At 42.4% G+C, this 43,502-nt stretch carries 34 protein-coding genes and 1 pseudogene (1 of these 35 only partly in view); 11 read left to right on the top strand and 24 right to left on the bottom strand.

What is annotated here, in order from left to right; translation table 11 throughout:
• The first annotated feature begins 761 nt into the window (after positions 1–761).
• The 5 genes from Q5Y71_RS06010 to Q5Y71_RS05990 all read left to right on the top strand — a co-directional run bounded on the left by Q5Y71_RS06010 (position 762) and on the right by Q5Y71_RS05990 (position 7,735).
• The gene (locus Q5Y71_RS06010) at positions 762–3,098 is read left to right on the top strand and encodes a TonB-dependent receptor (protein WP_306040890.1); all 2,337 of its coding nucleotides are present in this window, start codon (positions 762–764) and stop codon (positions 3,096–3,098) included.
• 179 nt (positions 3,099–3,277) lie between these two features.
• Positions 3,278–4,048, top strand: coding sequence for a glucose 1-dehydrogenase (locus tag Q5Y71_RS06005; RefSeq protein ID WP_306040889.1), 771 nt, complete (start codon positions 3,278–3,280; stop codon positions 4,046–4,048).
• A gap of 33 nt (positions 4,049–4,081) precedes the next feature.
• The gene (locus Q5Y71_RS06000) at positions 4,082–5,479 is read left to right on the top strand and encodes a cytochrome P450 (protein WP_306040886.1); all 1,398 of its coding nucleotides are present in this window, start codon (positions 4,082–4,084) and stop codon (positions 5,477–5,479) included.
• A 12-nt stretch (positions 5,480–5,491) separates the two neighbouring features.
• Positions 5,492–6,370: an SDR family NAD(P)-dependent oxidoreductase gene (locus tag Q5Y71_RS05995; RefSeq protein WP_301414828.1), complete on the top strand. Its 879-nt coding sequence runs from the start codon at positions 5,492–5,494 to the stop codon at positions 6,368–6,370.
• Positions 6,371–6,952: 582 nt separating this feature from the next.
• Entirely contained in the window at positions 6,953–7,735 is a 783-nt protein-coding gene (locus Q5Y71_RS05990) for an enoyl-CoA hydratase/isomerase family protein (protein ID WP_306040883.1), read from the top strand.
• A 50-nt stretch (positions 7,736–7,785) separates the two neighbouring features.
• Here the strand turns inward: Q5Y71_RS05990 and Q5Y71_RS05985 are convergent, their stop codons facing one another.
• The 5 genes from Q5Y71_RS05985 to Q5Y71_RS05965 all read right to left on the bottom strand — a co-directional run bounded on the left by Q5Y71_RS05985 (position 7,786) and on the right by Q5Y71_RS05965 (position 13,284).
• Positions 7,786–9,210 (bottom strand): aldehyde dehydrogenase family protein, encoded by a 1,425-nt coding sequence (locus Q5Y71_RS05985; RefSeq protein ID WP_306040898.1) that lies wholly within the window; start codon positions 9,208–9,210, stop codon positions 7,786–7,788.
• A gap of 49 nt (positions 9,211–9,259) precedes the next feature.
• Positions 9,260–10,129, bottom strand: a complete 870-nt coding sequence (locus tag Q5Y71_RS05980; RefSeq protein ID WP_306040881.1) for an SDR family NAD(P)-dependent oxidoreductase — start codon at positions 10,127–10,129, stop codon at positions 9,260–9,262.
• Between the two features lie 432 nt (positions 10,130–10,561).
• Positions 10,562–10,912, bottom strand: a complete 351-nt coding sequence (locus tag Q5Y71_RS05975; protein ID WP_301414832.1) for a hypothetical protein — start codon at positions 10,910–10,912, stop codon at positions 10,562–10,564.
• Position 10,913: 1 nt separating this feature from the next.
• Positions 10,914–12,284 carry an acyclic terpene utilization AtuA family protein gene (locus tag Q5Y71_RS05970; RefSeq protein WP_306040879.1) on the bottom strand — a complete coding sequence of 457 codons (1,371 nt, stop codon included), beginning with the start codon at positions 12,282–12,284 and terminating at the stop codon, positions 10,914–10,916.
• Between the two features lie 214 nt (positions 12,285–12,498).
• On the bottom strand, positions 12,499–13,284 hold the full coding sequence (locus Q5Y71_RS05965) for an enoyl-CoA hydratase-related protein (RefSeq protein WP_306040877.1): 786 nt from the start codon (positions 13,282–13,284) through the stop codon (positions 12,499–12,501).
• A gap of 1,678 nt (positions 13,285–14,962) precedes the next feature.
• Between Q5Y71_RS05965 and Q5Y71_RS05960 the strand changes: the two genes are divergently transcribed.
• The 5 genes from Q5Y71_RS05960 (at position 14,963) to Q5Y71_RS05940 (ending at position 21,728) form a co-directional block, all read left to right on the top strand.
• Positions 14,963–16,585, top strand: coding sequence for an acyl-CoA carboxylase subunit beta (locus Q5Y71_RS05960; protein WP_306040875.1), 1,623 nt, complete (start codon positions 14,963–14,965; stop codon positions 16,583–16,585).
• Between the two features lie 63 nt (positions 16,586–16,648).
• Positions 16,649–18,652 (top strand): biotin carboxylase N-terminal domain-containing protein, encoded by a 2,004-nt coding sequence (locus Q5Y71_RS05955; protein WP_306040874.1) that lies wholly within the window; start codon positions 16,649–16,651, stop codon positions 18,650–18,652.
• An 18-nt stretch (positions 18,653–18,670) separates the two neighbouring features.
• Entirely contained in the window at positions 18,671–19,861 is a 1,191-nt protein-coding gene (locus tag Q5Y71_RS05950; RefSeq protein ID WP_306040871.1) for an acyl-CoA dehydrogenase family protein, read from the top strand.
• Between the two features lie 23 nt (positions 19,862–19,884).
• Positions 19,885–20,745, top strand: a complete 861-nt coding sequence (locus tag Q5Y71_RS05945; protein WP_306040870.1) for an SDR family oxidoreductase — start codon at positions 19,885–19,887, stop codon at positions 20,743–20,745.
• Between the two features lie 44 nt (positions 20,746–20,789).
• The gene (locus Q5Y71_RS05940; protein ID WP_306040869.1) at positions 20,790–21,728 is read left to right on the top strand and encodes an alpha/beta hydrolase; all 939 of its coding nucleotides are present in this window, start codon (positions 20,790–20,792) and stop codon (positions 21,726–21,728) included.
• Positions 21,729–21,990: 262 nt separating this feature from the next.
• Here Q5Y71_RS05940 and Q5Y71_RS05935 read toward each other — a convergent pair whose 3' ends face one another.
• The 19 genes and pseudogenes from Q5Y71_RS05935 to Q5Y71_RS05845 all read right to left on the bottom strand — a co-directional run bounded on the left by Q5Y71_RS05935 (position 21,991) and on the right by Q5Y71_RS05845 (position 40,308).
• A complete protein-coding gene (locus tag Q5Y71_RS05935) occupies positions 21,991–23,151 on the bottom strand; it encodes an acyl-CoA dehydrogenase family protein (RefSeq protein ID WP_306040868.1) in 1,161 nt (386 codons plus the stop codon).
• A 17-nt stretch (positions 23,152–23,168) separates the two neighbouring features.
• On the bottom strand, positions 23,169–24,059 hold the full coding sequence (locus Q5Y71_RS05930; RefSeq protein WP_306040867.1) for an SDR family oxidoreductase: 891 nt from the start codon (positions 24,057–24,059) through the stop codon (positions 23,169–23,171).
• A 37-nt stretch (positions 24,060–24,096) separates the two neighbouring features.
• Complete coding sequence (locus Q5Y71_RS05925; RefSeq protein WP_301414842.1) at positions 24,097–25,245, bottom strand: acetyl-CoA C-acetyltransferase; 1,149 nt, start codon at positions 25,243–25,245, stop codon at positions 24,097–24,099.
• Between the two features lie 2 nt (positions 25,246–25,247).
• Positions 25,248–26,267: an acyl-CoA dehydrogenase gene (locus Q5Y71_RS05920; protein WP_306040866.1), complete on the bottom strand. Its 1,020-nt coding sequence runs from the start codon at positions 26,265–26,267 to the stop codon at positions 25,248–25,250.
• 2 nt (positions 26,268–26,269) lie between these two features.
• The gene (locus Q5Y71_RS05915; RefSeq protein ID WP_306040865.1) at positions 26,270–27,439 is read right to left on the bottom strand and encodes an acyl-CoA dehydrogenase family protein; all 1,170 of its coding nucleotides are present in this window, start codon (positions 27,437–27,439) and stop codon (positions 26,270–26,272) included.
• Between the two features lie 10 nt (positions 27,440–27,449).
• Positions 27,450–28,211, bottom strand: a complete 762-nt coding sequence (locus tag Q5Y71_RS05910) for an enoyl-CoA hydratase family protein (RefSeq protein ID WP_306040864.1) — start codon at positions 28,209–28,211, stop codon at positions 27,450–27,452.
• Entirely contained in the window at positions 28,211–29,278 is a 1,068-nt protein-coding gene (locus Q5Y71_RS05905; protein ID WP_306040862.1) for a nitronate monooxygenase family protein, read from the bottom strand. Before Q5Y71_RS05905 ends, Q5Y71_RS05910 begins: the two co-directional genes overlap by 1 nt.
• Entirely contained in the window at positions 29,279–30,214 is a 936-nt protein-coding gene (locus Q5Y71_RS05900; protein ID WP_306040860.1) for an enoyl-CoA hydratase, read from the bottom strand. It lies immediately after the preceding gene.
• A gap of 5 nt (positions 30,215–30,219) precedes the next feature.
• A complete protein-coding gene (locus Q5Y71_RS05895; protein WP_306040858.1) occupies positions 30,220–31,065 on the bottom strand; it encodes a CoA-transferase subunit beta in 846 nt (281 codons plus the stop codon).
• The gene (locus Q5Y71_RS05890) at positions 31,022–31,903 is read right to left on the bottom strand and encodes a CoA transferase subunit A (RefSeq protein WP_306040856.1); all 882 of its coding nucleotides are present in this window, start codon (positions 31,901–31,903) and stop codon (positions 31,022–31,024) included. The genes Q5Y71_RS05895 and Q5Y71_RS05890 overlap by 44 nt, the downstream gene beginning before the upstream one ends.
• A gap of 187 nt (positions 31,904–32,090) precedes the next feature.
• The gene (locus Q5Y71_RS05885; protein ID WP_306040854.1) at positions 32,091–33,011 is read right to left on the bottom strand and encodes a VOC family protein; all 921 of its coding nucleotides are present in this window, start codon (positions 33,009–33,011) and stop codon (positions 32,091–32,093) included.
• A 215-nt stretch (positions 33,012–33,226) separates the two neighbouring features.
• The gene (gene dmpG / locus Q5Y71_RS05880; protein WP_306040852.1) at positions 33,227–34,297 is read right to left on the bottom strand and encodes a 4-hydroxy-2-oxovalerate aldolase; all 1,071 of its coding nucleotides are present in this window, start codon (positions 34,295–34,297) and stop codon (positions 33,227–33,229) included.
• Positions 34,294–35,232 carry an acetaldehyde dehydrogenase (acetylating) gene (locus Q5Y71_RS05875; RefSeq protein WP_306040850.1) on the bottom strand — a complete coding sequence of 313 codons (939 nt, stop codon included), beginning with the start codon at positions 35,230–35,232 and terminating at the stop codon, positions 34,294–34,296. The genes dmpG and Q5Y71_RS05875 overlap by 4 nt, the downstream gene beginning before the upstream one ends.
• Before the next feature lie 26 nt (positions 35,233–35,258).
• Entirely contained in the window at positions 35,259–36,050 is a 792-nt protein-coding gene (locus tag Q5Y71_RS05870; RefSeq protein ID WP_371877001.1) for a fumarylacetoacetate hydrolase family protein, read from the bottom strand.
• Between the two features lie 3 nt (positions 36,051–36,053).
• Complete coding sequence (locus tag Q5Y71_RS05865; protein WP_306040848.1) at positions 36,054–36,875, bottom strand: alpha/beta fold hydrolase; 822 nt, start codon at positions 36,873–36,875, stop codon at positions 36,054–36,056.
• Between the two features lie 401 nt (positions 36,876–37,276).
• Complete coding sequence (locus Q5Y71_RS05860; protein ID WP_306040846.1) at positions 37,277–37,909, bottom strand: IS630 family transposase; 633 nt, start codon at positions 37,907–37,909, stop codon at positions 37,277–37,279.
• A 286-nt stretch (positions 37,910–38,195) separates the two neighbouring features.
• Positions 38,196–38,561 (bottom strand): annotated as a pseudogene (locus Q5Y71_RS17515) (flavin-dependent monooxygenase); the annotation flags it as partial.
• Positions 38,562–39,349: 788 nt separating this feature from the next.
• The gene (locus Q5Y71_RS05850; RefSeq protein ID WP_301414857.1) at positions 39,350–39,823 is read right to left on the bottom strand and encodes an Lrp/AsnC family transcriptional regulator; all 474 of its coding nucleotides are present in this window, start codon (positions 39,821–39,823) and stop codon (positions 39,350–39,352) included.
• Entirely contained in the window at positions 39,820–40,308 is a 489-nt protein-coding gene (locus Q5Y71_RS05845) for an Lrp/AsnC family transcriptional regulator (protein WP_301414858.1), read from the bottom strand. Before Q5Y71_RS05845 ends, Q5Y71_RS05850 begins: the two co-directional genes overlap by 4 nt.
• A 1,899-nt stretch (positions 40,309–42,207) precedes the next feature.
• Between Q5Y71_RS05845 and Q5Y71_RS05840 the strand changes: the two genes are divergently transcribed.
• Positions 42,208–43,502, top strand: partial view of an AMP-binding protein gene (locus tag Q5Y71_RS05840; RefSeq protein WP_306040841.1) — the 5' portion only. The gene runs 268 nt beyond the window's last position; 1,295 of the gene's 1,563 nt are visible here — the first part of the coding sequence; it begins with the start codon at positions 42,208–42,210; its stop codon lies beyond the right edge, outside the window.

The following is a 43,502-nucleotide window of genomic DNA, read 5'->3' as shown; positions in this document are numbered from 1 at the left end:
CTATTCATATTTCAGATCCAGTCCAGAAAAACGGACAGATTTTAAAATGTCCTTCATCAATCCAATAAATGAGTAACAGCTAGAATCCTTCATATTGCATAATAACAATCCGTGAGTCAGTCATCGCCAATACTCATAAGCGTTTCTAGAAATATCAGTTAACTAAACATGATAAAACATAAATAGGCCTGTCTATCAAGAAAGAAATGAATAACAGAACAGCAACGGCAACGGCAATCCTTTTGTTTATCAGGAAGAGAGCAATCCATCGTCGAGGTTTCTATTTCGAACAATCGAGAACATTATAAATAGCGACATCATTCGTTGAAAAGCAATATCACATAGTTTATTACCTGAAAATAGTTAAATCCTGTGTACTATAAAGCAGCCAAATAAACTGACCCGATAACAGGGATAATAGTAACTGCGTACAAATCATCGATAAGGCAATATTCCTTAAATTTTGCAGAAGAAACAGGGGTGAGAACGGCTCTTCTTTATAAAGAAAAACTCACTTGTAATAACAGAATACCGGTGGGAATAACGATGATAAATTTATATTATATTTATTATTTCCGTTGTAGGAGCTTGCAGCATGCTTTATCAGAAAACTCTTATACCTGAAAATACTAATTTTATTATTTACGGAAATTTGGACACCTCCTATTTAGAAAAAATGACAGACTTACAAATGCTCTGATGTTGAAATAAAATTCACGCATACATTAAACTTTTAACAATAATAGACAGGGATAACAAGTATGAAAATTAAATCAAGACAGTTATATAATCTATTACTGAAAAGTTTGACACCAGTAGTGTTTCTTGTAGTTGATCCTGTTTATGGCGAAGGACTTGTTCTTGAGGAAATAACAGTTACCTCTGAGCGAAGGTCAGAATCCTTACAAAAGGTTCCTATTTCTATTACTGCGTTTGAACAAGTATCGCTCGAGAAACGTGGAATTGATGAGCTTGATGATCTTGGCGCCAGTATCCCGAACTTATCGGTATCGCCTTTCCCATCTGATAACAATACTGCTAGATTAATAATCCGTGGACTCGGCCAATTAGATGCACAGATAACTCAGGACCCTGCGGTGGCACTGTATATCGATGGTGTTTACGTTGGCTCTTCAATTGGTTCTGGCTTAGAAGTCGTTGATCTTCAGAGAGTCGAGATCCTGCGAGGACCACAGGGAAGCTTGTATGGGCGTAACTCAACGGGCGGGGCAGTGAACTTGATTGTTGCCAAACCTGTGTTAGGAGAATTTGGCTTTAAGCAGGCCTTGACAGGCGGTAATCTGGGCCATTTCAAGTCAAGAACAAATATTAATTTTCCACTTGGTGAAACTGCAGCCCTTAAACTTTCAGCATTGATATCAAAACGGGATGGAACTGTTGAAGCCATAGGGGATCCTCTTGATTATGGTGCTGAAGATCGTGAAGCCTATAGGGTTGACATCAGTGGTGATCTCATCGAGAACTTAAGGCTCGATTACGCTTACGATACGTCTGACGTAAAAGATACTAGCCGATATGAACAAGTGATTGCAGGTGGTGACCTCAGCACCGTGCTGGTTGGACCGATTCTTTCTCAGTTTTTAAGCAGTTCTCTACCACCGAATATTCTAGTCAATGTTGTCGGCATAGCAGAACATGATATACCGGCGCAAGCTGATCGCTTGGACAGGGTCACAGCAGTAAGGCCGCTACAGGATAATCTGTTAGAAATAAATGGCCATAATCTTACCTTAACTTGGAATATCTCAGAGTATTTAATTATTAAATCGATCACAGGTTATCGAGAGGTAAATAACAGCTTCTTTCATGATAGTGCTCCATCTGTAAGAAGCGGGATCGGGATTGCCCTGGCCGAGCCGGCATTTGGGCTACCAGCAGGTACATTTCTTGTTGCTGCAGGACCCCTTGGCGCAACCTCACAAGGGAGGCGTAAGCTGGATTTTCAACAAAAGACACAAGAATTCCAATTTATTGGTTCTACAAACTTTATCGAATATGTTGCCGGAGCTTACTTTTACTCGGATAGGGCATACTCGGATTTAGTTGGTACCTCTTTTAATACAGCCAGGGCATATGAATTCACCGATTCTAAAAATGAATCTCTTGCTGTTTTTGGCCAGTTAACCTTTGTACCAAATGACAGCTATTGGTCCTACACTTTAGGTGCACGCTACGCCAAAGATAGTCGCCAGGCATTTCGATTCAACCCGAATTCTCCTAGTTTTGCAGCAAGTGCACCCTATGGCGCGCTCTATGATCGCGACTTTAGTAATTTTGATCCTTCTTTAACAATTACCTACGATATCGATAAGGATAGCAGCATCTATGGGAAAGTGGTCTCTGGATATAAATCGGGTGGAACGTCTACTCGCTCATCGAATTTGGCTTTATATACTTCAGGTTTCGTTCCGGAAGAAACTCTCGCTTATGAATTGGGTTTTAAAGGCGAATTTTTGGATAATCGAGTGAGACTCAACGTTGCTGTATTTAAAATGGATGTTGATAATTATCAGACCAGCATTCAAACAGGCACATCAAGTGCTGAAAGAGATTTTATTGGCATCAATGGCGTTGAAATTAATGGCATTGAATTGGATTTACAGATAGCGTTAGTTGAAAATCTCAGGGCATCCCTGAGCCTGGGTTTACTGCATAGTGATTTGGGAGGTGATATCTTGCCATTATCTGGGCTTCCCGACACTACTTTAATTGATGGATTACCTTATGCACCTGAAAAGTCAGGTACTTTTGCCTTCGATTACGCTTTAGGATTTGGCCGGTGGAAACTTGATGCATTTCTAGGTTATAACTATCAGGGAGGAGAGAGATACAGTTCAGTCAATAGTGCCGATAGTGTGGCAATGGGTTCTTACGGAGTTATTGATGCCGCCATATCCTTAAGCATGAACCACTTGGACAAACACGAGAGCAAGCTCACCTTTTGGGGTAAAAATCTAGCCGATAAAGAATATCTAATAACCAACTTTAGTGGTACTGCAGTGCCTTTCGGTCAGAATGAACTGGTCATTTTTGGTGATCCAAAAACTTTTGGTATGACAGTTTCTTACGCTTATTAAAATTGAGTGCTGCAAACTCCTAAAGTTTGTATAACAATGAGTTGCTTGAATGATGAGATTACTGATTTCCTTATGCTCGGGTAAATCTGACATTAGAAATACTTCATTTGAAAATTGATACAGTAAAAGACATAAAGTAATTCGTCATCAAATTTTTATAAATTGGATAGGACAGAGATATGAAAAGGCTCACTGGGAAAACAGCCATCGTTACAGGTGGTGCAAGTGGTATCGGGGAAGCGACTGTGCGCCTGTTTGTTGAGCATGGTGCCAAGGTGGTTATTGCCGATATAGACGAACAGCGTGGACAGGCCCTTGCTGTGGAGCTGGGTGAGATGACTGTTTTCCAATATATGGATGTCAGTATAGAGGAAGATTGGACGGCTGCTGTTACTAAGGCTCAGACACTGGGAACCTATAATGTTCTTGTTAATAATGCCGCAATTTTACACATGTCTTCTATTATTGATACCTCGCCTGAGGAGTACATGCGGATTATAGAAGTCAACCAATTGGGAACCTTCATGGGTATTCGTAGTGCAATTGACCCGATGAAAGCGGCAGGCATAGGTTCGATTATCAATGTTTCCTCAGTCGATGGATTGCATTCTTCAGCAGGTCTTGGAGCTTACTCATCATCTAAATGGGCGGTACGTGGATTAACGAAAAGTGCAGCTATAGAACTGGGGCAGTACGGTATACGTGTTAACAGCGTACATCCCGGTGGTATCTATACCAAAATGGGTGGTGCTGACAGAACCAGTGAAAAGGATATGAACAGGACCTATTACGCAAAACACCCAATACCACGAGTCGGGCAACCTCTGGAAATTGCTTATGTTAGTTTATTTCTCGCTACAGATGAAGCCAGCTATTCAACTGGATCGGAGTTTATTGCTGATGGCGGCTGGCTTGCCGGTTTACGTGATCCAGACATGCCATGTTCTTAAATTGATTGCCATAACCTGAAAGAGTAACTAGTGATGACAGACAGCTCTATGAGACTATATGCTTCAAATAGTGAACCACCTTTAGTGAAAGGATTACCCATTGTTGGCAATACACTACAAATGGCCAAAAACGGAGGTCCAGGGCCTTTTTTTTATAAATGCTACCGAGAGCACGGGCCTATTTTCAGAGTTAAAGTGCTCAATAAAACCTATAAAGTATTGGCAGGCCCAGAAGCTGTAGAATTTATGGGATCCAAAGAGGGAAAAAAAAAGTTACGCTCAAAGGAATTCTGGCAGCAGATGAAGGATGCATATCAGGCAAAGTATCAATTAACTGCTGAAAGTGGTGAAATACACGCTAGACTTCGTGCGGTGATGAGAGAAGGGTATTCACGAAAAATACTGATCGGTAAATTTGATCAGTTTTTACAAGCAACCGATGATATGCTAAAGCTGGACTGGCAGGTTGGACACTCTGTTCCCGTAGTTTCGGCTATGCAGCGCCTGGTAACGGGTCAATTGGGTCTATTTCTTACAGGTCGTGTACCATTAAATTATGTTGAAGATATCCGAATTACTATCAAAACGATACTGAATGTTCTGGTTACTCGTCAACGTCCACGCATATTATTATACGCACCGAGATATAGACGGGCTTTTAAACGTGTGCATGAGTTGGGCGAGTCGATGATAAAAGATTACTACGTTAATAAAAGAAAAAAAGCCAATCAGGAGAAAAATCTGATTGATGACATTATGGAGGAACATGAGCGTAACAGTGACCTGATTCCAGAGAGCGATCTTATTTTGACACTAACCGGACCTTATGTTGCAGGCCTTGATACAGTTGCCAATACAACAGCAAACCTAATTTATCTTGTACTGAAACATCCGGATGTGTATCAAAAGGTTCAGCAGGAAGTGGATGCTGTATTTGCAAATCCAAATCTGGATACTTCATGCTTAAAAGAACTGCCAACGCTCTCCGGGGCTATTATGGAAAGTCTGCGTATGTACCCGGTAACAGCAGCAGCCATGCGCGCAGCCAATATCGATTTTAATTTTGCTGGTTATGAAATCAAAGAAGGTGAATTGCTGTATATGGGAATCACAGTTCCTCATCTTATGGAAGAGTTTTACCCAGAACCAGAAAAGTTTGATGTTGAGCGTTACAATAAAGGTCGTGGAGAACACTTGCAAGCCAACGCATTTTCTCCCTATGGCCGTGGACCACATACTTGCCTGGGCCGATCACTTGCCGAGGTTCAAATGGTGCTCTCAATGGCACGACTATTTTACCGGCTGGATCTCCAGTTGGATCCTTTTGACTATGCTCTGAAAATAAAAGTTGCACCGACACCGGGCCCAGAGCGTGGTTTTAAAGTAAAGGTGAAAGGAATTAGGAACAAAATTAAGTATGGAATAAATTAAACCGGAATCGATATGAGTAAGACAAAAAACCGTATTGTTTTGGTAACAGGTGCCACTCGCGGAATTGGTAAAGGCACCGCACTGGCTTTATCTGGTGATGATACCATAGTATATATTACCGGGCGTTCTGAATCTGAAAACCAGACTTCAAGTCTACCTGGCACACTCTCAACGACTGTGGCAGAGATAAAAGAACGGGGTGGACAAGTTATCCCTGTTAAATGTGATCACAATGATGATAAACAGATCGCACAATTGCTGGAGCGGGTGATGGATGAACAAGGACAATTGGATATTCTGGTTAATTGTGTCTATCAGGTTCCTGATGATTTATCAGTATGGAAGCCTTTCTGGCAAAGACCCGTTGAACAACACTGGAACGCCATGATAAATGTCGGACTGCGTGCACACTATCTTGCCTGTTATCACGCTGCGCCACATATGGTCAAAGCTCAAAGTGGTTTGATGGTCACTGTATCATCGCCAGCAGCACGCGCTTATATTCATTCGGTTATCTACGGCTTGGGCAAAGCAGCAAAAGATAAAATGATGTACGATATAGCCAAGGAATTACGCGAATACAATGTAGCTGCTTTTGCTTTATGGCCAGGAATTGTGCGTACAGAGAGATTACAACCAGCCATTGAAAACAATCAGTTGCCAGCTGAATACGAAGTATTTAAATCAGGTATGGAATCCTCTGAATTTACAGGTCGAATTATAGATGCAGTAGACAGATCCAACACCGCCATGACGTATACAGGAGCATCCTGGTGGAACACTACATTGGCTAAAAAAATGGGGATAGTTGATATTGATGGACAGCAGCCAGAAAGTTATGCAAAGCTCCTTGGTAATCCGATAAATGCTCCCGAGATAATGATTAAGTAAAAACCTATTGTTGATACCATAGTGCCAATAATGTAATTTAAAATAGAATCATAAATTTAAATTGATCGTATATAGTGTTGTATGAATAATAACCATAAGATGGATCAACATATTTTTCAATTTTGGATTATTGATTTACCTATAATACCTTTGAACTTGAGAGTTATGTTTATTGATTCATACACTCCAGAAATGTTAGTAAAGCAAATCCTATGAATAATGCTAGTTTAGACATTGATACACCTATAAAACAATAAACTATGTACACACTGTTATAAGAAAGATGAGGGATGTATAAATTCAGTCCAATTACCACGTGATCAGTAAAGTTATTTATCTTACTCATAACCCTGTTCATTATATTTTCTGAATATAATTTACAAAATTTACAGCGAACCAATGAAATAGAAATTAATACAATACAGAATACACGTAATTGTATTTGTAAGATACTGAAAAAATGCGGTGAGATATTACTTGCATGGACTAACATATCAAAGTGTTGTATTGCAGATTTATATCTTATTGCTTATCTTTGATATTTAGTAAAGATATAAACAGAATATCATATAAAGAGAAAAAATGAACCAATTTAAAACGATTGAATACAGCATAAAAAATAGAACTGCCTGTATTATCATGAACCGACCCAAAAGCTTAAATGCGTTTAATTCCACTCTCAAGTCTGAGCTATCACAAGCGATTGAGCAGGCAGATTCTGATAGTATCGTACGGAATATAATTATTTCTGGCAGGGGAAGATGTTTTTCATCAGGTGCTGATTTAAAGGATGTTTTATCACATTACAATACAATTGAGGAGGAGCTTCTGAAAGAATACAAGCCCTTTTTGATGGCTATCAGGAATTCTGACAAGCTGTATATTTCAGCTATTAACGGCGCCTGTGCAGGTATAGCAACCGGATTGGCAATGGCTTGTGATCTTTGTGTGATGGCGGATAATGCATATCTCTATCAAGCTTTTGCTGCCATTGGCCTTATACCCGATGGGGGAGTCAGTTGGCATTTGCTTAACACCTTAGGTTACAAGAGAGCAATGGAGGCAATTATCTGCTCTAAAAAATTGTCTGCAGAACAATGTTTGTACCTTGGTATTGCTAATAAAGTAGTGCCTGCAAATACACTCTTGACGGAGACACAATCCTGGGCTGAACAAATTGCAAAGGGTTCTCCATTGGCTCAAAAATACTCTAAAAAATTACTGCGTCACATTATCATGGCTGATTTGCCAGAAGCCTTTGATATAGAGGCAAAATTCCAAAATAAAACCACAGACAGTTACGACTTTAAGAAAGCAGTTGCCGCATTTTTTGAAAAACATCCAATAACATTCGCCGATTATTAATGCCAATCTTTCTGCTCTATATACTGGTTTAGATAATAATGTTCAGCCCATTAACTTAGCATTTTGGCAACTAATTTTTTGTAAATTTTTGAGTAAGGTGGAAAATTGATATTAATATCACGCCAACCTAGGGGGGATTCTACTATTGAGCGTGGATTAGAGAACTCTAGGAAGCTCTGAAACCCACCAATTCGACCAGTACCGCTATGATTTACTCCACCAAAAGCCAGGTTCGGATTGGTTCCAGATTGAATCAAATTATGATTTACTACGGTAGATCCCGCTGATGTATTATGCAAGAAATAATTGATTGTAGATCGGTTTTTGGAAAAGATATAAAGTGCCAATGGTTTGTGCTGACGCTTGATTGTTGACAGCATCTGTTCAGAGTTTTCGCAACCAATAACAACCATAACCGGACCAAATACCTCCTCCTGCATAATGGCCATAGTATCGCTCACACCACTTAAAATAGTTGGTGATATATAACGCTGTTCTGCATCATATTCACCACCAAATTCCAGTATTGCACCTTTGCTGATGGCCTCATCAATCAAACCTTTAACTCGCTCAAAATGGCTATCGGAGATAAGACGAGGAAACTCTGCACAATTTTTAAAACCATATCCACGTGGATTATACAATCTTATCAATGCGGCCTTAGCAGCAGAAATAAATGATTGCTCGACCATTTGATCAACTAAAATATAATCAGGTCCAATACACACTTGACCGGCATTCGCCATACGTCCCCAGGCAAGTTTGAGAGCAGCATTACTCACTTCTGCAGTGGCATCTATTATAGCTGGGTTCTTTCCACCCATTTCCAGCGTGATGTCTGAAAAATTTTCTGCGGCTGCCTTCATAACAATACGACCTACTCGATGGCCACCAGTATAGTAGATATGATTGAACGGGTGATTTAATAGCTCCTGTGCAATCTCCGGCCCGCCTTCAAATACAGCACATTGATTTCGTGGAAAAATAGCACTAATAATTTCGCTGGTAACTGTCGCTGTATGTGGTGCTAACTCTGAGGGTTTGATAATAGCGCTGTTACCAGCTGCTAAAGCACCAATAATTGGCATAATGTTAATTGCGATGGGTGCATTCCAGGTTGAAATATTAAGTACTGACCCTTTGGGTTCATATTGAATATAACATTTTTTACCTATGGTTGCCTGGCTGTTTTTTACTCTTCTTGGTTTCATCCATCGTGACAAGTGTTTACAGATAAAATCAATTTCAATGTTAAGCATCATTAATTGTGCTTCGGTGTCCATATCACAGGTCTTCAATTCTTTATTCTGTGCATCACAGATATCCCTCTTACTATGTATTAATTTCGCCCTTAGGGCCTGTAATTGACGAATACGCTGTTGCGATGAGCGTGCTCGTAGTACACCATGATTTGATTTCTGTGCATTAAATATGGACGATATGGTCATTGTATTACTCCAGTGGAAATTTAAGATATGGCGAAAAAGATACTCCTAGATATTGGTGAAGATAGACACTGTATAATTAATAACGAGTATCGATTTTATAGCTCATACGAATCAGTTTTTCCAAGGTACTATCCGACAGCCAGCGACGCATAATACCGAGTGGCTTAACATCTTTGCCAACCAGATAAATCGGTTTTAATTTAACGGTGCCAATAATCTTAAGTACTTTCTCGGTCATTTCTTCGACAGAATTACCCCGATTAACGACCATATCAGGCAATATTTGAGTTGTAGCTTCACGAAGATGGGGTTCATATACTGTACGAATATTGTCGCTAATCTGGTTCCAGATTTCTTGAGTTGTCCGGTGAATATCCTTGGTCATACTGGTCTTGACCCCCCCGGGCATGATAGTAGTGGCCTGTACTCCCAATGGCGCCAGTTCATGACGTAATGTAAGCGTCATGCCGGTAACCGCATGTTTACTCATGGTGTAAGCACCTGCCCCAGGTGTATTGGCAATAACCACTCCAGAGGCGTAATTCAGGATACGAGCCTCAGGTGCAACTGCTCTTAACATCGGCAAAAAGGCTTGCACTGTTCGTAATTGACCATAGGTGTTAACCTCAAACAACTGTTGTAAATCCTCTATATCCAACCCCTCAATAACCCCCTGTGCCAAATTGGCGATTCCTGCATTATTTACCAACAAATTCAATCCGGCGCCATTTAGTTTCGACGCGACTGTTTCTGAACTCTGGACAACAGAATCTGTGGTGGATACATCTTGTTCGACTGGAATGATGTTCCTGCCACTGACAGTCAGCTTGGAGGTAACAAGGCCAGGTAGAACACCTGCAAATACCTTCCAGCCCAAGTCGTCCAGCTTTAGTGCCAAGGAAAGCCCCTGCCCCTCTGCGGCTCCAGTGATAAACGCGGTTTTCATAGTAGTCTCTACATTGTGATTATTAAAAGTAGGGTTTGTATCTATACACGCACTAAATTGACTCAGTGTACTGGATTTTCCGAATGGTTTTACTATTTTTTTGCTTTGACTATATTTTTTTGTTCAAACTTTTAAATAAATTCTGTTGATCTGTAAGTCATATAACTGGTATTCACTGGGTCGATCTCAATAAAAGTTGTATAATGAAACCAATAACGACATTTATTCTATATAAGCAAAATTCATGGTGATGATGGAAATTAAAAGCAGGTCATTTATATAGATCTCCCAAACATTGTATAATCAATTTCAAGCAATATATTTTTTCCAGGAAATTCTGCTTTGATGATGTTAAGAAATTCAGATACTGCTTTTTGCAAGTATTTAGAATTGTTTTTTCATTGAAAGCTTAACTTGCATGAGAGTAAGTTATTATTTCGTCATAGTAATTGACTCAAACAATTTATCGGGGATATCCATTTCCAAATGTAATAAGCCTGCACCATATACTTTACCCTGAGCATCAGTAAGCAATGTTTCTGTTCCACCGCCACCTAAGGCATCTTCTAATATAAAATTGAACGCATTCAGATTTGGTAGATCATAGCGTATTACATTACCGAAGGTAATTTCTTTAAAATAGGATTTAACAACATCCGCTGTCAGTTTTTTACACAAATACTCATAAATATCGCTACTTCTGGCCATAATCCCAATGTTGCTGATATTGCCTTTATCACCAGAACGGGCAATAGCCAACTGTTGTAATTTAACAATTGCCATATTAAATTTCCTCAACACGCACCGAAGTAGTGATTTCACTTTTGTCAATCAAGGCAGGCCAGTAACCCACAACGGCTTTGGCACGCGACCTACCACCGGCAAAGCCGGTAATACCTGGGGGACCGGACGTAGTAAGAGGAGCAATTTCTGAACCAAGTACATCCAGTTTTTTTGCATCCGAGCCTCTAGCACCAATACGCACCAAAACTTCATGAGGCTGCTGATTTTTTGGTACCAACCCTTTATACAGAACATTAGTACCAAAAATTTCTATAAATCGATCTTGCTCTGGTATCTCTATGCCGTGTATAGCAAGACGATCAAAGACCATCTTATAAATCAAGTTCGACTTCTCTATAGCATCGGGGCCAGATACACAAAGTGTACTGAGTATTTTATACCCTTTTTCGTAAGAAATGGAAACCTTATAACTTGATGTAGGCGCTTTCCCTTTTATATTACAAATTGCAACTCGATTTTTACTTTGTTGTGTGAGTTTTATGCTAGTAAAGTCAGCAGTACAATCTGGTCCAAAATAGTTTTTCGGATCGCCGATTTCATACAATAACTGTGAAGTGACTGTAGCTAAATTAACTAACCCACCAGTGTTTTCAGCTTTAGTTACAACAAAGCTCCCATCAGCCTGTGCTTCAACTATCGGATAGCCCATATTGGCAAATCCAGATACCTCCTTCCAGTCAGTATAATTTCCCCCGGTAACCTGTGTTCCGCATTCGAGCAAATGTCCCATAATGGTACCTGCGGCAAGTTTATCATAGTCGTTCATTGACCATTTAAATTCGTGTACCAGAGGGGCAAGTGTAAGAGACGGATCACTTATACGGCCAGTGATGACAATATCAGCACCCTGATTCAATGCATCAACAATAGGTTGTGCACCAATATATACATTAGCACTTAATACTTTTTCTAATATACTGCTTAGCCTCTCGCCGCTTTCCATATTTCTCATCTCATGACCACTGCATAAAAACCGGTCAATATTTTTCAGAATATCGTCACCCTCTACGATGCCAATTTTAATACCGTGTAAACCTAATGATTTTAATGTAGATTTTGTATTCCTCAGGCAACACTCTGCATTCACCCCTGCTGCATTGGCGATAATTTTGATCCCTTTTTCTTTACATACAGGCACTATGTTTTTTAGCAATTCGACAAAATCCATTGCATAACCCTTATCAGGATTCTGCATTTTTTGTCTCTGCATAATACTCAGTGATATTTCAGCGAGATAATCCAAAGTAATGTAATCAAGCTGTTCTTCTGCAAGCAACTGCTTAGGTCCAAGGGCGCTATCACCCCAAAAACCCTGCGCATTGGCAATGCGTATGATGGGTTTTTTTTTCATATATTACTCTCTAAAAATCTGATTATTATCTCAGGCAAGTATGAATTTAAACAGCTCCAGATCATATCCTGAAAATAGCTATATTTATTCAACAGATCAAAATAGTATAGACAAATTTTCGCAACTATCTATCACCAGAATCATTGAATATTTTTCTTGGTAGATTGTGCTTATAAATCAATATCAATTAGTTAGTTTAATTCACAACCAGGATTCATAAATTCCATTTGGGTTTACGCTTTTCCAAAAAGGAATTTAATCCTTCTTTTCCCTCTTCTGATCCTCTAAGATCAGCAATTAAACTTATAGTCTTTTGGATAATTTCGTCATCTATCGAATCCTGGGTTATCTCCGAAACGATATTTTTTGCTTTTTTTACAGCTATCGGGGCATTATTCAATAGACTTTTCGTAAAAGCTTGAATATCCAAATCCAGGGATTTCGGGTCAGATAAATGGCTGATCAGACCAAGTTGCCAGGCGCGATCAGAGTCAATCACTTCTCCGCTCATGAATAATCTACTTGCGGCTTTTTGACCAACTGCCTTAATAATATAAGGGGCAATGGTAGCTGGGACCATACCGAGCCTGACTTCGCTAAGACTGAATTTGGCCCCAGAGGCAGCAAAGGCAAAATCACAGCAGCTAATCAAACCCACTCCACCACCAAAAGCCGCGCCCTGTACCCGCGCAATAGTTGGTACTGAAATAGTACTCAATGTTTTCATTAAATTTGCCAGACGTCTCGCGTCTGTTAGGTTTTCCTTATAACTATTGTTCCCCATACGCCGCATGTAGTTTAGATCGCCTCCTGCCGAGAAACTATTTCCCTCGGCACCGAGAATAACTGTTTTTATATGGACATTTTTATTAATTCTTTCAAGAGCAGCTGTCAGTTGATCAATCTGATACTCATCAAATGCATTGTGGACCTCTGGACGGTTCATGGATAGGTACATAACACCATCGGATTGCAGGGATTCGATCAAAGTATTCGACACTGGGTTACCCCTAATATCAGACATTTCTGTAGTTGGAACACATTAATAATTTTTAATTAAAATCTGTCTTTTATTGGTCATCACACAAAGAAAAGCTAATTTATCAGCTTCTGTGGTATCACTTTGTCACTTATATTGTATTCGGAAATCCAGCGTGAAACGATAGTGTCAAAGCTCTATTTCTATCGCAATCTGTTTGCCATTAACAGTGTCCGGCATAACCGAACAAAAAATCCTATTTTCAACCTGTAGCGGACATTACTGCCTGTATACCGCTTTAAATATTATTATTTATATCAATATGCGGTTACAAAGCATATAAAAATACCAACTTTCAGAATTGAGCTTAATCAAAAGTTAATGTAGACCTCTTAACCAAGAGATTGTTTTTTCTAGACAATATGTATAGGCCCTAATGACGATCTTTTCGATATCAAAGCAATAATTTCTAGGATCAAAAGTTGTATTTGCTTATTGTTAAAAATTCAAACTCGATCCCAACAGTATCGCTATCTGTCTGCTTATGACCTCATATTCTTCGGAACTCTATCGATCACAGGTGCTCCAGGTATCTAAAATAGTGTATTCTGAAAGCACAGTTTCTTTGAATATCAGTTAAATCTCAAAATTTCTTTATAAGAGAATCATTAGTTAATGATTGTTGCTCGGGGGATATATATTGATGTAATTTTAAAAATTATATCATTCATCGATAGTAAGAAATAGTGTAATGGAAAAATACTATGTCAGTACTGAATAATGCCCCACACATTGATTTACTTTTTCATGGAAAATATTGATCTTGAGACTAGTAAAACAATCTTAAATGTCTCTACAAATTCATAAAGAATGCTTTGCAAAGTAATAATCATTCACTTATCTGTCAGGGTAATCAGTCTAAGATACTACCAGCTCCGAGCAACCCAACATCTTACTTTCAGTAGAAATCTTAGAAATTTTTGGAGAAGACAAAGCTGATATTAAAAATTGTTACACTTTTCATTGGAATAAGCGTATTTTATAAGTATATTTTATTCAGATTTCAAATGTCAAGTGTGCCTTATCAACCCGGCAACTATATAGTGATGGAAGTATACGGATATTGAATGAGATTTCTAGCAATATAGCATCGCTATATTTCCGCCGAGTTAAAACTTAAAATGACAGATGTAAAACTGCAATGACAACCTATAGAATTGAGTCTTAGTATATCAAAATAAACGTATCCCGGCAGGATAAAAATAACGCCATACAGAACCAAAATGATTCAGATCAATAACTAAAATGAAACCCCAAGATGACTCAAATGATAGACAGTGAACACAAAGTTCAAATCCAAGAAAACAATATATCAATACCCCATGAGTCAATTCGAGTGGCCCATACTAAACATCAAATGATGAATCGAATACTAATTCCTCTGAGTGAAAACAATCTTATGATACAGAAAAGGGTATGGGAAAATTATTCAAATATCTGGCAGTAAAAGACACATTATAATTCGAAATTAGTTTAAAAATCACATCATTCAGCTTTGTTTTAGTTCATGTAAGTAACCTAGTTTTACAAATGGCGGAGACAACTAGTAAAAATTTATTTAATCGGATGTTATTGATCGCATATCTATAACTAAAGTTAAATTAAAAGTATAAAACACTACACATTTTGGAAGACTACAGTGTCAACGTTTAAATCACAAGTAAAGCCTTTATCTGAAAGATTTTTAAATAACCGTGTCGGTATGCTAAAACTGGTCAAGCAGCTGCGTGATCTTGAAACAAGAGCAATAAAAGCATCAAATAAACGCCGTTCAATCTTTGAAAAACGCGGACAGATTGCACCCCATGATCGCATCGCACATTTACTTGATCCCGGTATGCCGTTTCTAAGACTGCATACATTATCAAACTACCTGTTTGAAGATTCCAATCCTGAAACAAGTATCCCAGGCGCCAGCGTTATTTGTGGCATCGGTTTCATAAAAGGGGTTCGCTGTATGATATGGGTTGATGATAGTGGTATTCGTGCAGGTTCTTACACGCCTACTACGGTATCAACTGGACTGAGCATTCAAAGTATTGCTAGAAGACAAAAACTGCCTTTGGTTCATTTAGTCGAAAGTGCAGGTGCCAACCTGATGGAATTTACTGTAGAAAACTGGGTAGAGGCCGGCGCTCTCTTCAGGAACCTAGCTCAGCTCAGTGCTGCCGGAATTCCGAGCCTGACCGTTTTACACGGTCCCTCTACTGCGGGAGGTGCCTATATGCCAGGACTTTCAGATTTTGTAGTAGGTGTCAAAGAAAATGGCCTGGCTGCTTTGGGCGGAGTAGCTCTAGTACATTCCGCAACAGGTGAAGTAGCCAAAGAACGTGAACTGGGAGGTTCTGAAATGCATGCAAATGTATCCGGCCTGGTTGAATATCTGGCAGAAAATGATGCCCATGGTCTGAGTATAGCTCGTGACATCATAGGTCGTCTTCAGTGGAATAAGAATTTACACTTACCTCATCGCATCGCTACGAAAGAACCATTATTATCTTCTGAAGAACTCGTTGGTATTGTCTCAATTAATTATAAAGATCCATTCGATATTCGGGAGGTAATTACTCGTATTGTTGATGCATCGGAGTTTGACGAATTCAAACCACGCTATGGGTGTGCAACAATTTGTTTACATGCAAGTATTATGGGTTTTTCTTGTGGAATTATTGCCAATAATGGCCCAATTGATCCTTTTGGCGCTACTAAAGCAGCACAATTTTTCCAACTCTGTGATCAAACCGAATTACCATTAATTTTTTTACACAACACAACTGGATACCTTGTTGGTACTGAATCTGAACGGGCAGGCATGATTAAACACGGTGCAAAAATGATACAAGCGGTATCCAATATCAGGATTCCAAAAATATCGATGATCATTGGCGCAAGTTTCGGTGCTGGTAATTACGGTATGTGTGGCGCTGCCTATGAACCAGATTTTTTGTTTGCATGGCCTAACGCAGCAACCAATGTGATGGGTGGTGAGCAAGCGGCTAAAACCATGACACAGGTCGCTGAATCAATTGCTACCCGTAAGGGAAAAAAAGTTGACAGGTCCGCTTTAGTAAAACAAGAAAAATTTATTACAGACTATTTTATCAGACAACAAGATGCTTTTTATACTGCTGGTCGGAATTTGGTACATAGTGTTATAGATCCAAGAGATTCACGTAGAGTACTGGGTTTTGCGCTAGAGACCTGCTCAGAAGCTGCTATACGCAAATGTCAAGCTAACAGTTATGGAGTCGCTAGATTTTAGTTAACCAGGTTCTTTCCAATTCTAGCTCCTACACCTGACAATGAAATCAACTATTACAACATCATGAGAAAAATCTCGAAGCTTTTAATTGCCAACCGCGGTGAAATCGCTTTACGCATTATGCGAACAGCAAAAGAAATGGGGATACAAACGGTTGCAGTATATTCTGATGCAGATGTTAAGGCACCACATGTCAGGTTTGCAGATGATGTTGTTTACATAGGATTATCAGCAGCTGACAGTTCTTACCTTAATCCGGAGAAAATAATTGAAGCTGCAAAAATATCTGGATCAGACTCAATTCATCCCGGCTATGGATTTTTATCTGAAAATGCAGAATTCGCCCGGCTTGTACAGGAAGAAGGTCTTATCTTTGTGGGTCCAGATCATCACGCAATTAATATCATGGGCGACAAGGCCATTTCAAAACGTGCGATGATCGATGCTGGCATTCCTTGTTTACCTGGCTATCAAGGTTCAGACCAATCCGATGAAATTCTGATAGCAGAAGCAAAAAAAATCGGTTTTCCACTAATGGTTAAAGCTGCCGCAGGTGGTGGAGGGATTGGCATGCGCCGGATTGATTGCTTATCTGAATTATCCAATAGTATTCATATGGCTCGCCTGGAAGCCAAGAAAACATTCGGCTTTGGTGCGCTGATTCTCGAGCGTGCAATAAATAGGCCTCGTCATGTCGAAATTCAGCTTCTTGCTGATTCCTTTGGCCATATTGTGCATTTTGCAGAACGAGACTGCTCAGTTCAAAGGCGACATCAAAAGGTTATTGAAGAAGCACCATGTCCAGTGATGATCCCTGAATTGCGTGCAAAGATGGGCAATGCGGCCATTGGTGTTGCAAAAGCAGTCAATTATATTGGTGCTGGTACTGTCGAATTTTTGCTCGATAAAGAAGGCACATTTTATTTTCTGGAAATGAACACACGCTTACAGGTAGAGCACCCCGTAACCGAGATGATAACAGGGCACGATTTGGTCGCACTTCAATTAAAAATTGCTCAAGGAGAATCACTTGATTTAAAACAATCTGATATAAAGCTACAAGGCCATGCTATTGAAGTACGTTTATATGCTGAAGATCCAGATGATGACTTCTTACCATGCGCAGGACCTGTCACTCAGTGGATAGAGCCCAGTTTTTCGGGTATCAGGGTAGACTCAGGTATTGAATCCGGTTCAGTGGTGACCCCTTTTTATGATCCGATGTTGGCAAAAATAATTTCCCATGGCTCATGCCGTGAGGAGGCGCGCAGAAAATTGATCAAGGCTCTGGATAATACAGCTCTGTTTGGCATAAAAACAAATCGTGATTTTCTGATTGCGGCGTTAAAAAACGAGCAGTTTATCAATGGAAAATCAACAACTGGTTTTATCGCTGAAAATTTTACAAGAACTCCTATACAAAATAAAAATATAGATGAAAATATCTATACGAACTGTGCTATTGCTGCCGTAATACAACACATTTCAGCGATGAGGCATTACCAATCAGTCGCATCGAATGTGAGTTCTGAACTTCTTGACTGGTCGAGTGTTGCTGTTTTACAAAGCTTGCGCTGTTATGAAATTAATGGGCATCAATTAATTATTTCAATATATTCTCCAGATAAAGCTGGGGGTGCCTATAGAGTATCACTCCTAGAACATGAAATAAATATCACGGTGTTAGAAATAACAACTGATCGTGCAAAACTTATTGTTAATGGGCGCACAGTATCTGCCATTTTTTGTATCGAGGACGAAAAGTTAATACATATAGCTATATCTGGAGCCACTATATTTAAGCTTACTAATATCATTGCAGGGGTAGAAAATATCAATATTGATAGCACCGCTAGCATAATTAGAGCGCCTATGCATGGAGTAATTATTGGTATTGAAGTGACTGAGGGTGATGAAGTTAAGAAAGGTCAGCGGCTTGTTGTACTAGAGGCGATGAAGATGCAACATTCTATTCTAGCTCCGATAGATGGCTCTGTACAAACACTGAATGTAAAAGCAGACGAACAAATTGCAACAGACGACATCCTTCTTGAAATTGAAAACTGATACCCAATATCAAAATCTATGGAAGACGAAATAACAATGAAAAATCAATTTACGCTTACCAATGAACAACAGAATATACTTGATCATGCGGACAAATACGCCAGAGAACAATTATATCCTTTGGCGCAAAGGATGGATGATGAAGAGTGGTGGCCAAGCGATATTATGCAAGTACTAGGGAAACTGGGCTTTTTGGGTATCACTGTCAGCCAAAAATATGGCGGTGTGGGCCTTGATATGCTTTCGGCAGGGCTGATTTGCCAGGCCTTTTCTCGCTGGAATCATGCGCTGGCATTGGCGTGGGTTGCTCATGACAATCTATGTGCCAATAATATAGATAAAAATGGATCTGATCATCTCCGTGAAAAATATCTACCGAGACTCTGTTCCGGCGAAATTATTGGTTGCCTTGGCTTAACAGAGCCCGGTGCGGGTTCTGATGCACTTGGCTCAATGAATACAAGGGCAATAAGAGAGAATGATCACTATATATTAAACGGTAGCAAGATTTATATCACCAACGGACCCATTGCTGATATATGTCTGGTGTACGCCAAAACAGTCCCTGGTAAAGGTTCAAAGGGTATTACCGCCTTTATCGTGGAAAGTGATATGCCGGGATTTAAAGTCGCGCAAAAGATGAACAAAATGGGATTTCGAGGAAGTCAAACTGCGGAATTATTTTTCGAGAACCTTCGTGTTCCACTGGAGAATATTGTTGGTGATGAACATCAAGGTCATCAAGTAGTTATGAGTGGACTAGATTTTGAGAGATCCATGGTTGCTCCGATTAGTGTAGGCACTGCAGAACGTGCATTATCATTAAGTCTCGAATTTGCCAAAACCCGTAAGCAGTTTGGTAAACCCATTGCACAATTTCAAATGGTTCAGTCACGATTAGCTGATATGTATGTCTGGGTAGAAACTATGAAAACATTCTGCTGGAGTATTTTGGCAGAAATCAATGAAGTAGATGAAACTCAGGCAGGCAAAGGCGACATTCATGCACGAACTGCCGCTTCGATTATGTATTGTGCCAATATGTGCAATCGGGTGCTCGACAATAGTGTACAAATATTTGGTGGCAACGGCTATATTTGGGAGTCAGAAATCAACCGTTTATTTCGCACAACAAAATTGTTAGAGATTGGTGCAGGTTCGACAGAAATAAGAAAAATTATCATTGCCAGTGAACTTTTCAAGAGCTAATTTACTCAGCATAGGTTTGAGTTATGACTGAGCGGCAACTTGCATTTGGTATGAGCGATGCCCAACTTGCATCCGCTCCCACTGTCTATTCTCCGGAGCTTTTTAAAGGCAAACAGATTCTAATTTCTGGAGGTGGAAGCGGTATCGGTAAAGCCAGTGCCTGGTTATATGCTCGACTCGGCGCTAAAGTCATTCTTTGTGGTCGCAATATGGATAAACTTCAAACTGCTGCCCAAGTGATGTCTAAAGCACAGCTCGATGTTGAGATCCGACGAATAGATATTCGCAATGCCACTTTTGTAGATCAGCTATTTGAGGATATTTGGCAGACGTTAGGGGGCATCGATATTCTGTTCAATAATGCTGGTGGTCAATTCCCAAAACCCGCTATTGATATTAGCCCCAACGGCTGGAAAGCCGTTATTGACAATAACCTCAATGGCACCTGGTTTATGATGCAGGCCGCAGCAAAAAAATGGCGAAGCCACGGTCGACCCGGTAATATTATTAATATGACTACTGTTATTGATCGAGGCATGTTCGATATCGCTCATACCTGCGCAGCCCGCGCTGGTATTATATATACGACAAAAACCGTAGCCGTGGAGTGGGCACCTTTCAATATTAGAGTTAACTGCATCGCGCCCGGCGTTATTTCGTCTGAAGGAATGCATGCTTACGATATTTCCGCAGTAGAATCCTTTACAGGCTCAAATCCCATGAAACGTTTTGGAACAGTATGGGAAGTAGCTGAATTGGTTGGCTATCTTGGCAGCAATGCTTCAAATTTTATGACAGGAGAAGTCATTACACTTGATGGCGGCGGACGTTATTGGGGTGAACTATGGGCCTGTCAAAAACCTGAGTTCTTTAAAAATACTTAGATTTTATTTTAGTCAAAAATATATTGATATAAGGAGCACATTGAGTGATTAACATTTTTTTAAATATAATCACTTATTTTTTTGGATTTTTTTTTTGGGCTATCGGCACTGCATTATTTATTATATACAGTCAACATTTAAGACATAAAAAGCCTTATGACTCTATACTACCACCAGTAGAGCAAGGTGCTACACCCTTAAGTAGAGGATTCAACTATGAGAATATTTCATTTGTCACAGTTGACCGGTTAACAATCCATGCTTGGTATGTACCGCCTCCAGACAAGGATCTCCAAAATGCTAAAAGCCCGCCTGTTATCATTGCACTGCACGGCGGTCTGGATGATCGGCGCTATTATCTTCCTTTACTTCCTGCAATAAATAATGCTGGTTTTGCAATGTTGATGCTCGATGGCCGCAATCATGGCGCAAGTGATTTTGATCCAAGAGGGATGACAACCATCGGTATACGTGAAGCTCGAGATTTATTAGCAGCACTTGATTTTATCGAACAAAACAAACAGCATGACAAGGTCGGTATTGTAGGCGTCTCAAGTGGAAGTGCTGCAGCAATTGCAATTACAAGCTCCGACCGGCGTGTTAGTGCTGTTGTCGCTGAAAGTTCTGGGTACAATGTAAAATTTGTTGCTCAAAGACTTTATCGGTGGATTCCCATATGGATAAGTTATTTTTTTGGCACGGTACTCATGCTGCTGGTTGGAGCAGGGTTAAAAAATGCGCTTCGTTGTCGTGGACCACAGTTGGATTTAGTCAAGAAAATTCCAGATAATGTGCCTGTTTTGTTTGTCCATGGACGCAAGGATAAAATTGCGCCATTAAAATATGTTCAACATCTCTATGGAGCAAAACGCGGTGAGAAAGAACTAGTCATATATGATGATGCACGTCACGCTGTAATTCGTTTCGAGGAATATAAATTTATAGAGTGTGTCAGTCGTTTTTTTAATGAACGATTGTCCTGATCAGCATATTCGACTTTCCGACACATAGTCATTCTTATAAAAATTACAACCTAGATTCTGCAGCAAAGTACATAAGAATTATCGCAACAAATAACACGCTGAATCTTTCATACAAAGATTGTTTGTATCAAAACAATAATCTAATCTTACAGACTGTTTCAACATCACTATATTTGATCAATGAGTGCTTGAGTCACACAGATGTGAATCAAGCACTATACGCAATGCGGGGAAATTCGGGAAGTACGTTAAATACCTTATCTTAATCAGCAGAACCCAGTACAATATCAGCTATTCGTTCTTTGTGCCAGGCAGTATCACCGAGACTGACCTGAGCTGCCTTGGCACGCTTAAAATAGAGGTGTACATCGTACTCCCAGGTAAAACCAACTCCGCCATGCATTTGCAGTGCTAAACCACTATTAAAATAAGCCGCTTCACAACAGTAGGCTTTTGCAATACTGGCAGCTTCCAGCAATTCTGCACCCATGTCATTGCCAGCCATAAATTCATTTGCTATACAGGCGGCATAATAAACAGCTGAACGGGCAGATTCCACTCTGTTTAACATATCAGCCGCTTTATGTTTCAGTGCTTGAAAGCCACCTATCACACGATCAAATTGCTTGCGCTGAGCTATGTAACTCACTGTCATGTTTAATGATTTTTCCGCAACTCCCATTTGTTCTGCGGCGAGCGCAATGCATGCTAGCGCCAGAATATTATCCAGGGTGGGCAAACTATCTCCAGATTCTTCGCCCATAAAAGAATCTTTGCCCAGAATAACATTAGATAATTTTACAGTTGCGAGTTTTCTTGTCTGATCCATTGAGGGGGTCCAACATCGAGTCACCCCTTCGGTGTTAGTTGGCAATACAAATAGTCCCAAATTACCACTTTTAATTTCACGGGCAGCAACTACCAATGCATCTACTGTATGGCCATCAATCACATAGTGATAATTACCATTGATAATAAAATCGTTATCTTTTTTTTGATACTGGGCTGTCACAGATTCCGTACCCCATCCACGACCTTGTCCGGAATAGGCTAACGTCAAACGTTTTTGTCCCGTTACAATCTGTTCTAACCAGTGCTGCTTTTGTGCTTTTGTGCCCGTTATCAATAACGCATTCACACCAAAAACAACTGTCGAATAGAAAGGCGCACAAACCAGATTAGCGCCCATCCGCTCAAGCAATATGCAAAGCTCGATATAACCTAGACCAAGTCCATTGAACTGCTCTGGAATATGTGTCAAGTGCCAACCCATTTTTTGTGTTATTTTCTGCCATACATCAACTTCAAACCCAGATTCTCTTTTCATAGCCCTACGCATTGCTTCACTGCCTGCTACAGAGCCCAGGAAGGTATCGGCAACTTCAGCTATATGCTGCTGCTCTGGATTAAAGGAAAATTCCATGGGCTATTTTCGCCAGGTTATTCAGCACCGTAAACCGGTTGAGCAGGGCTTTCTTTTGCCAGCAATTTATCAATGACGCTACCGATTTCCGTCGGTTGCCATCGATTGCCCTTATCAATGCCTTTGGTACTACGCCAGCCATCGGCAATGGAAATCTTGCCCCCTTCAGACTCAAAAATTTTACCACTGATATGCGCGGATTGTTCTGAACCTAACCAGACCAGAAGCGGCGATACATTAGCTGCTGACCAGTAATCAAAACTATTGTTATCTGGCTTCTTCATGCGCTCTGCCATAGTTGGAACCGCCATTGTCATGCTCGTACGTGCCGATGGGGTAATAGCATTCGCAGTCACCTTATAACGCGCCAGTTCAGCCGCCTGATTCAGTGTTAATGCCACAATACCCGCTTTTGCTGCTGCATAATTTGATTGACCGACCGAACCCTGCAACCCGGCACCGGAACTGGTGTTGATGATACGCCCGGAGACTTTATATCCCGCTTTTGATCGAGTACGCCAATAACGCACCGCATTAGAACTCAAGCAAAAATGCCCTTTCAGATGTACGGTCATAACCGTATCCCAATCATCTTCTGTCATGGAGACAAACATACGGTCTCTATTGATGCCGGCATTGTTTACTATCACATGAAGATCGCCATAGGTATCAACTGTATCCTGTATGACTTCGGTACAGGCCTGATAATTAGTAATATCAAAGTTGTTAGTTCTTGCTGTACCTCCACTCGCCTGAATCTTGTCCACGACTGCCTGAGCGGATAATTCATCAATGTCATTGACTATTACCGTGGCACCCTCGGCACTAAAGGCCAGAGCATGTGCACGCCCAAGGCCTTTACCAGCACCTGTGATAATAACAATTCGATTTTTACAGAGATTACTCATGTTTTTTTAGCCAACCTTTTTCGGTTTGGTTTTCCCATTAAATCCTTTCAATGATGGTGACATTTGCCTGCCCGCCTCCTTCACACATGGTTTGCAGTCCATAACGACCGCGTGTGCGCTCAAGTTCGTGCAGCAGTGAGGTCATCAGTCTTGTACCTGTCGCTCCCAGCGGATGACCCAAAGCTATTGCACCTCCATTTACATTGGTTTTGTCATGCGGATATTCTATTTCTTTCAGCCACGCCATTACCACCGATGCAAAAGCTTCATTAACCTCAACTAGATCAATATCATTTAGGGTTAATCCCGATTTTTTCATCGCGTATTTGGTTGCTGAAATTGGCGCTGTCAACATCCAAATTGGATCATCACCACGAACACTCATATGATGAATTCTTGCACGTGGCGTCAAATTATATTTCTTTAACGCTGCTTCTGATACGATTAATACAGCACTTGCGGCATCACAAGTCTGGCTCGATACTGCAGCCGTAACCTTCTCGCAACCAAACAGAGAATCCAACTCAGCCATCTTCTTCAAACTGGTTTGGCGTGGGGTTTCATCCTGGCTCAATCCATTGAGCGACAATATCTCCCGGTCAAAATATCCATTATCAATGGCATGTAACGCACGTCGATGAGATTCCAATGCATAGACCTCCAAATCAGATCTAGAAAAACCCCACTTATCAGCAATTCTCTGCGCTGCTTTGAACTGCGTAAGTGGCTCACTGCCATAGCGTTGAACCCAGGCGCTTGAGCCACTGTAAGGATCGGTAAATCCAAGCGGCTCTGCGAGACTCATAGCTGAACTAATCGGAATCTGTGTCATAGTTTGCACGCCACCCGCCACAACCACATCCTGGGTACCTGCCATAATTGCCTGGGCCGCGAAATGCACTGCCTGCTGGGATGAACCACATTGTCGATCTATGGTAACACCGGGCACCTGATCACTCAGCCCTGCTGCCAACCAGCAGGTTCTCGCAATATCGCCCGCCAGAGGACCAACCGTGTCCACACAGCCAAAAATGATATCATCGTACTCAAAATCTGGTATATTATTGCGTAGCACCAGGTTTTTTAGTACCTGAGCACCCAGATCGGCGCCATGCACCTCCGCTAAACTGCCCCTGCGGCGTCCCACTGGCGTTCGAACAGCATCGGCGATATATGCTTCAGTCATTTTCAATTTTCCTGGATAAACGTTTGAATCTGACCAATATCCATCTCATCATTGAGCAAGTACTCTTCCAATTTTTTCATGTGATAATTTCGGTCACCCCACTCACCACAGAGTGCCCAGGCGCGTTTCATAAAAAGATGTAAATCGACTTCGTAGGTATAACCCATACCACCATGCACCTGAATGGCCGTTTCGATCACCAACATAGCCGTATCTATTGCAGTCAGCTTTGCATTGTGCACTGCAACGCCACCCTGTAGAGCTGCCAGTTGAATCATTGGTCTGGTAAATTCAATCTGCATATATGCCGTAGCGAGCTGGTGCTTAATGGCTTGAAATGAACCAATAGGCCGCCCAAATTGATGCCTTTTCTTTGCGAAATCGCACGACATATCAATCATGCGTTTGGACAAACCAAGTAATTGTGCTGCACTGAGTACCGCACCGTGGTAGTCTGCCAGGGCATTCTGTGAACTTGGCTTGTTGGCTTTGGCAAGCTTTCTTAATGGGTCAATCGATTTTCTAGATTCCAAATTCAGATCTTTTTTCAATACCAGTTCACCACCCATCTCAGAGGTAACAATGAACATATCATGATAGGCAGTGGTGTTATTAAAGGGTAATAGAGGCGTGATAATGCCTACCAATAAGCGACCTTCAAGCACCTGTGTAAGACACTCCGGTTTATTCATTTGAGATAACAGCGGAACCACTATCCCAGCCAGTTCAATCAGAGGCTCTGGCAATGCTACATAGCCTGCGGCCTCGGCTACTCCCGCCATAAGCACAAGGGGTTGTTCCAGGCCACCATCAGCCTCCCTGGCCATTAGACCAAGCAATCCTACTTCGGAGAATTGCCCCCAAATATGGGACAGCCCACTACCCTGTGCATTTATAGCAATTTGCCCTGTCTTCCTTTCGTTTATCAAGTCACGCAGACGATCCAGAGTATTTTCACCATTGAGCATCGCACTCGCTGCTTCAATCAAATCCTGTTGAATTTGTGTGTAACGAAAATCCATTGCTATTTTCCAGCCCTGTCTCTGGGCAAACCGAGAACACGCTCGGCCAGAATATTTCGTTGGACTTCATTCGTCCCTGCATAAATAGGACCCGCCAGGGAAAACATATAACCATCGAGCCAGCGTCCATTGTCTATTGCATCTAATCCGCCTTCGATTTCGGCCTGGGCACCCATGATGCTCATAGCAGTGCGATGCAGGTGGCGATCCATTTCTGACCAAAAAAGCTTATTGGCACTGGCCTCGGATGATATTGAGGCACCCGCCTGTATACGTGAAACAAGTTGATACGTTGCTGCACAAAAACGTTCTGTGTTCATCCAAGCTTGTATAACCTGTTCACCAATTCCCAAAGAAAGGCGATCCTTATGTTGTTTATACAGCGTGATCAGCCGCGCTGCAGCTGCCTGAAAACGCGCTGGCGAGCGCAGTAATAAACCACGCTCAAAACCTGCTGTTACCATCGCTACATTCCAGCCCCCGTGCTCTGGTCCAAGCAGGTTGTCAACGGGCACACGCACCTCATCAAAAAACAATTCAGCAAAACCAGACTCACCATCCAGCTGCATAATTGGACGACGAGTTAAACCCGGACTGTTAAGTGGTACAAGAATTATAGATAAGCCTTTATGTTGCTTACTGTTCTCATCAGTTCTAAACAGCCCAAAGCACCAGTCAGCAAACACGGCTCGTGAAGACCAGGTTTTCTGGCCATTAATCAGGTAATAATCACCCTCGCGTACGGCCTTTGTTGTGATGGCAGCCATGTCAGAACCCGCACCCGGTTCTGACCAGGCCTGGGCCCAAATTTCTTGCCCGGATGCCATTGGTGGAAGAAAACGTGCTTTTTGTTCTTCACTGCCATACTCCATAATGGTTGGCGCAAGCAAAAAGATACCATTTTGACTCACCCGTAAGGGGGCATCCACACGATAATATTCTTCCTCGAAAATAAGCCAGGAAATCAGATCAAGGCCTCTACCACCATACTCTGTGGGCCAATTAACATTACTCCAGTTACCGGAGGCTAGTGCACCTTCCCATGCCCGATGTTGTTCAAATCCCTCTTTTGTATCAAAGCTAGGCAAGCGCTCTCTGGGAACATGAGCATTCAACCATTCACGAACCTCGGCACGAAATTTTTTCTGTTCAGGTGTGAAATGAGTTTTCATCGAGCATACCCTAGTTAGGCTCTTGTAACTCTGTCGATTTGTCTATTTTCATATACGCCGCTCGTGCTTTTTGGCTGTGTTTGAGCATGTACATTTCTAAGGTAAAGCCCTGTTCCCAGCGATAGCTTGCATCAACGTCAAAAGGTTCAATACCATTCAAGGCTTGTTTGGCAATTCGCAGTGCATCCCTGGATTTACTGGCGATGACTTCAGCATAGGCACGGGCTTTCTTGTGAAGTATTTCACGAGACACCAGCATTTCAATACCACCCAAACGATATACTTCTTTGGCCGGTATTTTTTCGCCAGTAAAGAAAGCGGCACGCACCTTAGGTAGCGGTAAAAAACGCTGCAAATGGGCAGCGCCACCCATGGCGCCTCGATCAATCTCTGGTAGAGAAAAAAAACAATCATCAGAAGCAATAATGACGTCAGCAGCACCACACATACCAATACCACCACCAATCACAAAGCCATGGGGGGCACAAATAACCGGTACTTCACAATGATGAATCGCCTTAAATGTTTCGTAGTTCCCTTTATTTACCTCAACAATAGCAGACGAGTTCTCCGCAAGTTCCTTGATATCAACACCTGCACAAAAACCTCTGCCTTCGGCACGAATAAGCAGGACTTTAATATCTTGTCGTTTTCCTAAGGTGGTAATTATATTAGGAATTGTATTCCAAAGCGTGCCGTTAAATGCATTGACCGGCGGGTGATCTAGAATCACTTCGGCAATACTGTTATTGACTTCAGTTCTAATAGACATTACGTCACCGTACTTGTAACCCGCGTTAGGTTAATTTGAGCCTCCTCAATAATTTTAGAGACTATTTGAGCGCAATTTGGCAGGTCGTAGATAAGACCGGCAATCTGACCACTGGGCAACACGCCCTCATCCGGTTTACCCTCGACCATTGCTTTTTGAATAATCATAGGAGCATTCACTGCCATCAGAGTTTGCCCCAGTGTCATATCAGTTTTACTTGCCATTTCCCAGGCTGTTTTAAGAATCTGAACTATAGGCATACCGGTTTTAGATTTATATTTCCAGCCATTTCTCAATGCGCGTATTAACATACCGAAGCTGGATGATTTTTCCAGATCAACTAAAGTACGATTCATTAACATTCGTTGCGGGAGACCATCCAGTTTGCTAGAAACGGGAATATTTGATACCTGGGATTTGATATATTCCGCTTTGGTGGCACTCGGTGTTGGGCTATCAGAACTCATCATAAAACGTGTTCCCATGGCAATTCCTTCAGCACCAAAAGTCAGGGCGGCTGCTAGCCCGCGACCATCCTTAAATCCTCCACATGCTACAACAGGCACCCCGGGATTCAGGTCAAGAACCTCCGCTAGCAATAACCAGGTAGGTATTGCTCCTGTGTGCCCGCCTCCTTCCTGTCCCTGACAAACAAGGATATCCGCACCCATCTTTACAGCTTTGCAAGCATGCTTGCTGTTACCAATAGTCGGCACACACTTCAAACCCGCATCTTTTACTTTGTCAATAAGTTTGGAATTTGGTCCACGTCCGTAGGATAATGCAGCGACCTTATACTCTATACACAGATCTACAATACGCTCAACACCGGGTTGAAATCCATGAATATTCACACCAAAAGGTTTATCCGTAACCGATTTGATTTTTTTAATCTCTCTTTCACACTCAGCCGGATCCATCACGGCAGCAGCAAGGAAGCCGAACGCACCAGCCTGAATACTCGCACAAACCAGTTGACTGGTCGCCACCCAACCCATTGCCGTCTGAATGATTGGGTAATCACAACCCAGTATTTTGATCAACGAAGTTGACAGTGCTGGATGCATTTATTTTTCGCTCTCTCTCAGCGATATCTTATTCGATTGTGCCATCTTCCTACCATCGAAACCGGCAATATAATCCCCTTTCACCAGGGTATTGTTGGCATGCGCAAAATGGTGCATAGCAAAAACAGCATCAATCCCGGTCCGTTTACCCTGCAGATCTTCAATGTGATTACAGGATTTTTTGCTGAGAGATAACGCCAGGCGGGGTTGCTTTGCGATTTTATCAGCCCAGCTTTTCACCGTGGTTTCAAGCTGCTGACGTGGAACTACTTTATTAATCATTCCGGCTGCATAGGCACGCTCAGCACTCCAGCGTTCCCCTAATAACAAAAACTCTTTAGCCAGACGCACATTTAGCTCAAATGGATGAGCAAAATACTCAACACCAGGAAAGCCCATTTGAACAACGGGATCCTGAAAGAATGCATCATCCGAAGCAATGATCAGGTCACATACCCAGGCCAGCATTAACCCTCCTGCAATGCATCCTTTATGAACCTGTGCAATGGTTGGTTTTGGCACACTACGCCAACGACGACAAAATTCCAGGTAAACCTCTTCTTCGCGAATATAGGCTTTTTCTGCACCTGGCTTGTTGTCATGGTTGTAGTTCATTGAACGACGATCATCACGACCATAGTCAAAGTCTCTACCGGGTGTTCCAATATCATGCCCGGCAGAGAAATGCTTACCCTTAGCACGCAAAACGATCACCTTTATATGATCGTCATTACAGGCCTTATAAAAACCATCATCCAATGCATAAAGCATTTGGGAGTTTTGGCTATTGTGATATTTTATTCGGTTAAGGGTGAGATAAGCGATGGGGCCGTCAACATCATATAAAACAGGGTACTTCTCTTCATAAATAATATCGGTTCCGGCTCGGTCTACCGTTTCATTCGCTCTTTGAGTATTCTCATCCACGCCAGTCACAGTATTCACCTCGTTTTAACAGCGTTTATACGCAGGTTATTCGGATCTAATGCGCTGATGGTTGCCAATTCCTGGGGTGTCGGTTCAGCGGTTTGGTCAAGTCCATCAGGCCTAATCAGATCAAAACCGGTATTGTCCTGCACCTCATCTGCCGACACGCCAGGATGCAAGCTGAGAATCCGCATTTTCTTATGATTCGGTTCAAAGTCCATTACACACAGATTGGTTATAATCCTTCGAATATCAATATCATCCAACCAGTAACCTTTGGGTAATCGAGCAGGGTTATACCCGATTGAGCAGACGGTATCGACTTCACTTTCAACAAAAACGCGCCTACTGTGGACGGGCACAAAAAATGAATTGGCATGACTGATAGAATTACCCGGAAATCCGCGCATGCCCAACATCTGCACCTTTGGTTGCTCATAGTCTCCAATTGCCGAAATATTGGCTTGTCCAAACCGATCTATCTGGCTGGGACTAACCAATGCATGTCGGTTACCACTCCAAACGTTATCAAATATTCTTGAAAATCCCATCCAAGTTTCACGCCTGGGTTCATAGCCATTGCGTCGTCCAACGGGCACTGGTTCTGAAACAATATAAGCTTCTGAATCAGTCATCATCAGATTTGGATTCTTCATCATTGCCAGCGACGCGGCCAGGCGTTGAATCAAACCAAATCCTGAAGCCAGCACTTCAGAATCATCTTCCCAAATATTTGAGCAGGCACAAATGAGAAGATCAGCTAATGGATTATGTATTATTTTTTCTCTCATCACGATTAAGTTAAGCCAGATAACATTAATAGATTGGCAATGGTAATGTACGTATAAAATCAGCACCACCAACCTTCTCAAGATAAACAGACTCCTTCACTGAAATATAATCTTTGAAATACTGATTCCAACCATCCTTTCGTTTGGCACTGGCTGCATATTCTCTAAAAACCCTGACATCAATGCCATACAGTGGATTACATGAACTCGGATGTGCACCAAACGGACTGTGCACAACATGACTGGTAACACTTCGCTCCCAGAACACATAACGTGCTTCTTCTGGATTCTGGTGAAAAAAGTTGGTATCAACCAGTTCATCACAGGAAACAAGTGTTTTTTTCGCTGCTCGGGCAAATAGATCATCCATATAGTGATCTGGCCCTTTTATTTGACAGACACCGCGCTGATCGGCGCGGTCAACATGCAACAGTGAGACATCCAAATTCAATGCCGGCATTGCGACCCATTCTTTGCTGTCGTCATAGGGGGAGTCGATCAACTTAATATCTTTATTGCGTCTGATCACATCCGTTCCCAATCCAACCTCAGTCGGAATAAAGGGAGCACCCATAGCTGCCGCCCGCAAACCCAGTACCATCAAGCCTTCGTCGACTTCCATCACATCAATTTCAGCCTTCTGGCGGGCCTGTCGAAAATAGGGTTCCAATGGAATAAAGTCGAGAGAAACAAAGGCAAACACCAGTTTTTTTACCTTACCTGCGGCACACAGCATACCGACATCGGCACCACCAAAGGAAACCACTGTTAAGTCCCTCACCTCACTACGCAACAATTCTCGAATCAGCGCCATCGGCTTACGACGTGGACCCCAGCCGCCAATGCCAATGGTCATGCCCGATTCAATATTGTTAATAGCCTGTAAATGGGAAATCAGTTTACTCATAACATTTATTCTACTTTATCTAACAGGCTGCTGAAAAAGTCCCTTTAACGAAATTTTTACCTTAACTCTTATAAAATCAGAAAATTCAGAGCCTACAAAACAAGTGTTTTTTTGATTCTAAAACTTCAAGATGATGATGCTTTAATTCAAAATCCGAGTTTTTCAGCAGCCTGCTAAATAGCACAAATCAGGCTGGAACGGGTGGCATGTAATCATGTCCCCAAACATCCGCACGGGTGCTGACCGTTGTTTGATAATTATCACTATCAATCTTTAAACCATCACACCCATATTCAATCGCAAACCCACCCGGACCTATCACATAAAAAGACAGCATATTGTCGTTACAATGACGTCCCAGCGTTGCCATCAAAGGGTAGTCTCCTGCGTGTATTCGATCCAGGCAGGTACCAACCTCATCCACGCTCGACACTTCCAGCAGTAAATGCACCAAACCAAGTGGATTTGGCCAGTTAAAAAGTGCCAAACTGTGGTGCCTGGGATTATTGGCATGAAAAAAACGAATATTCATATCCGGCATACCCGCAGTCGGAGAAGGCAAGGTGAGATTATCGCTTGCGCCGAATCCCAAGATGTTTTTATAAAATGCTTCCGTTACAGTGAGTTTAGGTGCAGGAATAACTGCATGTCCCATACCCAGTTTCCCTGTTACAAACTTGTCAATATCGAGCGGGGATTGAAAATTATCACGCAATCCAGTACGTGTATGGAATACCTCAAATGGATTACCGTCAGGATCTTTACTGCCTGCGTATTCTGTCACTCCCCGTTCAGCTGCCGCTGACTCGTTTCCGCGCTTAACCTCTGCTCCCGTAGTCTCAATAGCGGTAATAACTGCCTCATAAGATTCTTTATCAGAACACTCCCAGCCAATGGCTGCCAATTTATTTGAATCATGATGCTTCACAATCAACCGGGAGGGGTGATTGTCCATTCGGAAGAATAATTGTTCAGCATTGCTGATTTCAGAATTTAGCATTAATCCAAGCACATCCGAACCAAATTCCCGCCAGGCATCGATATCCTGTGTCAGCAGAATGATGTAACCCAGACTAGACACTTTGCCAGCAGTGACCGAGATTGACACATTATTTCTCCTTTAAATGAACTGATAGTTAATTTTTACAATAAATAATTATGAGTTTTTATTTATTATTTTCTTTGGATGGGCAATCTTATCTTGCAATAATATGTCTTATAAGTAGAAAATCCCATTATTAGCTACGACAATGGCCAGACACCGAATGCAAATTCGGTTATATGAGCACATCTATATTCTGATTAAAAAACCGGGATACGGGTTTATATTGTGGCTTCTTCTCGAGTAGTTTGTGTCGCTTTCAGTTGTTTTTTCAAATCAAGTGCAACATCCACAATCATGTCTTCTTGACCACCCACCATACCACGACACCCCAGTTCAACTAAAATAGTACGCACATCAATGCCATAATCTGTAGAGGCCTTTTCTGCGTGACGCAAAAATGACGAATACACACCCGCATAACCCAGCGACAGTGTTTCGCGATCTACCCGTACCGGTCTATCCTGAAGTGGTCGAACCAATTCTTCAGCTGCGTCCATCAACTTGAAAACATCACAACCATGCCTCCAGCCTTTACGATCGATAGCAGCGACAAAGACCTCCAGCGGTGCATTACCCGCACCGGCGCCCATACCCGCCAGAGAAGCATCAACCCGTCGAACACCGTTTTGCACAGCGACAATAGAATTTGCCACGCCCAGTGACAGGTTATGGTGCGCGTGCACACCCCTTTCGGTTACGGGGTCGAGTATATCATCATACGCCTTGATACGATCGGCGTAACCATCCATATCAATCGCGCCGCCTGAATCGGTAACATAAATACAGTGTGCGCCATAGCTTTCCATCAACTTTGCTTGTCGTGCCAACGCTTTCGGTTCACTCATATGGCTCATCATTAAGAAGCCGACCGTGTCCATACCCAGATTACGTGCATACTCAATATGCTGTCTGGAGACATCGGCTTCTGTACAATGAGTTGCAACGCGAACAGAACGCACACCTAAATCATAGGCTCGCTTTAATGCATCAACAGTTGCAATGCCCGGCAATATCAGTGTAGTCAGCATTGCATTGTTAACTACATCAGCAGCCGCCTCAATCCATTCCCAATCCGTATGCGCACCAAAACCATAGTTAAAACTCGAACCATTGAGTCCATCACCGTGGGCTACTTCAATGGCATCAACACCTGCCTGATCCAGTGCTTTAGCAATCGCCGCAACATGCTCAATACCATATTGATGGCGGATCGCATGCATGCCATCCCGCAGAGTAACATCCTGAATAAAAACCTTTTCCTCAATGGGATTACGCAACTTACCTTTCATATCCCTACCCCATATTTAAGTTCGGCAATCCGTTCCCCCGTCGCCATAGCCGCGGAAGTCATAATATCCAGATTGCCCGAATACCTGGGTAAAAAGTGCCCGGCCCCCTCAACCTCAAGGAAGACTGTTGTTTTCAACCCGGCAGTCTTCCCGTACCCGGGAATATTCAAAAGTTGACCCCTGTCAATCACCTCAAACTGTACATCCTGCTTTAATCGATAGCCTGGAACATATTGTTGAATATCATCCAGCATGGCATGGATAGACTCTTCAATCTGTTGCTCTTTGGCATTGATCGACAATGTATATACAGTGTCACGCATGATCATTGGCGGTTCAGCCGGATTAAGCACAATAATGGCTTTACCGTTTTTAGCACCGCCGATCTTTTCCAAACCCCGTGCGGTAGTTTGTGTAAATTCATCGATATTGGCGCGGGTACCTGGCCCTGCTGACTGTGAAGAAACACAGGCAACAACCTCCGCATAGGGTACAGAAGCGGCAACGCGATTGACTGCATAAACGATCGGTATTGTCGCCTGACCGCCACAGGTCACCATATTGATGTTTGGTTCGTTCAAGTGCTCATTCATATTAACCACGGGTACACAATAGGGGCCGATGGCCGCTGGTGTCAGATCAATCATCTGCTTGCCATCCACACGGCAAACAGCATCGTGGTGTTTGTGAGCACCCGCTGAGGTTGCATCAAAGACAATACGAATACCATCCCATTCCGCAAGCTCCTTTGCGCCTTGAATACCCTTGCAGGTTGTCGCAAAACCAGACTTGGCCGCCATTGCCAGACCTTCAGACTCAGCGTCAATTCCAATGACCGCAGCAACTGCTAATTTTTCAGATTTGTCACGAATTTTAATCATTAGGTCAGTGCCAATATTGCCTGATCCCAAAATCATGCATTGGATTTTTTCCATAGTCACAACCAAATTGTTCCCATGTTCTATTCCACGAAGTTTAGGTTTAACGATCCGATACCTTCAATATTCATACTCATTACATCACCGGGCACAATGGGCTCCAGCGGCACCAGAGAACCTGAGAGCAGCAATTCACCGGCTTCAAGTGCAACCCCAAGCTCACCCAGTGTATTTGCCAACCAGGCAATCGATGCCAGGGGGGAGCCCTGCACGGCTGAACCCTCCCCTTCACTTAGAAATTTACCATTTTTGTACACTCTGACTTTGCAAGCAGCCAAATCCAGATCAGACGCATCAACATGCATATCACTCACTACGAATACGCCACAGGATGCATTATCGGCAACAGTATCTTGGATTTTTATTTTCCAGTTCTCAATTCTGGAATCGACAATTTCAAAACACGCCATCACAGAATCTGTCGCAGCAAGCACATCACCTGTGGTTATACCTGGTCCACGCAGCATTTTTTTTAATCTGAAAGCAATCTCTGCTTCAGCCCTGGGCTGAATCAATTGACCGATAGGAACATCACCATCTGAGAATTGCATCGCATCAGTTAAAAAACCAAAATCGGGGGAATACACACCCAGCATAGATTGCACTGCGGCACTGGTAACTCCGATTTTTTTTCCTACAACAGTTTCACGATTCTTCTGTAGACGCAAATCTAAATAGTGTCGAGAAATATTATAAGCGTCATCAATCGTGATATTGGGCACTCTATCCGTTAATGGCGGAACCGTACTTTTACTGAGCATACTGCGATACAGTTCACCACCTAAATGTTTAACATCGGATTGATTCAATGGCACAAATCATGCTCCTGTAAGGATAATTCCCAGTGCAAGATTAAAACGTTCAGCATATTCAACCATTACCCAGTGACCACAATCTGAGAATATCTGAAATTCGCATTCAGATACTTGATTCAAAAATTTTGTTGCACCACTGACCGGCGTCATCTGGTCCTGCTGACCCCAAAAACCAAACACCGGGCACTGCAATTTACTCAGTTGCTCACCCATTGATGGAATCACCATTCTCAACAACACCTCTTTGGGTTGTGTTTCTAAAATACAGAACCGCTCTTCAACCAATTCATCTGTAATATGCTTGGGATGGAAAACCAGGCTCTCCAGTACTGTTCGCAACCCATCCCGACTTACCGGACCTTCGACAAACGCGCTGACCATTTTAGCGATACCAGGCATAGAAAAGTAGGTTTCTCGCTCCTCAATAGCACCGGGCGCCATCAGGATTAATCGTTGCACCATTTCAGGATGGTCCAATGCCAAGCGAATACTGACACCTCCGCCCAGAGAATTACCAACCAGGGAGCACCGATCGATACCGATGGTATCAAGAGCAGCCTTGACCGTGGTTACAAACAGTTTCATTGTGTAATCGAGATCCGCTGGCTTACTTGAATAACCAAATCCAATCATATCGATCAACACAGCACGATGCCCGCAATTAACTACAGCATCGATATTCTGTTTGAAGTTACTATAGGCACTGGCACCAAGGCCACTTCCATGCAGGAAAACCACAGCTGGCCCTTCGCCATAACTCAAATAGTGAATGTCATACTCACCGACTTTGGCGGTACGTCCTCGTGGTGGCGCAAAAGAATTCATAATGGGCTTATCGTATCAATCATCGAGTAAAATAGATTTTTTGTTGACATCAACCAACCATTCTGTCTGATTTTTTGTGACGCCTGCATGCAAAAAAATTTTTATTTACTACATTTCGCAAGATGGAAAAAATCGATATTCTCTGGATTTACACACCCAGAAAACCCTCATTCTCTATATCTTTCTGGCCTATACTCAGTAAACACAAATTACTCCTTTCAATCCCCATCATTCGATAATCGATGACACATCAATCTCCGAAAACATATATAAAATTTACTTTGCAATGAAGTGATTTTACTTTTTTAATTTCTAATTTAACTTTTACTTGATTAATATAATTATATTCTTATTATATTCATAAAATTCACTATTTTATTGATATAATATAATGCTATATTTTATAAAATCGACTTGGCATTGAAAGCGGTTACAAACTTCCGTGATTGAGATGTATATCCTCGTCTTTGTTGAGAATCAGAAACCACATCAGTTTCATCACTCCAATATATTTTTGTATTTCCTTCCTGTTTTTTATCCTGAGTTTTCGGATAATCTTTTTCTAACCATTTTTTTACATGAGATTGATTTGTTTCGCAGATCTGCTTGATTGGTTTTTGCGGTGTTAATCCCAATCGAGCCAACAGATCTCCAACTGTTCTAATAGCTATTTGAATATTGAATTCCTGTTTAATCAATTGCTGAACAGCTCTTCTTGTCCATAGAGCATATGCCAGTTTAATCTGATTAGGGCTTTTATCAACAATCAGTTTTTTTATTTTAGCTTCCTGCTCTTGAGTGAGCAGGCGTCCCGCTCCCGGTTTTCGCCCCAGTTGTTTTGCTGAAATCCCTTCGAACCCCCGGGCACTGTACGCCCGATACCATTTACCAACAGTTTCAAAGTGAACACCAATCATATCGGCAATTTCTTTGTAGGAGTAGCCTTCCTGCCGTAAACGAATTGCCTGTTTACGCTTTTCCTCTTTTGCGGCAGATGGGAGTGTTCGTGCATCTTCTTTTTTTAATATTCGCATGATATTATCACCACCAGTCCTGATATTATTAGATTGCAACCAGCCTGGATAACTCTCTTGTAGCTTTCTTTAAAGATGAAAAATTTTAATCGCTATGAATCTTTATAAATTTTTCTAGGTGCTGAATTCACCTCAAGGCTTGTAGCAAATATTACCTCTAGACAAATAAATCCGGATTTTCTCCACCCATCATCATATTACCGAAGTTTCGTGCAAATGGTACTGGGTTATTTGCAACATGCGCACGGGAAACATGAATGTCATGCCAAATATTTTGAATTTCTGCACCATTGAAAACACTCCGGCCTCCTGCAATATCAAACAGGCAATCAACTGCCTTGATCATCTCATCAATGACAACAGACGCCTGGTATCGATATCTCACGCGATCAATCATTGGTATCTCTTGCCCTCGATTAACTATTTCCATCATCGCATCGAAATTACGCATCAAAATAGTTTCATTGCTGTCAATCAGGTGTTCCGCCTCCACTACGCGGCGTAGCACATCCGGATCTCCAATTAGCTTTGTTGGATCCGTACTGCTGGTGCTGGCGTTTTGTTTGAATATTTTCAGTGCATGCCGAGCGGCACCAATGGCGGGTGCCGACACTACACGGACAAAGATTTGCGCCCAGGGCAGGTTATACATTGGATTTTTCTGCTTATTTTTGCAGTTAAAACCATCAATTTGCTTATGCGTGCGATAATGCGCCACAAATACTGGTTTTTCAATAACGATGTCATTTGAAGCCGTTCCTTGCAGACCCATCGCGTGCCAGGTATCTTCAATTTCATAGTTTGAGCGTGGCACCAGAAAGGTCCGATAGCCTTCACCAGGTACAATAGCCCCTAGCAAAACCCATTGACAGTGATCACTACCCGAACTCCAACCCCAACGACCACTGAGCATAATACCGCCTTCCACAATTTCGGTTTTGCCACCCACCGGATTGTAAGAACTCGATACACAAGCGTCTGGATTTTCATCATAAACATCGGCCTGCGCTCGCTCATCCATCAACGCAAGCTGAAACGCATGAACTGCGATAATACCGCCAACCCAGGCGGAACTCATATCGTATTCTGCGATTTTTATCTGAGCCGAAAAGAATTCTTGGGGTGTGACTTCCAATCCTCCCCATCGTTTGGGTAACATCGACCTGATCAGCCCTGATGCCTTGAACTGCTGTATAGTTGCTTCAGACAGCCGCCGTTGACTCCTGTTTTCAGCACTGTGCTGTTTGATACTCTCAAGATAGGGTGCTACATCGAGTCTCGATGTTTGGCGTTCTGTTGTTACTGCCAGCGACATAGACGTTCTCCTGGTTAGCTGTTTCCCAACAATAGAAAAAGCAAATATTGCACAATAACAATATTAAATTCACCAATAAAAAATTATCTATATGCAAATTTAGAGAAACACTGAGGAAAATATAGCTATTTGATCACTCTTCCCCAGCGATAATTGTATTTCAGGCTTTTAATCGCCAGTTTTGTTTCCACATGACGAACACCCTTAATAGTCATAATGTCTGTATTAATGTGCTCGATTAGCTCTTCATTAGAACCAATAAAAGAAATCGCTAAGATATCGTATCGACCCAACATCGTCGCCGCGAAGCGAATAAACGGCAACCTGCTAATTTCTTTTGCAGTTTCTTTGACTCCCTTCAGATCGGCATGAATACCGAGATACACCATCATCGGATTCTCGTATCCGGTTTGCACCCGTACATCAGCAATAGCCATGATGCGAATCATATTCTCGGATTGCATACGCTTTATTCGACCACGCACAGTGCCCTCAGTTAAATTCATCGATTCTGCAATTTCTCGATTACTGACACGGGCATCAATGCACAGGTGTTCGAGAATTTTCTGATCCGTTTCATCCAGTTTCCCGTTACTCATAACTTGCCTACCCACCCAGATTCATATCGAAAAACATCCACGGTGATAGCTGGGGTTAATTTGGCAATTCCTTCTATACTCTGAAATTTTTCATGCAAAAAATAGGATAATTCTTCAAAATCGCGAGCGGCGACCATAATATCCAGATCGTGTATCCCGGTCGTCATATTTACGCTGAACACCTCGTCCAATTCCGCAAGCTCCATCCCCACATCCTCAGCGCTACGATTCTCTACTTCAATGCCAATCGCCAGCATCAGCTCGTAACCAGCGGCCTTAAAGTCCGTCACCGCAACCACGCGCATTACATCAGCATCTGTCATGCGCTGTATGCGCTTGCGCACAATTGAAGAGGTATAACCAATTTTGTTAGCAATATCCCGTATAGACATCCGCCCATCAATTTGCAGCATTTCGATAATTCGGTGATCAACGTCATCTAAAACAACATCCTTATCAATCACTTTTTTGTTTTCTTTACCCATCTACTTACCCGATGAATGATTACTATCCAAACAAATTCTATCACTTCAGGTAATACATTACCCCAGGGCAACCGTGTAAAAATCCAGGATCATCATATTTGGCTCGACATCCTCTCCTTGGCTTGTTAATCAAAAGCCTGATACACAGGGCAATCACTATAGTGCGTCAAAATACGCATCGCATGTTTTTTGAGCGAAAGGACCTATTGACAGAATGCTGAATAGCTCAAAAAATGTTCATGTAATTGCCCCCATACTTTACCCTGCCACTGCTTACACCCTCAGTCTTCCCAACTCGCCTGCACGATCGAGGTTACCTAGCTGATGCGCAACGCCGTACCTGAGATCGCCAAATCTGGCAACGCAATCCTTCTGTGAAAACAACCCATCAGATAAAGTGTTCTCCGGCTGTGAATTTTTTAATTCTTTGCCGGGTCCTCTCCGCTTCTAGCTTCCTTTCGTCGTGCGTGAGTGTCATCGACATCTCTGCCAACTGTCGACCATAGTGCTCAAAAACCAGTATCTCGCCCATTGCAGACCTGATCCAATCTGGACTCTTAGGTGATGCCATGTCTGGCACCGGGTTCCATAGGATACTAAGGAAAGCATCGGGCCCAAATTTCTGATTTGGCGCCCAGTTAATTTCCAGCACCCACCGGCTTATGCATCTTTCCGCGCAGTGGGGGGCGCCGTGCATAATTCATGTCGAGAAATGCGGCTCATCAGGAAATTTTCAAACTGGTGTTAGCCCACTGGCCAACGCCCTTTTAATCCACCTAAAAAGCTGCTAGCTCCCGGTTTCAGCGACCTGTACAACTCACGGACCGAACCTCTGGGTATGTAAAAATACGGACCACCGCAATCCTCATATAGCCGGCGCAGCACTTATCACACGATACCCGGGTTACCCATCTCTTGGGGGTCGTTCAGGCTCTCTTATTTTGCTCACCCTCGTACCATTGTCGGACAGGACCATAGTAGCCATCGGGCCAGCAATGCCCTGCGACAAGCCAAACACTTTCATTGTGTCGAGTACACCTGCTCCCTCTATTCCAATGTTTGTTACTCTATGGGCCTTTTGACAAATCATATCATTTTTCGTATATTTATAGCAACTATTTTACGATTAATATCATTTTTTTTAAAAAAAACTTACATACTCGTACAATATACTTAAATTTATACACAATAAATAGTGTGCACAAGGAAGGTAAGACCGGTGGAGAACAACTTGGCCTCTGCTGGCCCCAGACGTGCCTGGCGGCTTTATCCACCGGTGTGCAGCATCTCTCTACACTGCCACAGGCGGAAAACAACTTTTTGGGAAGCAGATCACACTGCAATGAATGGCTCGTTATGGCGATCTACACAACAAAGCGCAAGTGACAACACAGGCTGATATCCACGACAATTCCGCCACTGACCGAACTTGAATCCGATCGAAGACACAGCACTTTCTTCAAGAAAGATCTGTCGCGCAATTTTCGCGATTACGTTTTCCGGCTTCGGATTAATAACCTGTTGCTGATGAGATAGCCTATACGCCTTGCACGGTCCGGGAGCCTCATTCTGGCGATTCCCGGGAGCGTTTTTACTGGCCCGCAGGCTGCCTTTCTGGACAGGAACTGTCATGTGACTGGTTTGGGTGTTATGAGAGCTTTAGGACTGTGGCCACTGAAATATCAGGCAACTGGTGGCTGCCTGATTGTATTAATCAGAAAGAGGAGTATGAAAACCATACAGGTATTATCTAAAAATAACTTTATTTAATTTATATATGTGTATGATATAGCCTTTTATACGATAAACTATTCACACACTGTATCACCGATTCTTGGCCACCATCCTATGGTGCTGCCTCAAAATATATACAAGCCTGCATTCAAGCGGACTGACAGCATGGTAGATCTGACACAAACAATTCCCGCTATGGCCATTGATGCAGCCGATCAGTGGCCCGAGCGAGTTGCTATTGATGATCACGGCATCACTTTGACATTTGAAGAGCTGAAAAACAGGTCAAAAGAAGCTGCCAGGGGCTTTATTGCGAGCGGACTCAAGGCTGGTGATCGATTTGCCATATGGGCACCTAATATTCATGAATGGATTTGGATAGCTATTGGCGGCATGATGGCCGGCGGCGTTCTGGTACCATTGAACACACGCTACAAGGGGATCGAGGCTGGAGATATATTGAATCGATCCCATAGCCAACTCTTATTTACAGTCAGTGATTTTCTCGACACAAATTATTTACGGTTACTCAATGCATATAAGCCAGAGTGTGTACACGAAATTATTGTGTTGCGTGGACAACCCGCTGACGAGAATGCGGTTACAAACTCACTGGCAGAATTTCTTGCCCGTGGTCACGACGTCACAGATCAGCATGTTGATCAATGTATCGGTGCCCTGCGTGGCGACTCACTGTCTGACATTCTGTATACATCGGGTACCACCGGTGTACCCAAAGGGGTTATGAGTAACCATGGCCAAGTAGTCGCTACTTTCAAACTTTGGGCAGCGGCGGTTGGACTGAACAAGCAGGACCGTTATTTGATTGTTAACCCTTTCTTCCATGTCTTTGGCTGCAAAGCAGGCTGGCTGGCCTGTTTACTCACCGGCGCAACGGCCTTTCCAGAACCGTTTTTTGATGCGGATACCATTCTGAAGACCATCGCCGAAAAGCAGATAAGTATGCTGCCAGGCGCGCCCACTGTATTTCAGTCACTGCTAAGCTCACCGCAGTTAATCCACACCAATCTAAGCAGCCTTCGCTGCGCAGTGACCGGTGCAGCCTCAGTGCCAGAGCAGCTGGTGCGCGACATGAAACAGATACTCGGTTTCAAAGAGGTCTATACCGGTTATGGTTTAACTGAATGCGGCGTTGTCAGTATCTGTCGCCAGGATGATGATCTTGAAACCATCGCCAATACCGCTGGTTGCGCTATTGATGGTATTGAAATCAAGATTCTGGATAAAAACAACAAGCAGCTCCCATCCGGTGAAATTGGCAATATTTTTGTTAAAGGCTTTAACGTGATGCAGGGTTACCTTGACGATCCCCTGGCAAGCGAACAGGCGATCGACCAGAACGGCTGGCTGAATACCGGTGATATCGGCTGGCAAGATACCAATGGCTATATCAAGATTACCGACAGAGCCAAGGATATGTATATCTGTGGCGGGTTTAA

This window comes from Microbulbifer sp. 2205BS26-8, from assembly GCF_030731025.1.
GTDB classification, from domain to species: Bacteria; Pseudomonadota; Gammaproteobacteria; order Pseudomonadales; family Cellvibrionaceae; genus Microbulbifer; species Microbulbifer spongiae.
Note: the sequence above shows the minus strand (reverse complement) of the source record. Positions and strands in the feature narration are given on the sequence as shown.

What these genes read in the sequence shown, in the direction of transcription:
- Q5Y71_RS06010 (WP_306040890.1), top strand. Translation starts at nt 762, where the DNA reads ATGAAAATTAAATCAAGACAGTTATATAATCTATTACTGAAAAGTTTG.
- Q5Y71_RS06005 (WP_306040889.1), top strand. Translation starts at nt 3,278, where the DNA reads ATGAAAAGGCTCACTGGGAAAACAGCCATCGTTACAGGTGGTGCAAGT.
- Q5Y71_RS06000 (WP_306040886.1), top strand. Translation starts at nt 4,082, where the DNA reads ATGACAGACAGCTCTATGAGACTATATGCTTCAAATAGTGAACCACCT.
- Q5Y71_RS05995 (WP_301414828.1), top strand. Translation starts at nt 5,492, where the DNA reads ATGAGTAAGACAAAAAACCGTATTGTTTTGGTAACAGGTGCCACTCGC.
- Q5Y71_RS05990 (WP_306040883.1), top strand. Translation starts at nt 6,953, where the DNA reads ATGAACCAATTTAAAACGATTGAATACAGCATAAAAAATAGAACTGCC.
- Q5Y71_RS05980 (WP_306040881.1), bottom strand. Translation starts at nt 10,129, where the DNA reads ATGAAAACCGCGTTTATCACTGGAGCCGCAGAGGGGCAGGGGCTTTCC.
- Q5Y71_RS05975 (WP_301414832.1), bottom strand. Translation starts at nt 10,912, where the DNA reads ATGGCAATTGTTAAATTACAACAGTTGGCTATTGCCCGTTCTGGTGAT.
- Q5Y71_RS05970 (WP_306040879.1), bottom strand. Translation starts at nt 12,284, where the DNA reads ATGAAAAAAAAACCCATCATACGCATTGCCAATGCGCAGGGTTTTTGG.
- Q5Y71_RS05955 (WP_306040874.1), top strand. Translation starts at nt 16,649, where the DNA reads ATGAGAAAAATCTCGAAGCTTTTAATTGCCAACCGCGGTGAAATCGCT.
- Q5Y71_RS05950 (WP_306040871.1), top strand. Translation starts at nt 18,671, where the DNA reads ATGGAAGACGAAATAACAATGAAAAATCAATTTACGCTTACCAATGAA.
- Q5Y71_RS05945 (WP_306040870.1), top strand. Translation starts at nt 19,885, where the DNA reads ATGACTGAGCGGCAACTTGCATTTGGTATGAGCGATGCCCAACTTGCA.
- Q5Y71_RS05935 (WP_306040868.1), bottom strand. Translation starts at nt 23,151, where the DNA reads ATGGAATTTTCCTTTAATCCAGAGCAGCAGCATATAGCTGAAGTTGCC.
- Q5Y71_RS05930 (WP_306040867.1), bottom strand. Translation starts at nt 24,059, where the DNA reads ATGAGTAATCTCTGTAAAAATCGAATTGTTATTATCACAGGTGCTGGT.
- Q5Y71_RS05925 (WP_301414842.1), bottom strand. Translation starts at nt 25,245, where the DNA reads ATGACTGAAGCATATATCGCCGATGCTGTTCGAACGCCAGTGGGACGC.
- Q5Y71_RS05920 (WP_306040866.1), bottom strand. Translation starts at nt 26,267, where the DNA reads ATGGATTTTCGTTACACACAAATTCAACAGGATTTGATTGAAGCAGCG.
- Q5Y71_RS05915 (WP_306040865.1), bottom strand. Translation starts at nt 27,439, where the DNA reads ATGAAAACTCATTTCACACCTGAACAGAAAAAATTTCGTGCCGAGGTT.
- Q5Y71_RS05910 (WP_306040864.1), bottom strand. Translation starts at nt 28,211, where the DNA reads ATGTCTATTAGAACTGAAGTCAATAACAGTATTGCCGAAGTGATTCTA.
- Q5Y71_RS05905 (WP_306040862.1), bottom strand. Translation starts at nt 29,278, where the DNA reads ATGCATCCAGCACTGTCAACTTCGTTGATCAAAATACTGGGTTGTGAT.
- Q5Y71_RS05890 (WP_306040856.1), bottom strand. Translation starts at nt 31,903, where the DNA reads ATGAGTAAACTGATTTCCCATTTACAGGCTATTAACAATATTGAATCG.
- dmpG (WP_306040852.1), bottom strand. Translation starts at nt 34,297, where the DNA reads ATGAAAGGTAAGTTGCGTAATCCCATTGAGGAAAAGGTTTTTATTCAG.
- Q5Y71_RS05875 (WP_306040850.1), bottom strand. Translation starts at nt 35,232, where the DNA reads ATGGAAAAAATCCAATGCATGATTTTGGGATCAGGCAATATTGGCACT.
- Q5Y71_RS05865 (WP_306040848.1), bottom strand. Translation starts at nt 36,875, where the DNA reads ATGAATTCTTTTGCGCCACCACGAGGACGTACCGCCAAAGTCGGTGAG.
- Q5Y71_RS05860 (WP_306040846.1), bottom strand. Translation starts at nt 37,909, where the DNA reads ATGCGAATATTAAAAAAAGAAGATGCACGAACACTCCCATCTGCCGCA.
- Q5Y71_RS05850 (WP_301414857.1), bottom strand. Translation starts at nt 39,823, where the DNA reads ATGAGTAACGGGAAACTGGATGAAACGGATCAGAAAATTCTCGAACAC.
- Q5Y71_RS05845 (WP_301414858.1), bottom strand. Translation starts at nt 40,308, where the DNA reads ATGGGTAAAGAAAACAAAAAAGTGATTGATAAGGATGTTGTTTTAGAT.